Source organism: Acidimicrobiia bacterium, assembly GCA_035948415.1.
GTDB lineage: Bacteria > Actinomycetota > Acidimicrobiia > IMCC26256 > PALSA-555 > PALSA-555.
The window spans coordinates 1-57,094 of sequence record DASZJD010000055.1 but is presented as its reverse complement, the minus strand read 5'-3'; the positions used below and the strand labels follow the sequence as shown (position 1 = coordinate 57,094).

Here is a 57,094-nt window from a genome sequence, read left to right as displayed (position 1 = left end):
TCGCCGCCCGGATCCAGGAGATCGAGTCGTTCCAGGTGGTGATGCAGCTCTTCGTCCTGCCGATGTTCTTCCTCGCCGGGGCGGTGTTCCCGATCCACCGGCTGCCGGCGTGGCTCGGCACGCTCACCCGGTTCGACCCGCTCGCCTACGTCGTCGACGCCATGCGGCGAACGGTCTTCACCCACGCCCACGCCTCGGCCGCGGTGACCCGCACCCTCGAGCCGGGCATCACCTGGGGCGGCTGGCACCTCCCGGTCCTCTTCGAGCTCGGGTTCGTCGCCCTCGTCGCCGTCGCCCTGCTGGTCGGCGCGGTGGCCCAGTTCGCCCGGGTCGAGTGACGGGAGCGGGAACACGACCGCGGCGGAGGTGTTGAGCACAGGGTCAGGGGGTCAGCGATGCCGGTGCCGTTCCCGAGCCCAGCCACGGTCAACCTCAACCCGCCCGACGCCGAGGAGGTGGCGTTCCTGTCCCGCGGGGTCGCCACCGCGATGGCTCCGCCCGGAGGCCTGACCGAGCTCCAGCACGCCTTGCTGGACGCGGTCTTCCACGAGATGACCGGCTACCCGATGCCGGAGCGCCCCGAGCCGATCGACGCGGCCGAGTGGGCGGCGGGGCTGGCCGGCCGCGAGGAGGGCTTCCGCACGCGGATGGTGCAGCTGATGCTGCTGGGGGCGCTGGTGCTGCGTCCGCTGCCCGCCGAGGTGGCGGTGCGGGTCCAGGCCTTCGCCGCCGAGCTCGGCGTCGACGAGGGCATGCTCGGCGTCGCCCAGGAGTTCGCGGCCGGGACGCTCGGCCTCGCGGCCTTGGACTTCGACCGCAACGGCTACACCGCCGACTGGTCCTCCGAACGCCAGGCCGCCCTCCACACCGCGACCCCGCTGGCCGTCGCGTGGGAGCAGTCGGTCCACGACGCCGACCTGGCGGCGCGGTGGTGCGCGCTCGAGCGGCTGCCGGCGCGGACCCTCGGGCGTCGGGTCGCCGACTTCTACCGGGCCCGTGGATTCGTCTACCCCGGCCTGCCGGGCTCGGCGCCCCCGCTGCTGGCGCAGCACGACTGGGTGCACGTGTTGGCCGACTACGGCACCCGGGTCGAATCGGAGCTCGAGGTGTTCGCCTTCATCGCGCGCGCGAACGACGATCCGCGGGCGTTCAGCCTCCTCGCGATGGTGGTGTCGCTGTTCGAGACCGGCTACCTGCGGGCCGGCGCGGGGCTGTTCGAGTCGATGCCGGGGCAGCTCTCGCACCGAGGCGTGGCCGAGCGCGTCGCCGACGCCATGCGTCGCGGCGCCCGCGTGACCGGCAGCGTCGACTTCCTCGCCGTGGACTGGTTCGACCTCGCCGCGCTCGACGTGGAGGATGCCGCGGCCCACTTCGGGGTGGTGCCGAAGAGCCCCGAGGCCGTGGCGGCCGGTTCGGTCGGGCCGTGGCAGCCCGGCGGCATCAGCGAGTTCCAGTGGCGGGCGGGGGAGGAGCTGGCTCGGCGGACCGAGCGCCCCTACGAGTCGTTCGGCGCCGCCGTGGCCTGAGCCCGGTCGGGCGGCCACCGGCACGCGTCACCGCACGCGCGCGAAGACGACGAGGGGCCGGTCGCCGAGCGCGGGGCGGAGGGTCACCCGGTCGGCGGCGTCGAGCGGCGAGCGGAGGTCACAACCCCACCGCGCCGAGCGGTCCGTCGAGGGTGTCGAGGTGGACGCTCACGACGCGATCCTCCCCCCTCCTCGCCCCCCGGTTGCCAGCGATCAGGAACGCGTCACCGCGGCGTCACGACCCGGCGCGGGCCTCGAGCTCCTCGACCGCGGCTCGGAACCGGTCGCCGCGGTCGAACTCGTCGACGAAGACCCCGAAGCTGGCGCAGCCCGGTGAGAGCAGCACGACCCCGCCCGCGGGCGCGAGCGCGGCGGCCCGCGCCACCGCCGCCGCCATCGAATCGAACGGGCCGTGCACGGGCACGGCGTCGCCCAGCCGGCGGCGCAGCCCTGCCGTGCCGGAGCCGGCGAGCAGCACGATGTGGGCGGCGTGCGCCGCGAGCGCCGTCGCCAGCGGGGCGAGGTCGAGGCCCTTGTCGGACCCTCCAGCGACGGCGACGATCGGGCGACCCTCGAACGCGGTCAGCGCGGCGACGGCGGCGTCCGGTGTGGTGGCCGCGCTGTCGTTCACGAAGTCCACGTCGCCGATGGTCGCCACCGGCTCGAGGCGGTGCGGGACGCCGTCGAAGCCGGCCACGGCGCGACGCACCTCGGCCGCGCCGACGCCGACCGCGAGCGCGGCGCCGGCGGCGGCGAGTGCGTTCCGGCGGTTGTGCGCGCCGGGGACCCGCAGCGCGCCCGCCGGACCGAGGTCGAGGGCGGTGCCGTCCCACGACGCCACGAGCCGGTCGTCCTCGAGGAACAGGGTGCGCTGGCCGTCGTGGGCCCGGTCGGCGAAGGTGATCGTGCCGGCGGGGGTCCCGGCGACGAGCGGCGCCACGCTCGGGTCGTCAGCCGGGAAGACCTTCCAGTCGTCGCGTCGCTGGTTGCGGACGATGTTCGCCTTGGCGGTGGCGTAGTCCTCGAACGACGGGTACCGGTCGAGGTGGTCGGGGCGCAGGTTGGTGATCACGGCCACGTGCGGCGAGAGCGCGTGCTCGCCGAGCCCCTCGAGCTGGAACGAGGACAGCTCGAGCGCGGCGGGGACGCCGGGCTCGACGTCGTGGAGGCGAGCCAGGGCCGACCGGCCCATGTTCCCGGCGACCACCGTCGTCGGCCACCGCTGGCGGAGCATGCCGTGCAGGAGCATCGTGGTCGTGGTCTTGCCCTTGGTGCCGGTGACGCCGACGGTCGGGGCCGGGCAGGCCCGCAGGAAGAGCGTCATCTCCATCTCGACCCTCGCGCCGTTGGCCTCGGCGACCCGCAGGTAGGGCGAGTCGCGCCGGACGTCGGGGTTTCGGATCACGACGTCGGCCCACCGGAAGTCGGCCTCGTCGTGACGACCGAGGACGAAGGCGATGGGCTGGTCGCGGAACGCCTCGACCACCGCTCCGAACCGGGCGGGGTCACCCGCGTCGGTGACGCGCACCTCGGCGCCCGACTCGGCCGCGTACCGGATGGCGCCGACCCCGCCGGCGCGGCGGCCGACGCCCATCACCAGTACCCGCTTGCCGCGGAGGCCCCCGCCGGTCATCGGCGACGCGGGCGGACGGGCCCGATCCCGCCCGGCGCCCGCCCGCCGTGCGGTGCCGGGACCATCATGGGGGCCCGGTGGCGAGTGGCGAGCGACGTCGAGCGCGCCCCGCGGGCGCGGGCCTGGCCGAGGCCGGCTTCACGCGCTCGTCGCTCCTGCTGCTGGCCGTCCTGCTCGTGGTCGCGGCCGGCTCGGCGGTCGTGATCCTCACGCGCTGACGGGCTCAGGTGATCCGCTCCCGCATCCAGCCCGAGGTGTTGTGGAAGTCGGCGACCGCGCTCCCGGCCGGGACGAGCTCGTCGCAGGCGGCCCGAGCCTCGTCGTCGAGCGACCGCTCGAGGACGCCGAGCGCGTCCTGCAGCTGGGATCGGGTGCGCGGCCCGACGATCGGCGCGGTGACGTCCGGCTGGTCTTTCGCCCACAGCAGCGCCAGCTGGGCGCTCGTCAGCCCGCGCTCGGCCGCGAGCGCACGGAGGCCGCGCGCGACATCCAGCGCTGCGGGCGTCAGCCGCTCCCGAAGCTGCGGGCGGCGGGCCGCGCGCGCGCCGTCGGGGATCTCGTCGACGTCGTCGTAGCGGCCGGCGAGGATGCCGGCCCCCAGCGGTGACCAGGGGAGCACGCCGAGGCCGTGGGCCCGGCACAGCGGCAGCAGCTCGTTCTCCACCCGCCGGTCGAGCAGGTTGTACGGCGGCTGCTCGGTCGCGTAGGCGGGCCGGTCGTCGCGGGCCGCGATGCACAGCGCCTCCATGACCATCCACGCCGGGTGCGTCGAGCAGCCGAGGTGTCGCACCTTGCCGGCCCGGACGAGCTCGTCGAAGGCGGCGAGCGTCTCGTCCTGGGGCACGACCAGCGAGGGTCGGTGCAGCTGGTACAGGTCCACGCGGTCGGTCCGGAGGCGCCGGAGGGACTCGTCGCACGACGCGACAATGTGGTCCCGCCGGTGCCACGTGCCCGGCGGCGCGGCGCCGCGGGGCATGCCGACCTTCGTGGCGAGCACGATCTCGTCGCGCCGACCGTTGGCCGCCAGCGCGGCGCCGACGATCTCCTCGCTGCGGCCACCGGCGTACACGTCGGCGGTGTCGATCATCGTGATCCCACCGTCGAGGGCGGCGTCGATGATGGCCGTCGACTCCTCGGGGTCGGTGGGGTCACCGAAGTTCATGGCGCCGAGGCACAGGGGGCTGACCATGAGCCCGGTGCAGCCGAGGGCGCGGAGGGTCGGCGCGACCGCGCCGCTCGGCCGCGTCGGGGCGGAGCGATCGGCGGCCACGACCGCAGTCTCGCGTGCGGGCGGGGCGGCCCCGGAGGTGGGCAACGCCCACCTCGACGGGGCACCCCACCGTTCGCCCGACGGCCCCCAGCGGGTGGGGCGGGGCTGGGCATCGCTGAAGGTGCCGGGCGATCGCGGCGTGCAGCGCACGCCACCCGCCGCACCCATTTGTACCGCAGATCGCGGCCGGACGCGCACGCCGGGTGGCCCCGAGACCGGCAACCCGGTCGGAGAGGCGCCTCATCAAAGCCGCGAACGGGTCGAAACCCCCCCGAAAGGTCGGGGCAGTGTGGACCCGCTCCGGCCCAAGCCGGCGTGAAGGCGACCTCGGCTTTCTGGGATGCTGCCGCCCGTGGCCCGGCCCGCACCCCCCGACATGCGGGACTGGGGCACCGTCCCGGCGGCCGAGCTCGAGCGCGTCGTCGTCGTGTCGCCCCATCTCGACGACGCGGTGCTCGGGTGCTCGTACCTGCTCGCGGCGCACCCCGGCGTCGTGGTCGTCACCGCCTTCGCCGGGCGCCCCGACCGCTACCCAGACCCGCCGGGCCACTGGGACGCCCTCGGCGGGTTCGGTCCCGGCGACGAGGTGCACGTCGCGCGGCGGGCCGAGGACGCCGCTGCGCTCGCCGGCTTCGCCGCCCGACCGGTGTGGCTCGACTTCGTCGAGCACTCCTACCTGGACCGCGCCGACTGGATCCGGCCCCACGAGGTCGTCGACGCGCTCGACGAGGCCGTGCGCGCGGTGCGTCCGACGGCGGTGTTCGCGCCGTTTGGGCTTGCGAACCCCGATCACGACTGCACCCACGAGGCCGCCATGCTGGTGCGCGAGCGCATGCAGGCCGACGGGGACGGCGCGGCGTGGTTCTGCTACGAGGACATGGGCTACCAGCACATCCCGGGTCTGCTGGCGTGGCGCATCTCGGCCCTCTTCCGGCGGGCGGTCTGGCCGACGCCGGCGGCCGTGCCCGTCGACGTGGACCACGAGCGCAAGCGCGCCGCGGTCGCGTGCTACCCGACGCAGGTGCGCGCCCTCGAGGCCGAGTGGGGCCTGCTGCGCAAGCTCGACGCACCGGCCCCCGAGCAGTACTGGCGCCTGGCCCCGCCGCCCCCCGGCTGGGAAGCGCTCATCGAGCGATGAGCCGCGCACCGGGCCGTACACTGCCGGGCCCCGTGCGGCGCGACCGGTGCCGCGGAGAGGGATGAGCATGCGAATCGGCCTCGACGTCGCCCAACAGCGCATGCCGTGGGCGGAGGTGGTGGCGCGGGCCCGGTTCGCGGACGACGCCGGCTTCGACGGCGTCTGGGGCTTCGACCACTTCCAGCCCATGTACGGGTCGGGGCCCGGGGAGTGCTTCGAGGGCAACACCACCCTCGCGGCCTTGAGCGGCCTCACCGAGCGGGCGCGGCTGGGACTGCTGGTGACGGGGCTCACGTACCGCCACCCCTCGGTGCTGGCGGCGGAGGCGATCACCATCGACCACGCCTCCGGCGGCCGCTACGAGCTCGCGTACGGCGCGGCGTGGTTCGACGGCGAGCACCGTGCCCTCGGGATCCCGTTCCCGCCCACCGGGGAGCGCGTCGCCGCGTTCGAGGAGGCGGTGCAGGTCGTGCGGGGCCTGCTCACCACCGACCGGTTCTCGTTCGACGGCCGCCACTACCAGGTCCGCGAGGCGACGCTGCGGCCGCGGCCGGTGCAGCAGCCGCGCCCGCCGATCTGGATCGGGGCGTCCGGGGATCGGATGCTCGGCGTCGCGGCGCGGCACGCCGACGTCTGGCACTCGTTCGGGCCCCCGGACCACCTGGCCGAGCGGTCGGAGCGCCTGAGCGAGCTGGCGGCGGCGGCCGGCCGCGACCCGGCCGCGATCCTGCGCGCCGGCTCGCTCTCCCTCGACGGCGGCGTCGACGACGCGCGCCGCACCATCGACCGGTGGCAGGAGGTCGGGTTCGGCTACCTCGTCGCGGGCTGGCCGAGCGAGGGGCAGCCGACCGTCGAGGCGTTCGCGGCCGCAGTCCTCGGCTGACGCCCGCTCAGGCGAGCGGCGACCACCGCGCCGTGCGCAGGAGGCGGCTCTCCCAGTCGTCGCGGACCCGCAGCGCGTCGTGCATCCAGGTCCCCGGCCCGCGGTACTCCGGTGGAATCTCGGTCTCGAGCAGCCGCTGGAGCCGGGCGTGGTCGACGACCCGCTGCCACAGGACCACCTCGGCGCGCCGGCCGGCGCCGAGGGCGGTCTGGAACACCGCCAGCAGGTCCAGGATCGCCCGCCCACCGGCCCGGCTCTCGGCGATGCTCGGGGCGTAGTGGGAGCGGGCGGCCTCGAGGTAGTCCTCCAGCATCCCGTCGTGGGGCCAGGCGGTGTCCTCCATGAAGATCGTGAGCGGGTGCTCGACGCCCTCGGTCGGGACCGCGTCGAGGTCCTCGACGAGCGGCGGCGACCACGGCACCGGGAGCAGCACCTTGGCCGTGACGCCGTGGCGGAGCTGGTCCACGTCCCGGGCCCAGGCCCGGAGGGGCCCGTCCTGGACCGAGCGGGCCAGGCGCTCCCACGCCGCGCCGTCGCGCACCGCCGTCACGGTCACGACCGTGTAGGCGCGCCCCGACCCGTGGGCGAGGTGCATGAAGTAGAGGAGACGGGCGTCGTCCCCCGCCGCCAGCTCCGGCCGCCAGCCGTCACGGAAGGCGGCCTCGAAGTCGTCCTCCCGCGCGCCGCGGACCCGGTGCACCTCGTGGAGCAGCAGCACCGCTACCCGCTCACGGCCCGAACGACGTCATCCACCGCGCCGTCAGCGAGGGCCCGGAGCTCGTCGTCGGTGCGGTCCTGGATCGGGTGGGGCACGAACACCGACGCCGGGTCGGCGCCGAGCGCGCGCGCCTGGGCGACGGCGGCGTCGACGAACTCGCTCGAGGCCACGAACACGGTCGGCACCCCCAAGGCCTCCAGGTTGACGGTGTCGTGCACACTGCACGACGTGCACGAACCTCAGTCGGCGAGCGCCTCGATCACGACGTCGCACTGCTGAGCGATCTCGCGGCGCAGATCGATCGGAGCCACCTTCGTGAACGTCGGCTTCGCGTAGCGCCGCACCCGGGCGCCGCGACCGCGCAGCTGCTCCTCCAGGCGGTCGAGGAACACATCGCCCCGGGCCTTGGAGATGTCGAGGAGGCCGACGGCGGCGCCGCTCAGCGTTCGGGGCCGCGGCGTGCGCTCGCGCACCGGCGCCTGCCGCTCGCCGGTCGGGTCGAGGACTACGCGGGCGTCGTTCACGTGCCGATCTCCCTCGTCACCGGCGCGCTGCCGGTCGGGCCGCTGGCCCAGCCCCCGATGATGGCCGAGAAGAGGCCCGCTCCACCACCGGCGTGGACGAGCAGCAGCCCGCCGTCACGGAACTTCGGCACGGTCATGGTCCGGACCGCCTCGGGCAGGCCCTCGGCGATGCCGCCCGCGCCCCGCACCAGCTCCTCGCCCGGCAGCTGCAGGCGGCTCCCCAGCTCCTCGAGGAGGCGGGCCTTCGACCAGCCCGCCTCGCGGAAGACCCGGCCGTGCTCGGGCGACACCACGACGACGGCGTCGAACGCCAGCGCGATCTTCGGGTGCGTGGTGGCCCGCAGGCAGGCGGCGAAGCTGCTCGCGAGCGACCCGGCGTCGCGAGACAGCTGGTCGACCAGGCCCCGCGGCCCCTCGGCGGCGAAGAGCGTCACCGCCGACGACGAGGCGGGCAGGCCGCGGGTGACGTGGAGGGGCTCCCACGGCGAGTCGTGCTCCCGCTCGGCGAAGCAGAACGTGTACTTCCCGGGCTGGCCGAGGGTGGCCCGGTCGACCTCGCCCGGCCGCCCGCCCCCCACGTTGCGGACGACGAGCTGCAGCGCCCGCCCGATCGTGCCGTTGGCCCGGTTGCCCTGGCCGAGCGCGTTCACGCCCGCGTTCATCCCCACGGCTCGGGCCCGGGGGCCGTTCACGATCACGAGCGGCCCCGAGAACCAGGTCGTGGCGAGCAGGCCGTGGATGTTGAACTCGTCGGTGCAGGCGGCCTCGACCGCGGCGAGGACGACGGGCAGGTAGTCGGGGCGGCAGCCGGCGAGCACGGCGTTGATCGCGACCTTCTCCACCGTGCACTCGACGAGGTCGGGCGGGACGACGGCAACAACCTGACCCGGGTCCCGGGTCGTGCCGGTCAGCATGCGAGCGACGCGCTCGGGGGTCGGGGGGACGACCGGCAGCCCGTCGGTCCAGCCCCGGTCGAACATCGCCTCGGCGTCGTCCTCGCTCGGTCCGAGCTCGACCCGGCGGGCGGTCAGCCGGGCCCCGCCGGCCGCGGCGGCGCGGGCGGCCACGAGGTCCGGATCGTGGGTCCGGGAGCCGCAGCCCGGTCGGTGCGGCGGCAGGTCGGCACCCAGGTCGGCCACGCCGGTGAACGGCGCCCACTCCGCCCGGCTCCAGCCGACCAGGCGCGCCGTCTCGCGGCCGCCCTCCACCCGCACGAGGGTGGGCACGGTGTCGACGTCGAGGGCGAACGAGACGTCGAGGCCGGTGTCGTCGACGGCGTCGAGGCCCTCGGGGAACGACGGGTCGTCCTGGGAGAAGACCGTGAGCGGCGCCGCCCGCGCCCGGAGGTCGGCGAGCACCGGCGCGACGAGCCGGCACGTGGGGCAGTCGCGCTTCACGACCGCGACGAGCCCGTCGGGGACGGTGACGCTCACGCGAGGCGGGCGATCACGTGGTCGATGGCCCGGGTCAGCGTGGCCAGGTCCTCGAGCTCGACCGCCGGGTACATCGCGATCCGCAGCTGGTTGCGCCCGAGCTTGCGGTACGGCTCCGTGTCGAGGATCCCGTTGGCGCGGAGCGCGGCCGCGACGGCGGCTGCGTCGACGTCGACGAAGTCGATGGTGGCGGTGACGTGGCTGCGCTCCGCCGGCTTGGCGACGAACGGGGTGGCGGACGGGCTGGCCTCGGCCCAGCCGTAGAGGAGCTCGGCGGCCTGGTCGCAGCGCGACGCCGCCCACTCGAGGCCGCCTTGGGCGAGCATCCACTCGATCGTGTCGGCGAGCAGGAACAGGGTGGCGAGCGCGGGGGTGTTCAGGGTCTGGTCCTGCCGGGAGTGCTCGAGCGCCAGGGGCAGGCTGAGGGTCGGCGGCTGCCAGCGGCCGGACGCGGCGATCCGCTCGATCCGCTCGATCGCCGCCGGGGAGCACAGCGCCAGCCACAGGCCGCCTTCGGAGGCGAACGCCTTCTGGGGGGCGAAGTAGTAGCAGTCGAACGCCCGCGGGTCGACGCGCAGGCCCCCGGCCGCCGACGTGGCGTCCACCAGCACCAACCCGCCGTCCGGGCGGCTCACGTCCATCATCACGCCGGTGGACGTCTCGTTGTGGGTCAACGCGTAGGCGTCGACGTCGGCGCTGGGGCGGCCCTCGGGATGCGTGCCCGGCGGGGACTCGATCACCTCGGGCGTCTCGAGGAACGGCGTGGCCGCGACGACGGCGGCGAAGCGGGACGAGAACTCGCCGAAGCTCAGGTGCTGGCTGCGCCGCTCGACGAGCCCGAACGCGGCGGCGTCCCAGAAGACCGAGGTGCCGCCGTTGCCGACGAGGACCTCGTACCCGGCCGGGAGCCCGAACAGCTCCGCGAGCCCGGCCCGGGCCCGCCGCACCACGCTCCGCACGCCGTCGCGGCGGTGGCTGGTGCCGAGGTACCCGTGGGCCGCGTCGGCGAGACGCGCCACCGCCTCGTCGCGCACCTTCGACGGACCCGAGCCGAAGCGCCCGTCGCCAGGGATCAGCGCCGCGGGCAGCCGGATCTCGGCGGGGTCGACGGCCATCAATCGAGGCTACCGGCGCGCGGCGCGCGCGGACCCGGAGTTGGCGTCGACGCGAGCGGCGCCGCCACCTTGAGGCGGCTCGCCGGCTCGCCCGTCTCAGCCTCGAACCAGCGGGGCCGCATCGACCGAGCCCAGCGCGCCGAGACCCGGCCCCGCACCATCCCGCGCAGCGCGTCGGGGTCGCGCAGCGCGAGGGCGACGTGGCCGGCGACGGCGACCCAGATGCCGAGCGCCACCCAGTCGTGGACGAACGTCGCGCCGGTCCGCGTGTCGAGCGAGAAGAGCGAGAACCACTTGAGGACGATCCCGGTGCCGAGCATCACGACGATCGCCGACCCCAGGAAGGCCGCGTTCACCTTCTGACCCGGGTTGAACTTGGCGAGCCGGGCGTCGGCGCGTGTCGCCCGACGGAGCCAGCGCCGGTCCTCGTCGTCGAAGCGCCCGAGCTGCCGAAGGTCGCGCCGCAGGTGACGGCCCCACCGACCGGCGAGGGCCACGAGCAGCGGCACCGGCAGCGCGACCCCGGCGGAGACGTGGACGAGCCGGACGAGCTCGCGCTGCCCAACCAGCGTCGAGATCGGCCCGGCGTACAGCGCGGCGCCGCTGAGCATGAGGACGCCGAACAGCGACGCCGTGGCCCAGTGCGCCACGCGCTCGACGGCGTCGAAGCGCTCGAGCTCAGCTGGTGGCGTCATCGTCGCGGTGGTTCGACCGGCCGACCCAGCCGTCCACGGCGTACCCCCGCTGCTCCCAGTAGCCGGGCTCGACCCCGCGCGTGAGCTCGATGGCCTCCAGCCACTTGCACGACTTGTAGCCGTACATCGGCGCCACGTACAGCCGGGCCGGGCCGCCGTGCTCGCTCGACAGGGCCTCCCCCTCGAGCTCGTACGCGACCAGGACGTCGTGACGGCGGGCCTGGGCGAGCGTCAGGCTCTCGCTGTAGGCGCCGTCGAACGAGACGAAGCGCACCGCCCGCGCCTCCGGCTTGACGCCGGCGCGGTCGAGCACCTCGGACAGCCGGACGCCCGCCCACGGAACGTCGGGCACCCGCCAGCCGGTCACGCACTGGAAGTCGCGCCGCAGGCGAGTCTTGGGCATCGAGCGCAGCTCGTCGAAGGTGAGCGTCGTCTCGCGCTCGACGAGGCCGCGCACGTGCAGTCGGTAGGCGGCGCGGCTGCGCGTGGGCAGGTCGGAGGTCACGCTGTAGATGCGGAACCGCCCCACCGGGAGCAGGGCCAGCAGCCCGGTCGGGTCCTTGGTCAGGATCGGGCCGACGTTCCGCTCGAGCCAGCCCTGGATCTGGGTGCCGAAGACGACGCCCGTGGCCGCGAACGCGGCCACGCCGAGGAAGACTCGCCGGCCGATCGCCGTCTCGTGCGCTTCGGGCTCGGTCCCCAGGGCACCCACCTCCGGTTGGCCCGCCGTGCACTCACTATGGCAGCGGCGAGGGCCGGCGCCGTCGGCGCCCGGTCAGGGCAGCCGGGTGGTCGGGGTCGGATGGCGCGGATGCCCGCCCACGGGCCGGGGCCCGCTGGTCGTGGTCGTCGAGCCGCCGGTCCGCCACGAGTCGAGGTCGAAGGCCTGGCGCATCGCGGCCAGGATCGCCCCCGCGATGCGGTCGCCGCCGGCCCGGGTGAAGTGGATCCCGTCCGCGGTCCGGACCTGCACCACCGTCCCGTCGGCGTTGGCCAGGAAGTCGGTGTAGCCGCCCCCCGGGGCGCCGAGCGACGCGACGGTGTCGACGTAGTAGACGCGGCCGCGACGCGCCGCCGCCTGCGCGGCGTAGATCCGGTTGATGATCGTGTAGTCGCCGGTGAAACGCGCCATGTCGCGCACCGGCGGGATCCCGACCATGAAGAGCCGCGGATGGCTGGTGATGCCGGTGATCGTGTCCATGAGCCCGCCGACCCGACGGGCGTACTCGGCCTGCCAGTCGGGGCCCCCGAACTGCTCGCCGCCCCCAGCGCCGGTCAGCGTCTGGTCGTCGTTGGCGCCGAAGGTGAGCACGACCGCGTCCGGCAGGTTCGCCGTGAGCGTCGTGCGCAGGTAGTCGGGCCAGTTGAACACCTCCGGCCGGGCCAGCCCCGTCGAGATGTGGGTGTCGACCGGGCCGAGGATGCCGACGGCGCCGGTCGCGCCGGCGCCGGTGATGAGCGACGACCCGGGCGTCTCCGCCAGCGAGTCGCCCCCGACCCAGAGCCGGGCCTGGTGCTGCGGCGAGAACACCTCGCGAGCAGGCAGCGTCGTCGGGGTCGCGCCGGCGGTGGTGGGGGTGGTGGTCGTCGGGCTCGGCAGGCGGCTGTTCACGGCGTCGTCGCGGCTCCGGCCGAGCAGCTGCTTGAGGTCGACCCGCAGCCGGTCCAGGTACAGGGCGTGGCTGACGTCGTAGAGCGGGTTGGCGAAGAACGTGGCCAGGTCTCGGCGCCACCCCACCGGCTGGCCGAGCGCGGTCTTGCGGATCCCCGGCGCGTTCAGCAGCGCCCCGACGAGCAGCGTGACGAGCCCGACCGCCAGGACCTTCCCGGCGGGCAGGGGCCGCCGCGGCGGGCTGCCCCGGTCCCCGGTGAGGTCGTCCAGCGACGGCGCCGACCTCGACGCCGAGGCACGCTCAGCCGAGCGGGTCGTCGTCGGCGCGTCGGAGCGGGAGGGCGAGGACATCTCAGAACCGGAAGTAGATGAAGGGGGCGACGCCGCGCGGACCCATGGTGTTGGTGAGCAAGAGCGCGACTCCCAACGCCACGCCTTGAGCCGCCGGCGTCAGGCGCGAGAACGCGCTCATCGCCCGGGCCAGGAGGTCACGCGGAATGTACTGCTCGAGCAGGCCCGCGCCGATGGCGAGGAGCACGCCGCCGGTGACGAGCGGGGCGGCCTGACCCCAGTGCGCCGGGTCGAAGATCTGGGTCAGCACGTCAGCTGCGTTCGAGAAGGAATCAGCCCGGAAGAAGACCCACCCGAGGCACACGACGTTGAAGATGAAGAGCCGACGGCCCAGGCGTCCCCGCCAGCGGTCCGGCGCCGGGTGATGGTGGGCGGCGGCGCGGCGGGTTCGCTGCCAGTGCTCGTAGCTGAGGAAGCTGCCGTGGATCCCGCCCCACACGACGAAGGTCCACGAGGCCCCGTGCCAGAGCCCGCCCAGCAGGAACGTGATCATGATGTTGCGGTAGGTCCGCCACCGGCCCTTCCGGTCGCCGCCGAGCGGGATGTAGAGGTAGTCCCGCAGCCACCGCGAGAGCGTCATGTGCCAGCGGCGCCAGAAGTCCTGGAGCGACGTCGCCGTGTAGGGACGGTCGAAGTTCTGGGGGAAGCGGAAGCCGAGCAGGAGCGCCAAGCCGATCGCCATGTCGGTGTAGCCGCTGAAGTCGGCGTAGATCTGGATGGCGTACGCGTAGACGGCGACGAGCACCTCGAGCGAGCCGTGCTGCTTCGGGTTGGCGAACACGATGTCGACGAGGTTCGTCCCGAGGAAGTTCGCGATGACGACCTTCTTGAACAGCCCGATGAAGATGAGGAAGAAGGCGCGGCTCGAGTCCACGCGACGTGGGTCGTGGCGCAGTCGCAGCTGGGGCAGGAACTCAGCGGCCCGCACGATCGGCCCCGAGACGACGTGGGGGAAGAACGACAGGTAGACGGCGAACTCGAGCATCGTGCGGGGCTCGAAGGTCCGGCGGTAGACGTCGACGATGTAGCTCAGGGCCTGGAAGGTGAAGAACGAGATCCCGATCGGCAGGGCGACGGCGACGATGGTGGGCGAGACCCCGAGCCCGAGCCGGGCCAGCGCGTTCGTCGCGTTGCTGACGAAGAAGTCGTAGTACTTGAAGTAGGCGAGCCCGCCCAGGTTCGCCACGACGCCGGCGGCGAGCCACGCCCGCCGTGCCGCCTCGCGCTCGCTGCGGAAGATGCGCAGGGCCACGAACTGGTTGACGAGCGTGGAGCCGGCGAGCAGGAAGCAGAACCGCCAGTCGTAGTAGCCGTAGAAGAAGTACGACGCCGCGAGGATGAACACGCTCCAGCGGTAGGGCCGCTGGATGAGCAGCCAGTTCACCGGCAGCACGACGATGAAGAAGATGGCGAACGTGATGGTCGGGAACAGCATCGGCGGCGACAGTCTCGCATTCGCCGACTTCCTGGTACGGGGCATCTCGGTGCCACTCGTCCGACCCGGGCCCCGGCGCACACGAGGCGGGGGAGAGACGACGGCGCGGCCGCGGCTGCGCTCGAGCGCGGGACGACCCCGTACGCTCCGATGCGATGCGCAGCGACGCGGTGTTCGAGCTCGACGGCGACCGCTTGGTGCCGAGCGAGCTCGCCCGTGGGCCGTGGTCCCCCGATGCCCAACACGGCGGTCCCCCCGCGGCGCTGCTCGCCCGGGCGATCGAGCGTGTCGACCCCGGCCCGGCCCCCTTCGTCGCCCGCCTCACCGTCGAGTTCCTCCGGCCCGTCCCCCTGACGCCGCTCACGGTGCAGACCCGCACCGTGCGCCCCGGCCGGAGGGTTCAGTGGCTCGAGGCGAGCCTCGTCGCCGCCGACGTCGAGGTGGCCCGCGCCAGCGCGGTGCGGCTCCGCGTGGACCCCGGCCTCGCGTTGCCGGTCCCCGATCCGGAGGCGTCCACGGTCCCGCCCCCAGCCTCGGGGTCGCCGTACGTCATCCAGTTCCCGAACACCTCGGTCGGGTTCTGGCAGGCGATGGAGCTCCGCGTGGCGGCCGGGTCCTTCGCGGAGGTCGGGGAGGCGACGATCTGGTTCCGGCTCGTGGTCCCGGTGGTGGCCGACGAGGAGCCGACCCCCCTGCAGCGGGTCGCCGCCGCCGCCGACTTCGGCAACGGCGTGAGCGCGGCGCTCGAGCGCGGCCGCTACCTGTTCATCAACCCCGACCTGACCATCCACCTTCACCGCGGGCCGGTCGGCGAGTGGGTCGCACTCGAGGCCCGCACGCACGCCGAAGCCAACGGGGTCGGCCTCGCCGAGAGCGCCCTCCACGACGAGCGGGGCCGCATCGGCCGCTCGCTGCAGAGCCTGCTGCTCGACCGGCTCTGACCCCGGCCCGCTCGCCCGAGGGCTACCCGGATATCTAATATCCGGGATGATGCGGCTGCCCGAGGGCGTGGAGTGGGGCTTGCACTGCGTGACGCTCGCCGCCGTGCTCCCGCCCGGCGCCGCCCTCCCAGCCGGCCGGCTGGCCGAGTACCACGCCGTGCCCACCCCGTATCTCGCCAAGCACCTGCAGGCGCTGTCGCGCGCGGGGATCCTGGAGGCGCTGCCGGGCCGCCGCGGCGGCTACCGGCTCGCCCGCGCCGCGAGCGCCATCAGCGTGCTCGACGTGGTGGAGGCGATCGCTGGCGACGAGCCGGCGTTCCGGTGCACCGAGATCCGCCAGCGTGGCCCGGCCCGGGTGGCGCGACGCGAGTACCGGGTGCCGTGCTCGATCCACGTCGTCATGGATCGGGCCGACGACGCCTGGCGAGCCGAGCTTCGCGGCACGTCGATCGCCGATCTCGTCGACCTGGTGGTCGCCACGGCTCCCCCCCGAGCGATGGCGAAGGGTCTGACCTGGATCCAGGAGGTGCTGGCATGAAGGTGTTCGTGACCGGGGCGACCGGGACCGTCGGGCCCGCGACGGTGCGGGCGCTCGTCGCGGCCGGGCACGCGGTGCGAGCCGTCGCTCGGGACGAGTCGAGGGCAGCGGCCGTGCGCGGAGCGGGAGCGGAGCCGGTGGCCGTCGACCTCTTCGACGCCGAGGCGGTGCGCGACGCGACGGTCGGCTGCGACGCCATCGCCCACCTCGCCACCAATGTCCCCGCCGTGTCGCGGGCGGCCCGCCGGGGCGCCTGGGCGACGCACAACCGCCTCCGCACCGAGGCCACCCGATGCCTGGTGGCCGCCGCCCGGGCGCACGACGTCGGCGTCTTCGTGAAGGAATCGGTGTCCTTCGTGTACCCCGACCGCGGCGACGCGTGGATCGACGAGTCGGTGCCGCCCCTGCGGGTCGGCCTGCTGGCGCCGACGCTGGAGGGGGAGGAGCTCGTGACCCGCTTCGGCGCCACCGGAGCCCGCGGCGTCGTCCTCCGTTTCGGGCTCTTCTACGGGCCGACGAGCCGCGGAGTCGACGAGGGGCTGCGCCTGGCTCGATGGCGGGCCTCGACGGTGGCCGGCGCGCCGGGCGCCTACCTGTCCTCGATCCACAGCGACGACGTCGCGACCGCGGTCGTCGCCGCGCTCGACGCCCCCGGCGGCGTGTACAACGTCGTGGACGACGATCCGCTCACGCGGCGCGAGTACCTCGACGCGTTCGCCGATGCGTTCGGGTTGAAGCGACTGCGACCGACACCCGCGCTCCTCGTGCGTGTCTTCGCCGGATCGGCCGCGAGCGCGCTGCTGGCGTCGCAGCGGGTGTCAAACGGACGGTTCCGAGGCGCGACCGGTTGGGCGCCCGCACACCGCGACGCCCGGGAGGGATGGGCGTCGGTCGCGGCGGCGCGGCGTCTCACCGGGGCGACGCGATGAGCGCCCGACCGGCCGTGCGGCTGGCCCTCGGCGTCCTGGTGGTCAGCGGATTGTTCGTCGGGGTGTGGGCGGCGGTCGCGCCGCGGTCCTTCTTCCTCGACTTCCCGGGCTTGGGTCACACGTGGACCGCGGCCGACGGTCCGTACAACGAACACCTGGTGCGTGACGTCGGGGAGCTGAACCTCGCCCTCTCGATGCTCACCGCGTGCGCGGTGGCGTGGATGACGCGCCCGCTCGTGGTCGCCGCCTCGGTTGCCTGGCTCGTGTACTCGCTGCCGCACTTCGCCTACCACGCCTTCAACCTGGGCGCGGTGAACGGCACGGGCGACCAGGTCGCCGAGCTCGCGTCGCTCTCGACCCCGATCCTCCTCGCGGGGCTGGTCCTGGCGGCCGTGGCGCGCCGCGACATCGCCGCGGCGCCGACCCGGGCGCGGCGCTGGCCCGGCGGGGCGTCGTAGCTTCGCCCCGTCGGCGCCGGACGCGCCGATGCGACAATGCCGGCATCGGGTGCACCGCCACGCCATTGTTCCGCTTCGAGGCCGTCACGGTGGAGGGGCCGGACGGGCGGCGCCTCGACGCCGCCACCGGGTCGGTCCCCGACGGCGGCGTCACGGTCGTGGCCGGCCCATCGGGAGCCGGCAAGTCGACGCTGCTGCGGTGCTGCAACCGCCTGGAGGTGCCGGCCGCCGGGCGGGTGATGCTGCGCGGCGAGGACGTGGCGACCCTCGACCCGCTCCGGCTCCGCCGTCGGGTCGGCATGGTGTTCCAGCGGCCGACCCCGTTCCCGGGCTCGGTGCTCGAGAACCTGCAGGTGGCGGAGCCGACGCTGACCCCCGACGCGGCGGCGCGGGCGCTCGACGCCGTCGGGCTCGATCCGTCGTTCCGCGCCCGGCCGGCGACGGAGCTGTCCGGCGGCGAGGCGCAACGGGTGTGCCTGGCGCGAACGCTCGTCACCGACCCCGACGTGGTCCTGATGGACGAGGTCACCTCGTCGGTCGACCCGGCGGCCCGGCGCGGGCTCGAGGCCCTCGCCCGGGGGCTCGCCGGCCGGGGGGTGCGGGTGCTGTGGGTCACCCACGACCTCGAGCAGCTGCGGCGGCTGGCGGACCACGTCCTGATCCTCGTCGCGGGCCGGGTCGCCCACGCGGGCCCGGCGGCGCGGCTCGAGGCCGACGCGCCGCCGGAGGTGCGACGGTTCCTCGCCGCCGTCGCCGTCGGCGACGAGGAGGTCGGGGAGCGGTGAGCGACATCGGGTGGGCCGGGCTCGGCCTGTCGGGGACGCTGGTCGCGGTGGCGGTCGGCCTGTCGCTGTGGCGGCAGCTCGGCCTCGAGGCGAGCATCCTCTGGGCGGCGGCCCGCGCCCTCACCCAGCTGCTCGTCATCGGGCTGGTGCTGGAGGCCCTGCTGCAGCCCGGCGTGTCGTCGTCGTGGGCATGGCTATGGGTGGCGGTGATGGTGGTGGCGGCGTCGGGGACGGTCGCCCGGCGGGCCCCGCGCGTGCCCGGGTTGTTCGGGCTGGCGCTGGCTGCCTTCGCGACGTCGGCGGTGCTGACCCTCGGGGTGCTCTTCGGGTTCGGGGTCTTTACCCTGTCGGTGCGGACCATCGTCCCGCTCGCCGGCCTCATGATCGGCAACTCGATGGCGGCCACCGTCCTCGTCGCTCGCCGCCTCGTCGACGAGCTCGGTGACAAGCGTGACGAGGTCGAGGCCCGGCTGGCGCTCGGCCAGCCGGCGGAGGAGGCCGCCCGCCCGTACGTGCGCTCCGCGCTCCGGACGGCGCTCACCCCCCAGATCGAGACCACGAAGATCGTCGGGCTGATCGCCCTTCCCGGCTCGATGACGGGGTTGATCCTGGCCGGGGTGGACCCGTTCAACGCCGTGCGGGTCCAGGCCGCGGTCATGTACTTGATCCTGGGGTCGGTGGCCGCGACCACGACCGTGGTGGCGCTGGGGATGCGACGGCGGCTCTTCACCGCCGATCACCGCCTGACGAGGCTCGTGGCGTCCCGAGGGTGACTCAGCGCCGTCCGGCGTTCGGCCGGCTGCCGTGGTTCGCCTTGCTGCGGCGGGCCCGCAGCCGGCGCTTCTTGGACTTCTTGGGCACGCTGGGAGGGTAGTCGGGGGCGGCCGAGGCTCGGACTACCCTTTCTGCCCGGTCGTCGCGAGCGACGATGAGGGGTTGGGTCCGCGGCCCGGGCTGCGATGACCTGGAGGACAGGCTGGGATGAGGCTGCGCGTCCGTCGGGCGGTGGTGTTCTCGTCGGTCGTGGCGATCGTCGGGGCGTTCGTGGCGGCGTGCGGCCCCCCGCCCCCGCCGCCCCCGTCGAGCTGTGACGGCAGCAGCGTCACGCCGACACCCGCGCACCCGGTCGACTACGTCGCGGTCGTCAAGACCGGGGCGTCGTCCGCCCCGCACGCGACCACCTTCATCGCCACCTCGGAGGCGGACAAGAGCGCGAAGGTGGCCCAGCTCCAGAACACCGGGACCGTGCTCACGGTCGAGCCGAACCGGGTCGTCCACGCGCAGACCGACCCTCCGTTCACGCCGACGGCCCCGAACTACCCGCTCTACACCAACTCGCCGCCCCAGCAGTGGGGCCTCGGGAGCCAGCCGGGCGCGGACTTCTCGAACGCGTGGAGCCAGGGCGAGAGCGGTGGCGGCACGACGATCGCCATCGTCGACACCGGCGTGGACCTCAACCACCAGGGCCTCGTCGGGCGCGTGACCGCCGGCCCGGACTTCGTCGCCGGCGGCACCGTGACGGGCGACCCCTACGGCCACGGCACGCACGTGGCGGGCATCGCCGCCGACAACGACACGCTCGGAGGCCTTGGCGGAGCGCCGAACACGCACCTCGTGGCCGTGCGGGTCCTCGACGCGAACGGATCCGGGACCGACGCCGAGGTCTACAACGGCATCGTGTGGGCGGCGGACAACGGCGCCAGCGTGATCAACCTGAGCCTCGGCGGGCCGGGGTGCGACACCACCATGCAGCAGGCGGTCGTGTACGCCCACGACCACGGTGTCGTCGTGGTCGCGGCCGCCGGCAACGACGGCAGCACCGAGCTCTTCTCGCCGGCCGCCTACGCGAAGGACGTCATCGCCGTGGCCGCGACCGACTCGTCCGGGAACCTGGCCCCGTTCTCGAACTACGGCGGCTTCGTGGCGATCGCGGCGCCCGGTGTCGGCGTCGTGTCGACCTGCGCGTTCTCAGACCGCTGCATCCAGGGCAACAAGCCCTCGGACACCGCCTACGGCCAGCTCAGCGGCACGTCGATGGCGACGCCGTTCGTCAGCGCCGCGGCGGCGCTGCTGAAGGAGCAGTGTGGGTCGTCGTTCTCGCCCGACAGCGTGAAGCACGAGCTGCAGAACCACGCCGGACCGGCCGTGCCCGGATACGCCTTCCACCGTCTCGACGCCTCGTTGGCCGTCGGCGCCGCCTGCGGCTAGCGCCTCACGTCGGCGGCGCCGCGGGGAACTCCCCGTCGGTCCACACCGACTTCTCGATCCGCTCACTGATCCGCCATCCCCCGGGCGTGCGCACGAGCTGGTCGTGGTACTCGCCACCGACGAAGAAGATGCCGCGTGACCCGTCCGGCTTCGCCGTGACCATCGGGTTGTAGAACTCGGCTCGGCTCGTGGCCCGGTCGCCGTCGACGGTGATCTGGTGGTTCGTCACCAGGTGCTGGTACGCCGGGAAGTGCGGGAGCACCCGGGCCAGCCAGGCCTTCACCTCCGGGAAGGGCCCGGCAACGCCGCCCGAGCTCGTGTAGTCGATGTGCGCGTCCGCCGTGAACACCTCGTCGAGCCCGTCGAAGCTCTTCGAATCGAGCGCCCACGCGTAGCGGGTGAGCACCTCCTCGATCGCCAGCCGGTCGACGAGCGCTGCCAGGTCAGCCATGGTCCCCTCCTTCGCGGCGACGCCCAAGAGTCTGCACCGACCCGCCGATAGCCTCGACCGGGTGGAGCACCTCGGCCTGGTCGGGCTGCCCGACTCGGGTCACGACGGCGTGTTCGCCGCGCTGACCGGCCACGACGCCCCCAGCGCCGCCGAACGGGTGCTCGGCGTCGTCACGATCCCCGACGAACGCCTCGACCGGCTCGCCGAGATGTCGAGGTCGAAGCAGGTCGTCCGCGCCTCCTTCCAGGTGGCGATGCTGCCGGCCCTCTCGGTCGAGGCGGGGAAGGGCCTCGGCAGCCGCCTGCTCGGGTCGCTGCGCGACTGCGACGCCATCCTGCTCGTGGTCCGAGCCAGCGGCGGTCACGACCCCGGCGGGGAGGCCGCCGCGCTCGAGGAGGAGCTCATCCTCGCCGACCTCGGCTCCGTCGAGGCTCGGCTGGCGAAGCAGCGCCGCGCCGCGAAGGGCGACCCGTCGCTCGCGGCCGAGGTGGCCGCGCTCGAGCGGGCCGAGACCGCCCTCAGCGACGGGGTGCCCGTGCACCGCTCGGACGTCGACGCTGAGGACCGGGCCCGCCTCGGTCCGGTGTTCCTGCTGACGAACAAGCCGACGCTGGTGGTGGTGAACATCGACGTCGGCCAGCTCGACGACGGCGACCGGCTGGCCTCGCGGTTCGGCGAGGACGCCCTCGCGGTCTGCGTCGAGCTCGAGGGCGACCCCGAGGTGGTCGCCGCCGACGGCCCGGAACGGGCGGAGCTGCTCGCCGACCTCGGCGTCACCGAGAGCGTCGTGCCCCGCCTCGCCCGCCGGGCGCTGCACCTGCTCGGACGGCGGACGTTCCTGACCACGGGGGAGAAGGAGTCGCGGGCGTGGACGTTCCGGGCCGGGTCCACCGCGCCCGAGTGCGCCGGGGTCATCCACTCCGATCTGCAGCGCGGCTTCATCCGCGCCGAGGTGATCGGCTGGGAGCAGCTCCTGGAGATCGGGTCCTGGGCCAAGGCGAAGGAGCTCGGCAAGCTGCGCGTCGAGGGCAAGGACTACGTGGTCCAGGACGGCGACGTGCTCGAGATCCGGTTCAACGTGTGACCGGCCGGCCCTCGCCGGCCCCGGGCGCGGCTGCCGGCACGGGGGCGTGGCGGTGAGCCGCGGGCGGCTCGTGCTCGTCGGGACACCGATCGGGAACCTCGCCGACCTGGCCCCCCGCGCGGTGGAGGCCCTGCGCGACTCGGATGTCATCGCGGCCGAGGACACCCGGCGGACCCGTGCCCTCCTGACCCACGCCGGCGTGGCGGCGGGCCGGCGGCTTGTGGCCGTCCACGCGCACAACGAGCGAGCCCGGGCGGCCGAGCTCGTGGAGACCATCCGGGCCGGGAGGACGGTGGCGGTGGTCACCGACGCCGGCATGCCCGGCATCTCGGACCCCGGCGCGCGCCTGGTCCGGACCTGCCTCGAGGCCGGGCTCGAGGTCGAGGTCGTGCCCGGCCCCACCGCGCTCGTGACCGCGCTCGTCGTCTCCGGGCTCCCCACCGAGCGCTTCGCCTTCGAGGGCTTCCTGCCCCGGCGGGGACCGGCCCGCCGCGCCCGCCTGGCCGAGCTGGCCCGGGAGCCGCGCACGACGGTGCTGTTCGAGTCCCCGCACCGGGTGCCGGACACCCTGGCCGAGCTCGTCGACGCCCTCGGGCCCGCCCGGCCCGTCGCGCTGGCGCGCGAGCTCACGAAGCTCCACGAGGACGTGTTCCGAGGCACCCTCGCCGCGGCCCTCGCGCACGTCCGAGCCCAGCCGCCGCGGGGCGAGTACGTGCTCGTGCTCGGGGCCGCCGAGCCCGTCGCCGCCACCGACGCCGACCTGGCGGTCGAGGCCCAGGCGGCGGTGGCCTCGGGGCTGTCGGCCAAGGACGCCGCAGCGCAGGTCGCGGCGCGGCTCGGCGTGTCGCGCCGCCGGGCCTACGACGCGGTCGTCGCGTCCCGCGCCAATCGGGGCTGAGCGCGCGAAGACGGTCGGTAGCCTGGGTCGATGGCCACGCCGTTCTACGTGACGACGCCGATCTACTACGTCAACGATGCCCCCCACATCGGGCACGCGTACCCGACCGTGGCCGCCGACGCCCTCGCCCGGTGGCGGCGCCTCTGGGGCGACGACGTGGTCTTCCTCACCGGGACCGACGAGCACGGGCTGAAGGTGCAGCGCGCGGCCGAGGAGCAGGGGGTGACGCCACGAGAGTGGGCGGACCGGACCAGCGAGCGGTACCGGGAGGCGTGGCGGCTCCTCGAGATCTCGAACACCGACTTCATTCGGACCACCGAGCCCCGCCACTACCGCGCCGTGCAGCAGTTCCTCGAGGTCATCCACGACAACGGCTTCATCGAGCTCGGGATCTACGAAGGCCTCTACTGCGTGGCCTGCGAGGCCTACTACACCGAGGACGAGCTCGTCGACGGCCTGTGCCCCGTCCACGCCCGGCCGGTCGAGCGGGTCACCGAGGAGAACTACTTCTTCCAGCTCTCGCGCTTCGGGGACCAGCTGCTCGAGCACTACACCGCGCACCCCGAGGCGGTGCAGCCCGAGAGCCGCCGCAACGAGGTGCTCGGCTTCATCAAGGGCGGCCTGCGCGACTTCTCGATGAGCCGCACGTCGCTGTCGTGGGGCATCCCGCTGCCCTGGGACCCGGCGCACGTGACCTACGTGTGGTTCGAGGCGCTGCTCAACTACTGCACCGGCGTCGGCTACGGCGAGGACCGGGCGCGCTTCGACCGGTACTGGCCCACCGTCCACCACCTCGTCGGCAAGGACATCCTGCGGTTCCACGCCGTGTACTGGCCCGCGATGCTGCTGGCCGCGGGCGAGACGCCACCCCAGTGCGTGTTCGCGCACGGATTCCTCCTCGTCGGCGGCGAGAAGATGAGCAAGACGGCGCTGAACCAGATCGCCCCCGCCGAACTCGTCGCCGACTTCGGCGCCGACGGCTTCCGCTACCACTTCCTCGCCGACCAGCGCTTCGGGCCCGACGGCGACTTCAGCTACGAGGCCATGGTCGCCCGCTACAACGCCGACCTGGCGAACAACTTCGGGAACCTGGCCAACCGGGTGCTGAACATGACCGCCAGCTACTGCGACGGCGTGGCGCCAGCGGCCCGGGCCGACGGCCCGCTCGTGGACGCGACGCGGCGCGCCTTCGACGGGATGCAGGCCGGGATGGACCGCCTGGACTACGCCGCCGGGCTGGCGTCGGTGTGGGACCTGATCCGCGCCGCGAACTCCTACATCGAGGCCGAGGAGCCGTGGCGGCTCCACCGGTCGGGGGACACGGCCGCGACCGCGGCGGTGCTCGGCGACTGCCTCGAGGCGTTGCGGGTCGTCGCGCTGCTCGCCTCGCCGGCGATCCCGCGCGCTAGCGCCGAGCTGTGGCGTCGGCTCGGCCTGCCGGGCCGGCCCGAGGACGAGCGCCTGCCGGAGGCGGCGGCCTGGGGCCGGGGCCCCGCCGGGACGACCCTCGACAAGGGCGAGCCGCTGTTCCCGCGCCTCGAGCCCTGACCGGGGTGCCCGCCGCCGGCGCGTGGTGGGTCGATTCGCACGCCCACCTCACCACGCTGTCGGGCGGCCCGGACCCGGCCCTCGACCGGGCCCGGGCGGCGGGCGTCGGCGGCGTCGTCTGCGTCGGCACCGACGCCGCCTCGTCGGTGGCTGCGGTCGAGGTCGCCGCCCGTCACCCCGACGTGGTCGCGACCGTCGGCTTGCACCCCCACGACGCCTCCCGCCTCGACCGCGAATGGGACGAGCTCGCCGCGCTCGCCGGCGCCGAGGGGGTGGTCGCGGTGGGGGAGACCGGCCTCGACTTCCACTACCGGCACAGCCCCGCCGACGACCAGGAAGCCGCCTTCCGGCGGCACATCGGCCTCGCGAAGGCGCTCGGGCTCGCGCTCGTTGTGCACAGCCGCGCCGCGTGGGACGACACCTTCCGCGTGCTCGCCGACGAGGGCCCACCGGCGCGGACCGTCCTCCACTGCTTCACCGGCGGGCCGGACGAGGCCCGCCGCGCCCTCGACCTCGGCCTCTGGCTTTCGTTCAGCGGCATCGTCACCTTCGGCAACGCCGGCGAGGTGCGCGCCGCCGCGGCCCGGACGCCGATCGACCGGATCCTGGTCGAGACCGACGCGCCGTTCCTCGCCCCCGTGCCCCACCGGGGCGAGGAGAACGAGCCCGCGTACGTCCCGGTGGTGGGCCGGGGGCTGGCGGCCGCGGTCGGCCACGACGTCGAGACCGTCGCCGCCGCCACGAGGGCGGGGGCGCAGGCGGTCTTCGGCCCCTCGCTGGCGCCCTGAGGGCCGGGATCCGCCCGATTCGTCCCGGTCGGCGGTCGTTGCGAGAGGATGTCGGCTTCGGTACGGTCGCCGGCACGCCTCGAGGATTCCCGGGGTGGGCCGCGGCCGCTCGGCTCGATGGAGGCCTCCCAAATTCGCGACTCCGATCGCAGCACCCGCTGGGGGCGCCGACACCGCGGCGGGCAGCGCCCGTCCAGCGCGCACGTCGCCGAGGTCGTCCGCCCCTCCCCCGCTCGCGCCGAGGCGCCGGAGGCCGACGCCTGGCTGCCGGTCCCCGACGTCGAGGAGCTCCCCGCGGTCGAGGACCTGCTGGTCGGGCCCGCCGACGAGGAGCAGGGCCCGGACGAGATCCCGGTCGGGCCGTCCCCGGCTCGGGCGGAGCCGCACGACGAGACGGCCTGGCTGCCGCTGCCCGACCTCGACGACCTGCCGGCGATCGAGGAGCTCCTCGTCGGCGACGAGGCCGCGGCGCCGCCGGCCCGGGCCCTGACGCCGGTCGCGCCGTCCCCGGCCCGGGCCGAGCCGCACGACGAGACCGCCTGGCTTCCGCTCCCGGAGGTCGAGGACCTCCCCGAGATCACCGAGCTCGTCGACGCCGACCGGGCCACGACGTCAGCGCCGCCGGCGAGACCGCGGGCGGCCCGGCGCCTCCTGGCGCCCGTCTCGCCCCGCCGGGCCCTCGCCGCCGTGCTCGTCGCCGTCACCGTGGCGGCGGCCGCCTACGCGATCCCGAAGGTCTTCAACAACGGCGACCAGGTCAGCCTGCGCGTCGACGGACGGGTGATCTCGGCGCGGAGCGGGCAGGACACCGTCGGCGGCTTCCTGCGGGAGCAGAAGGTCAGCGTCGGCCCCGACGACCGCATCGACCCGAAGGGCACGACGCCGCTCGCGGACGGCATGACCGTCCGGGTGCTGCGGGCCTTCCCCGTCACGGTCGACCTCGACGGCGACGTGCGGGTCCGATACACGGCGTACTCGCTCGCGAGCGACTTCGTCGCCAGCCTGAAGCTGCCGCCCGCGGTCGCGGTCCGGAACGCGCCGGCCCGGCTGCAGGCCGGGGCGACGATCCAGCTGCGCACCCGCCGAGTCGGGACCCTGAACGTCGACGGCCAAGCCGTGAACTACAACCTGCCCGTCCTCACCGTGCGCGAGCTGCTCGACTACTACAAGGTGATCCTCGGCCCGCAGGACTACACGACCCCGGCCGTCGCCACCGTGATCCCGGTCGACAGCCCGTTCGTGAACGTCATCCGCCAGACCCAGGACACCACGTTCCAGATCGTGAACTACAACCTGCCGCAGCAGATCCTGCCCGACCCGAACCTCGACGTCGGGCAGAGCCGCGACGTCGCCGCCGTCACCGGGCAGCTGCGGATCACGTACGAGGTCACGATGGCCAACGGCAACGCGGTGGGCCAGATCCCGGTCTCGCAGGTGCCGGTCGTGATGGCCCAGCCTCCCATCCACTACTTCGGCACCCGGGCCGACCCCCGGTGGGAGGCGATCGCGCGCTGCGAGACCGGCGCGAACTGGTCGATGCAGGGGCCCGAGTTCTCGGGTGGCCTCGGCATCTACAACGGGACCTGGAACGCCTTCGGCGGCGCGCAGTACGGCGGCGACGCCGGGCAGGCCACCCGGGAGCAGCAGATCATCGTGGCGGAGCGGATCCGAGCCCGCTACGGATTCGGCGCCTGGGGCTGCGGCCGCAAGCTTGGCTTCGGGTAAGCCTGCGCCCGCAGCGGGTACGGTCGGCCCCGTGCGGGGATCCAATCCGACCGCTGTCCGCGCCGTTCTGGCCGACCACGCCCTGCGGCCGAGCCGCGCGCTCGGTCAGCACTTCCTCGCCGATCCGAACACGGCGCGACGCATCGTGCGGCTGGCCGAGCTCGAGCCCGGCGCGCGCGTGCTCGAGATCGGACCCGGGCTCGGTTCGCTCACCGTCGCGCTCGCCGACGCGGGCGCGCGCGTGCTGGCCCTCGAGCTCGACCAGCACCTCGTCCCGGTCGTCGAGGAGTCCGTCGCCGGACGCGGCGACGTGACCGTGCGCGTCGGCGACGCGCGAACGTTCGGCCTCGACCTCTTGGACGAGGGACCGTGGTCCTGCGTGTCGAACCTGCCGTACAACGTGGCCACTCCGATCGTCGTGCGCTTGCTCGAGGAGGCGCCGATGGTCACCCGTCTGCTGGTCATGACGCAGCGTGAGGTCGGCGAGCGGCTCGTCGCCGGGCCCGGTCGCCCCGCCTTCGGCGCGGTCTCGGTGAAGGTCGCCTACTACGCCGCGGCCCGGATCGTCGGCTCCGTCCCGCCGACCGTGTTCGTGCCCCCGCCGCGGGTGGAGTCGGTGCTCGTCCGCCTCGACCGGCTCCGGACGCCACCGGTCACGGTGCCCTCGCCGGACCGGATGTTCACGCTGGTGCGGGCGGGGTTCGCGCACCGACGCAAGATGCTGCGGGGGGCCTTGCGCCCGCTGCTCGGCGAGCGCACCGAGGCGGCCCTCGCCGCCGCGGGGATCGCGCCGGCGGCGCGTGCCGAATCGCTCGGCCTCGACGCATGGGCACGACTCACTCGGGAGGTGGAGTCGGCTCGGTGAACGAGCTCACGCAGCGCGGTCGGCTCCGGCGCGTGCGCGCGACCGCGCACGCCAAGCTCACCCTCAGCCTCGCCGTCCACGATCGGCGCCCCGACGGCTATCACAACCTCGAGGCGCTGGCGGTGTCGATCGGTGACCCGCACGACCAGGTCGAGGTGGAGGCGGTCCCGCACCCTGGGGGCGTCAGCCTCGAGGTGGACGGCGCCGTCGAGCACGTCCCCACCGGGCCGAACAACCTCGCCGCCCGCGCCGCCGAGGACCTGCTCATCCACGCCGGGCGCTCCGGGCACGGGGTGCGCATGCGGCTCCTGAAGGGCATCCCCGCCGGAACCGGGCTCGGCGGCGGCTCCGCCGACGCCGCCGCCGCGCTCGCGGCGGTCCGCCGCATGCTCGAGGTCGACGTCGACGACGCCGAGCTGGTCGCGCTGGCGGCCCGGATCGGCTCCGACGTGCCGTTCTGCCTGCGCGGCGGCGCGGCGTGGATGCGGGGACGAGGCGAGGAGCTCGAGCCGGTGACCCTGACCGGGGTGCTGCCGGTGGTGGTCGCGCTGCCGCCGCTCCACGTCGCCACCCCCGACGTCTACGCGGCGTGGGACGAGCTCGGCGGACCCGTCGCGGCCCGGCGGGTGCCGGCACCGGCGGCCGTGTCGGACCTGGTCGACGACCTCGGCAACGACCTCGAGGTCGCGGCCGAGACGGTCGAGCCGCGCCTGGCCGCCTTCCGCGCCGACCTGGAGGAAGCGGCGGGCCGGCCCGCGATCCTTGCCGGCAGCGGGTCCGCCTACGCGGTGCTGCCGGTCGCCGGCACGGCCGCCGACGCGACGAGCCTGGCCCGTCGGGTGGGCCGGCGGATGCGGGTCCCCGTCGCCGGCACCGTGGCCGTCGCCCACGGCGTCCGCCTCTCGGCCTGACGCGACAGGGCCGCCCCGGAGGGCGGCCGAGTCGCCTACTACCGACCCTGCTGGCGACGCTGCCAGCGGGTCTTCTTCAGCAGCTTCTTGTGCTTCTTCTTGCGCATGCGCTTCCGGCGCTTCTTGATCAGCGACCCCATGACAGCGGAGCACGCTACCCGGGGCCCGGCCCGGAAACACGTCACCCACCGCGGCCGGGCGGGAACCCGGCGCTAACGTCAGATCCCGACGTTCGGGGGTGGTGTAACGGCAGCACGGGGTCCTTTGGAGTCCCAAGTCGAGGTTCGAAACCTCGCCCCCGAGCCCCGCCGTCACACGCTTGAATCACAGCCATGGAGGGGGTGACCGAGCTGGGCTACCGACCGCTGGCCGCCGTGGTCCTCGCCGCCGGCGAGGGGACCCGCATGCGGTCGGCCACGCCGAAGGTGCTCCACCCGCTGTGCGGCCGGCCGATGATCCTCCACGTCCTCGACCGGCTGGTGGAGCTGCCGCTGGCCCGGGTCGTGGTCGTGGTCGGGCACGGCGCCGAGCGGGTGACGAAGACGGTCCAGGAGCAGCTGGCGACCGAGACCCCGGTCGAGTTCGTCGAGCAGCGCCGCCAGCGTGGCACGGGCGACGCCGCCAGCGTCGGGCTGGCGGGCTCGGGCTTCGACCTGGACGGCGAGGACGACGTGCTCGTGCTCACGGGGGACACGCCGCTCCTGCGCGCCGAGACGCTGGCGACGCTCGCGACCGAACACCGGCTCACCGACGCCGCCGCGACCGTCCTCACCGCCGAGCTCGACGACCCGTTCGGGTACGGGCGCATCGTGCGCGGCGCCCGCGGGGGCGTCGACCGCATCGTCGAGCAGGGTGACGCCAACGAGGCCGAGCTGGCGATCACCGAGGTGAACTCGTCGATCTACTGCTTCCGGCGCGGGCTCCTGGCGCCCGCGCTGCGCCGCCTCGATCCCGAGAACGTCCAGGGCGAGTACTACCTGACCGACGTGGTGGAGGTGCTCCGCGCCGCCGGGCACCTCGTGGTCGGCGCCCGGGCCGACGACGCCACCGAGATCCTCGGCGTGAACGACCGCGCCCAGCTGGCGGTGGCGGAGAAGGTGCTGCGCCAGCGGATCAACCGGGCCTGGATGAGCGAGGGCGTGTCGATGACGGACCCGGAGCACACCTACGTCGACGCCGCGGTGGAGCTCGAGCCCGAGGTCCGGCTGCTGCCCGGCACGTCGCTCGAGGGGCGCACCGTGGTCGGTGCTCGCTCGGTCGTCGGCCCGAACTGCCGGCTCGTCGACACCATCGTCGGCGAGGGCGTCACGATCGAGCACACCGTCGCCCGTGAGGCCGAGATCGGGGACGGCGTGACGATCGGCCCCTGGGTGTCCTTGCGGCCGGGCACCCGCATCGCCGCCGACGCGCACGTCGGCACGTTCGTCGAGATGAAGAACGCCGACATCGGCGAAGGCGCCAAGGTGCCGCACCTCGCCTACATCGGCGACGCCGAGATCGGTCCGGGCGCCAACATCGGTGCGGGCACGATCACCGCCAACTACGACGGTCGCCAGAAGCACCGGACGAAGATCGGACGCGACGCGCGGATCGGCTCGAACACCGTGCTCGTCGCGCCCGTCGAGGTGGGGGACGGCGCCTACACCGGTGCCGGCGCCATCGTGTCGCACGACGTGCCACCGGGTGCGCTGGCCAAGGGCGTCCCGGCGCGGGTGGAGGAAGGGTGGGTCGAGGCCCGCCGCGGCGACGACGAGGACGAGGAGCCGGGGGCGTGAGCCCGCTCGAGATCGCCCAGAAGAAGCGGCTCATGGTGTTCGCGGGGCGCGGGAACGACGACCTGTCGGTCGAGATCTCGGAGTGCCTCCACGTCCCCCTCGGAGCCGTCGTGCTCTCGAGCTTCGCCAACGGCGAGCTCTACTGCCGGTTCGGCGAGAGCATCCGGGGGACCGACTGCTTCATCATCCAGAGCCATTGCGACCCGATCAACGACCGCATCATCGAGCAGCTGATCATGGTCGACGCCGCCAAGCGGGCCTCGGCGAAGCGGATCACCGCGGTCTGCCCGTTCTACGCCTACGCCCGGCAGGACCGGAAGGCCGAGGGCCGTGAGCCGATCTCGGCCCGGCTCCTCGCCGACCTGCTGACCGTGGCCGGCTGCGACCGGGTCGTCACCGTCGACCTGCACACGGGCCAGATCCAGGGGTTCTTCGACATGCCGGTCGACCACCTCACCGCGGTCCCCCTCCTCGCCGAGCACCTCGCCGGCTTCATCCCGCGCGACGTCACCGTCGTGTCCCCGGACGCCGGCGGCGGCAAGCTGGCCCACCGCTTCGTGAACCAGTTCGTCGAACGGGGGATCGAGGCCGAGATCGCCTTCATCGACAAGCGCCGACCGAAGGGCACGCACAACGTGGCCGTGGCGTTCGAGGTGATCGGGGAGGTCGCCGGGCGCTCGTGCGTGCTCGTCGACGACATGATCGACACCGCCGGGACGATCACCTCGGCGGCCGATCTCCTCCACGCCCGCGGCGCCCGCGAGGTGATCGTCGCCAGCACCCACGGCGTCCTGTCGGGACCGGCCGTCGACCGGCTCAAGAACGCGCCGATCCGCGAGGTGGTGATCACGAACACGGTGCCGGTGCCGGCGGAGAAGCGCTGGGACGCGCTCACCGTGCTGTCGGTGGCGCCGATCATCGCCGAGGCCATCGACGCCGTGTTCGAGGACTCGAGCGTCAGCGAGATCTTCCGCGGCGACAACGTCTGAATCGGCGCGCCGAGCCGGAGCCCGGGCCGGGGGCCGTCGGGCCGCGCCCTCGGGTCAGGCTCCGGTCGTCCCGGAGCGGCGCCGGGGCTTCGGGTCGTCGAGCAGCGCCTGCGCTCGCCGCTCGATGCCGCCGTAGCCGCGAGCGCGGGCGAGCTCGACCGCCTCGCGCAGCGCCGCACCGGCCTGGGCCTCGTCGTCGCCGCCCCGCCGGGCCAGGCGCGTCGCGCTCCACTCCGCGAGGACGTCGGCGACGAGGAAGGGCGCCTCGATCTGTCGGGAGGTCGCGAGCGCCCGAGCGAAGTGGGCGTCGGCGTCGTCGAGGCGGCCTTGGACCGAGGCGAGCAGGCCGAGCGCCTCGGTCACCGGCCCGAAGACGGTGGTGCCGGTCCAGGCCACGAGGTCGGCGTACGGCGCCAGCTCGTCCTCGAGCACGGCCGCCGGCGCCGGCGGGCCGAGCCGCCCGACGACACCGGCCCAGAGGAACATGGTGGACAGCCACACCGAGTCCCGCGGCACCGGGAACCCGTCGGCCGCGGCCACGTCGATCAGCGCCGCGGCCTCGGCCCGCCGGCCGGTCTCGAAGAGCGCTCGGGCCATGGCCGCCTCCACGCCGCCGTGGGTTCGCCCGTCGGGCGGCAGGCGGCGGGCGGCGTCGAGGAGGTCCTGGAAGCGACCGCGGTGCGCGAGGACGGCGGCGGCCATGGTCATGGCGATCGTCAGCGCGTCGGGCTGACCCGCCTCGGTGCCGACCGTGAGGGCCACCTGCGCGGCCCGCTCGGCGGCGTCGAGGTCGCCGGCGAGCAGCTGGCGGTAGCTCTCCTGCCAGCTCACCATCCAGCGGAACACGGGGTCACCGATCTCGGCCGCCAGCCGCGCCTTCTCCGCCAGGCAGGCGTCGAAGGCGGCGAGGTCTGCCCGCTCGATGGCGGTGTCGGCGGCGCGGCTGATCGCCCAGAAGGCGCCCCCCGGGTCGCCGAGCGCTTCCGCGATGGCCCGGGCTTCGGCGGCCAGGTCGGCGCGCTCCTGCACGGTGTCGGGGTGTCGGATCGCGCCGCACCGAGCGGTGAGCACCTCGACGAGGGTGCCAGGATCACCGACCCGGCGGGCGACGGCCAACGCCTCGTCGGTGTAGGCGCGCCGCCGGGCCGGGTCGCCGAACTCGAACTCGCGGGCCAGGCCGGCGAGGAGGCGAGCCCGCTCCCGGCTGTCGTCGTCCCCCACCGCGGCGAGCGCCGCGTCGAGGACGGCGACCCGGGCCTCGTCGACGTCGGAGAGCGCCAGCGCGAACCCGCGGGTGTTCGCGAGCGCGGCCGCGACCAGGGTCCCTCGGTCGCCGACGGCGCGTGCGCGCTCGGCGGCGTCGAGCAGGGTCTGGCGGAAGCCCGCGTCGCCGGTGCGGCGCTGCGCCGTGCCGACCTCCGCGAGGAGCGCCGCCCGCAGCTTCGGGTCGGGATCACGCTGCTCGTCGAGCAGGCGGCCCGCCTGCTCGAACCACCGCAGCGCGGCGTCGGGAGCGAGGGCAGCCAGCGCCTGCTGGCCGGCCGAGCGCGCGTAGCGCACCGCCCGCTCGAGGTCTCGCGGCACCGCCGCGGCCCAATGGCGAGCCAGCTCGCTCGCCGGCGCCTCGTCACCGGCCTCGAGGGTCTCGGCGACGCGTCGGTGGTGCCGGCCCCGCTGCGCCGTCCGCAGGCTGTGGTAGAGGGTGTGACCGATCAGGGCGTGGGAGAAGGTGAACTCGTCGTACCCGGCCGGCACGACGAGCGCCGCCCGCTCGGCGATCTCGAGCCGGTCGAGCAGGTCATCGATGCTGGCGTCGAGCGCGCCGGCGAGGGTCTCGAGCCCGAACCGCTCGCCGATCACCGCCGCGGTGCGCAGCATGCCCTCGACGTCGGGGCCGAGGCGAGCGACGCGCTGCGCCACGACCTCCCGCACGCTGTCGGGGAGCCCGGCCGCGGTCGTGAGGTCACCGGTCTGCCAGCGTCCCCGCTCGTCCGGGTTCAGGGCGCCGGTCTCGACCAGGTGGCGCAGCACCTCGACCGCGAAGAAGGGATTGCCCCGCGTCTCCTGGCGGAGGCTCTCGGCGAAGGCGGCGTCGGTGGCGTCGAGGTCGTGCCCGGCGATGCCGGCGACCAGCGCGACCGTGTCGCCCCGGTCGAGCCCGGTGAGGGTCAGGCGGTGCACCGCCGGCTCTCGTCGCAGGTTGGCGAGCGCGTTGCCGAGTGGCGCCCCTTCGATCACCTCGGTGTCCCGGTAGGTGCCGATGATGAGGAGGCGGCCCCGACCGTGCGACACCACGTGCTGGACGAGCTGGAGCGTCGGCCGGTCGGCCCAGTGCAGGTCGTCGAGGACGAGGACCACGAGGGCCTCCGCGGTCAGCGCGACGAGCAGCGACGTCACCCCGTTGAAGAGGACGTAGCGCTGCGTCTCCGGGTCGCCGGCGGCCGGCGGGGACACCGACCGGCGCTCGGCGACGGCGGGCACGAGCCGGCCCAGCTCGGCGAGCCCGCCGGGCGCCAGCCCGTCGAGCATGCCGGCGCCGCCGGCGACCACGAGATGGTCGAGCGCCTCGACCCACGGCTCGTACGGCCCCCCGGCCTCCTCGGCGCACCGCCCGTACAGGACGAGGGCCGACTGCTGCTCGGCCTCGAGGGCGAGCTGGGCGACGAGGGCGGTCTTCCCGACGCCGGCCTCCCCGCCGAGGAGGACGACCTGGGGCTCCCCGGCGTCGGCGCGCGCGAGCAGCTCCGCGAGCCGGGCCCGCTCCGCGTCTCGGCCCACGAAGGGCCCGCGGGCGACGGCGGCGAGCCGGTCCGGCGTCGTGAGCGTCGCCGCGTCGAGGCCGACGGCGGCTTCCGTCCTCGTCCCTGCGCTCCGGCGGTCGAGGAGCAGGTAGACGCGCTCGGGCCGCTGCCGGTCCCGCAGCGTGCGCGCCCCGTACTCGACGAGCTCGGCCGGATCGGGCAGCTCGTCGACGATCAGGTCCGCGGTCGCGCGGCTCGTGAGGATCTGACCGGGGAGCGCCAGGGCCCGCAGGCGGACCGCCCGGTTCACCGCGTGCCCGTAGTACTCGCCGTCGCGCTCCACGGCCTCGCCGGTGTGCAGGGCGAGCCGCAGGACGGCGACACCCGCGTGCGCGTCGAGCGCGGCCGCGGCTGCGTCGGTAGCCCGCTTGAACACGCCGAAGGCGGTGTCGTCGCGAGGCGACACGACCGTCCCGTCGTGCGCCTCGACCGCGCTCCGCACCACCGCCTCGTAGTCGACCTCGCTCCCCCTCGGCGCGTCGTCGCCGTCGCCGGTCGGTCCGGCGTCGGCGAGCAGGAACGTCACGACTCCGGCCGGCAGGGGGCTCGTGATCCGCAGCGGCGGGAAGTCGCGCCGCAGCCCGGGCGCGACGAGCTGGAAGACGCGCTCGCGGCGGGTGAGGTCCCGCAGCCCGTGCTCGCCGAGGTCGACGAGCGCGCAGGCCTTCGGCAGCGTCCCCGCGGCCAGCTCCGCGGTCGCCAGCGACACCACGACCTGCTCGCCGTGGGCGGCCGCCATCAGCCGCGCGGCGCGGTTCAGCGCCGGCCCGTAGTAATCGCGGTCCCGGTACTCGGCGTCCCCGGTGTGGATCCCCATGCGCACCCGCAGCGGCCCGGTCGCGCCCCAGGGCTCGGCGAGCAGGCACCGCTGCGCCCGCAGCGCCCCGTCGAGCGCGTCGCGGGCGGTTCGGAACGCCGCGTGCACGCCGTCGCCCGTCGTCTTCACCAGGTGGCCGCCGGCGGCCAGGACCGACTGGCGGAGGATCTCGTCGTGGCGCGCCAGCGCGTCGCGCATGGCGTCGGGGTGCTGCTCCCAGAGGCGGGTCGAGCCCTCGAGGTCGGTGAAGAGGAACGTGATCGTCCCGAGCGGCACCGCGGTCGAGTTCGTCGTGCTGTGGCTCATGGGCCCGCCCCAACGGATGGGTGACCCGAGGCTACCGCGGGCGCGCCACGCGCTTCTCGAGCACCGCCATGCACTCGCCGGCTCAGGCGGCCGCGGACGTCGCGCGCGGGCCGGCGCTCGCGTTGCGCGCGCGTCAACGTGGCGCCCCGGCAGCCGGCGAACACGCCGGAGTACGATTCGCGGAGCGAGTCGGGGGGGGCCGGTCGTGGCGGCGTCGGAGCGGGTGCGCGTGGCGATCCTCGGCGGCGGGGTGGCCGGGCTGGCCACCGCGTTCGAGCTCACGAGCACGCCCGAGCTGCGGGCTCGCCACGCGGTGACCGTCTACCAGCACGGGTGGCGGCTCGGCGGCAAGTGCGCGAGCGGCCGGAACCTGGCGCAGGGGTCGCGCATCGAGGAGCACGGGCTCCACATGTGGTTCGGCCAGTACGAGAACGCCTTCGCCCTCATGCGCGCCTGCTACGCCGAGCTCGGCCGGCCTCCGGGCGCCCGCCTGGCCACGGTCGAGGAGGCCTTCCAGCCCCGGGGCGAGGGCGTCCTCTGGGACGACTACGGGGGCACGTGGGTTCCGTACCGGCTGCTGTTCCCGCCCAACGACCGCGTCCCGGGCGACGGCACCCCGATCCCCGACTTCTGGGAGATGGCCATGCGGGCGGTGACGCTCGGCTGGGACCAGTGGCTCGAGCGCCGCCGCGAGGCCGTCGAGGAGCGACACACCGCGCTCCCGGACTGGGCCCGCCGCGTCGCCGACGAGGTCGGCGTCGCGGTCGAGCACGCGACCCATGCCGCCGAGGAGGTGATGCTGTTGATCGCGCGGGAGCTGTGCCGGGTGCGGATCGCGCACCCGCACCTGCCCCGGGAGGCCGCGCACCGGCACGCGCTCCTGCTGCTCCTCGACGGGTTCCGCTCTTGGGTGTGGCGCCACGCCGTCGCCCCCCACCTCGACGACGACCGCCTGCGGCAGTGGTTCACCCAGCTCGACCTGGCGACGACGCTGATGATCGGGATCGTCGAGGACGACGTCCACGAGCGCGGCTTCGACCCGCTGAACGGCATCGAGCTTCGGGCCTGGCTGCGCGACCACGGGGCCCAAGAGGTGACGCTGGCGAGCCCGTTCGTGCGCGCCTGCTACTGCGGCGGCTTCGCCTTCCTCGACGGCGAAACCGCCACGCCGAACCTCGCCGCCGGCGTCGGGGCCTTGTGGACCGTCCGGCAGCTGCTCGGCTACAAGGGCGCGCTGTCCTGGCGGATGATGGCCGGCATGGGCGACGCGGTCGTCGCGCCGCTCTACGAGGTGCTGCGCCGGCGCGGCGTGCGCTTCGAGCTCTTCCACCGCGTCACCGGCCTCAGCCCCTCCGCCAACGGGGCCCGCATCGGCACCGTGAGCCTCGTCCGGCAGGCCCGGCCGGTCGGCGCGCGGTACGACCCGCTCGTGGACGTCGACGGTCTCCCGTGCTGGCCCACCGAGCCCCGCTGGGACCAGCTCGAGGACGGCGCCGCGCTCGCCGCCGCCGGTGTCGACTTCGAGACCGACGACGGTCCGGCGCCCGAGCCGCGGCGCCTGGAGGACGGCGTCGACTACGACCGCGTCGTGCTCGCCATCTCGGTCGCGGCGCTGCCGCCGCTGTGCGCGGACCTGCTCGCCGACACCCGCCGGCCGCGCTTCGCGGCGATGGTCCGCCACGCCGCCACGGTCATGACCCAGTCCTTCCAGGTGTGGATGCGCGTCCCCCTCTCCGCACTCGGATGGTCGCTCGGCCCGTACATCTCCTCCACCTACGTCGAGCCCCTCGACACCTACTGCGACATGAGCCACCTCCTCCCCGTCGAGGACTGGCCCCGGGGCGCCGAGGCCGCCAGCATCGGCTACTTCTGCGGCGTCCTCGCCGACCGGCCCGGTGACACGCCGGCGGTCACCACGGCTCGGGCCCGCGACGCTGCGATCGAGTTCCTCCGGGACGCGAGCGGCGTGCTGTGGCCGGACGCGCACCGGGGCTCGGGCTTCGACTGGAGCCTGCTCGTCGCGCCCGACGGCGCGCGCGGCGAGGACCGCTTCGAGGCCCAGTTCTGGCGCGCGAACTTCGCGCCGAGCGAGCGCTACGTGCTGAGCCCGGCCGGCAGCCTCCAGTACCGCCTCGCCCCCGGGGACAGCGAGTGGGAGAACCTGGTCTTCGCGGGCGATTGGACCCACACCGGCCTCGACCTCGGCTGCGTCGAAGCGACCGTCATGTCGGGCATGCAGGCCTCCCGTGCCCTCTGCGGCGCGCCCGCCACCGTCGCCGGCGAGGGCCACGCCTGGCTGTCCGGCGAGCGCGTGATCGCCCCGGCGTGACGATCACCGCGGCGCAACTGGACCAGCTCAGCATCGAGGGCGACCGGCCCGCCGACGCGGTCATCGAGCAGCACGCCGCCCAGCACCCCGACGTCACGCCGTGGCACCTCGTCGCCGCCATCGGCCGGCACCCCGGTGCCGGCACGGCGCCACAGCCGTCGGTCATCGACGCCTACCTCGCCGAGGAGCCACCCCTGCCCTCGTGGCGCGACCCGGCCCAGCTGGCGCGTGCGGCCGCTTTCTTCGAGCTGCAGGGGATCGAGATCGGCTCGACCCTCTTCTGCGCCTCGCTCCCGGAGGCCTACGCGGGCGCGCGGGGGGCGCGGGTCCTGACGCTCACCGCCCAGCTCGTCACCGATCCCGTGCGCCGCGTCTACGAGACGGCGCAGATGATCATCGACGCGATGAGCCCGGAGGGCCTCGACGTCGGGACGGACGGGTACCGGGCCATCCGCCGGGTCCGGCTCATGCACGCCGCGGTCCGGTACCTGATCCTCCACGGCCCGGGCGTCGAGCGAACCCGCGACGCCGCCCTGGCCTACGGCAAGGGTCCGCGGCCGCCCCGCCGCTGGTACGTGCCGGGCGGCACCCCCTTGAACCAGGAGGACCTCCTGGGCACGCTCTTGAGCTTCACCACCGCGGTGTTCGACGCGCTCGAGCTCCAAGGCGTCGGGTGCGACCGGGCCGACGCCGAGGCGTACCTGCACCGGTGGTGCGTCGTCGGCGAGCTGCTCGGGATCCGGTCCGATCTGCTCCCCCTCGGCCTCGACGAGGCCCGCGCCCTCGAGGCCCTGATCCGCGGACGACAGCAGCGCCCGAGCCTCGACGCCCCGTACCTCGCTGCGGCCCTCGTCGGCGCCCTCCAGCGCAGCATCCGGCTGCCCGGGATGCGCAGCCTCCCGGTCTCGCTGATCCGCTACTACTGCGGAGACACCGTCGCCGGCATCAACGGGATCCGCCGCGGCGGCTGGACCGCGCTCCTCCTCGGCCCCCTGCGGCGCGCCTTCCACCTGTTCAACCGCGTCGAGCAGCACCACCGACTGGTCGCGGACCTGACCCGCCACCTCACCGCCTCGTTCCTGCACGGCTTCGAGGCCCAGGACCGGGGCGGCCGCCCCCCGTTCCAGATCCCCGACCGTCTCCACGAGCAGGTCCGCCACGCCGAGCGGCGCTGGCGCCTTTGACCCGCCGCCCGCCGCCGGGCGCGCTTGGCCCGACGGCGACGAGCCGAGCACAATGGACGGTTCCCAAGTCGAAAGGCGAGTCCGGCCATGGCCGAGGAAGCCACCCTCACCGCCGAGCCCCGAGCCGAGCGCGGCTCCCGGCCCGCCGGTCGGCTCCGGCGCGCCGGGCTCGTCCCCGCCGTCGTCTACGGCCTCGGCAGCGACACCGTGGCGGTGACGGTCCCCTCCCGCGAGCTCACCCACATCCTCGCCCACGGGGCCAACACCCTGATCCGGCTGCGACTCGACGGCGACGACCAGCTGACCCTGGCCCGGCAGGTGCAGCGTCATCCGACCCGAGGCGACCTCGTGCACGTCGACTTCATCCGGGTCCGCACCGACGTGGCCGTGACCGCCGAGGTGCCGGTCCACCTCGTCGGCGAGCCGGAGGGCGTGCGGAACGGCGGCCTGCTCGAGCAGCTCGTCTTCGGCCTCCCGATCGAGGCCCGCCCGCAGGACATCCCCGCCTCCATCGAGACCGACGTGTCCGCCCTCGAGATCGGCGACCAGGTGCGGCTCAGCGACCTCGCGGTGCCCGCCGGGGCGCGCCCCACCATCGAGCCCGACACGCTCATCGCGCAGGTCGTCGCGCCGCGTGTCACCGCCGCCGAGGAGGCGGAGGCCGAGGCCGAGGCGGCCGAGGCCGAGGCCGCCGAGGGCGAGGCCGGCGAGGCCGGCGAGGCCGCCGGCGAGGGCCCCGCGGCCAGCGACGAGGGCGGCGGGGAGTAGCCGGTGCTGCGGCGGCGGGGGACACCGCCGGCGCGCACCGGGACGCCCGCCGACCTCCTCGTGGTCGGCCTGGGGAACCCGGGCGCCGAATACGCGCGCACCCGCCACAACGTGGGCGCCGAGGTGGTCGAGATCCTCGCCCGCCGTCACGGCGGGCGCCTCCGGGCCGGCAAGGAGCGGGCCCGCGCCGACGAGGTGCGCATCGGCGACGCCCGGGTGGCGCTGGCGGTCCCCGAGCAGTGGATGAACGACTCGGGGGACGCCGTGCGCCGGCTCGTCCGCCGCTACGGCGTCGAGCCGGAGGCCCTCGTCGTCGTGCACGACGAGCTCGACCTGCCCGCGGCGGCTCTCCGGGTGAAGGTCGGCGGCGGGCTCGCCGGCCACAACGGGCTGCGCTCGATCAAGGAGCACCTCCACAGCGACGGCTTCGTGCGCGTGCGGATCGGCGTCAGCAAGCCGTCGTCGAAGGAGCGGGGTGCCGACCACGTCCTCTCGCGATTCTCGAAGCGGGAGCGGGCCGAGGTCGACGTCACCCTCGAGCAGGCCGCCGACGCCGTCGAGGTCATCGCCACCGACGGCGTCGCCGCGGCGATGAACCGGTTCAACGGCACGAGCGGGCAGGCCGACCCGGCGCCCTGAGCCGGGCGCGCGAGGGTCCCGGACGGGCGCCGCCGGCTCCGACACCATGGCGCCGTGCCGAGCGAGCTGGAGCTGATCGGCCGCGTGGCCCTGGCCTTCGGGCTCAGCTTCGCGATCGGCTTCGAGCGCGAGCTGCGCCGCGGGCCGGCCGGGGACCGCACCTACGCCCTCATCGGCACCGCCGCCGCGGCGATCTCGACCATCGCGGTCAGCAAGAGCGCCGGCAACGCCATCGCCGGCGTGGTGACCGGGGTCGGCTTCATCGGCGCCGCGCTCGTGTTCCGCCAGGCCGCCGGCACCCTGCGCGGGATCACGAGCGCGGCCGCGGTGCTCGCGACCACCTCGATCGGCGTCGTCGCCGGCGCCGGTTACCCGCTCCTCGCCCTCGCCACCGCCGGCATCGTCCTCTTTCTCCTCGAGCTGCGGTTCCTGCCCGGGCTGAGCATGCTCGACGCCCGCCGGTACCGCGGCTCGCTGGCCGGAGACGACGACCCGCCGCGCCCCGGCCGCCGCGACCGCCGCCGCGCCGCCGGGGCGTGACCGGCCCTCAGACCCCGGCGACCTCGATGCGACCGTCGCGGACGGCCTCGGCGAGGGCGGCGTGGTCGCGGGCGGTCTGGTCGGCGTACGCGACCGCGAACCGGCGGACGGCCCGGTCGAAGTTCCGCGCCCGACCCAGGTAGCCGGCGATCGCCGCCGCCGGCCCGCCGCGGGCGTGGGCGCGGGCCAGCGTCCAGCCGCAGAGCGTCAGGTAGTCGCGTAGGGCGCGGGCGCGCATCCGAGCGAAGTTGACGGACCCCTTCTCGTCGCGCAGCTGTCGGACGTAGTAGTCGTCGCCGCCGGCGTGGGCCCACCCGAGGAGGATGTCGCTGTCGGCCTGCATGATCCGCTGCCCGGCCACGACCCGCCGGCCCTCGCCCCCGGAGACGGGGCCGGCGCCGCCGACGGCGAGCACGGACGGCGAGGCCTCCTTGACCTGGAGGAAGAGCGGCTCGCCGACGTCGCTCTCGAGCAACGCCACGAAGCAGCGGGTGCCGACGCTGCCTACCCCGACGGCCTTGAGCGCGAAGTCCCGGAGCTCGAAGCGCTCGAGGAGCAGACGCCGGTCGTCGCTGAGGCTGTGCCGGTAGGTGTCGAAGAGGCGGCGCAGCGTCTCGGCGTGCTCGCCGACACCGTCGTGGGACACGACCGGCGGGTGGTCGACGATGCGCCAGTCGCCATCGCCGGACAGCTCGGCGAGCGCCGGCAGCGCCGTCGCCGACGTGCGGCCGCGCGCCTTGCGGAACAGCGCCCTGAGGTCGGTGCGGGCGTGGCCGGCCCGCAGTCGAGCCGTCGCGGTCACGTCCACCCGCGCGTACCAGGTGTCGAGCGCCGTCATCGAGGCGAAGTGCTGGATCGCCCGCCGGTAGGCGCGGACCCCGGTCTCGGCCGCGGCCCGACACGTCGGCTCGGTCATCCCCGCGTCGCGGCCGGCCACGACGGCGCTGGCCGCGAGCCGCTTGACGTCCCACTCCCACGGGCCCGGGAGGGTCTCGTCGAAGTCCGTGACGTCGAACAGCAGGTCGCGCTCGGGGGAGGCGAAGACGCCGAAGTTGCCGACGTGGGCGTCCCCGCACGCCTGCACCGTGATCCCGGTGGTCGGCGTCTCGGCGAGGTCGTGCGCCATCACCACCGCCGCGCCGCGCAAGAACCCGAAGGGCGACGCCAGCATCCGAGCCCACCGGACCGGGACGAGCTGCGGGAGCCGGGTCCGGTTCTGCGCCGAGAGCAGGGTCAGCGGGTCGGGCCGCCCCGCCGGCACCCGCCACTCGCCGTGCGCCGAGCGAGGCAGGGTCGCTCGTCGGGCCCGTCCGGACGCCCGTTGGGCGGACACGCGTGCCGCGGGCGCGGCCGAGGCGCGGCGGACGGAGCGGTGGGCACGGATCGGGTCACCGTAGCGGGCGCCGGACCGGTCGCCCCGGGCCGTCGCGCCGCCGGCTCGAGCGCGGTCGGGGCGGCGCGCCGGTCGGTAGGCTCGCCGCGACCCCGGGACGCGCCCGCGTTCCCGGCGTCGACGCGCGCCCGTGCCCGACCCGATCGCCCCCCTCGCTGCACTGCCGCCGCTGCTCCGTGACGACGACAGCGTGCGCGCCACCGTCGCGCGCGCCGCCACGGTGGCGGTCCCGGCCGCGGGCCGAGCCCTCTTCGTGGCCGCGCTGGCGGACGCCTCGACCCGACGCCCCATCCTCGTCGCCGTCCCGACCGGCGCTGAAGGCGAGCGGCTCGCCCACGACCTGACCTGCTTCGTGGGCGGGGAGGCGGTCGAGTGGTTCCCGGCCTGGGAGACCCTCCCGTTCGAGCGGGTCTCGCCCTCCCTCGAGACCATGGGCCGGCGACTGCGGGTCCTGTGGCGGCTCCGCGTCGGCGTGTCGGCGACGCCTCGGATCGTCGTCGCCCCGGTCCGCGCCCTCGTCCAGCGGCTCGGGCCCCACGTGGAGGACGTCGAGCCGATCGAGGTGCGGGCCGGGCAGGTCCTCGACCGTGACGAGCTGCTGGCGTCGCTCGTCGCCCGCGGCTATCGGCGCGAGTACCAGGTCGAGGCCCGGGGCGAGGTGGCGGTGCGGGGCTCGATCGTCGACGTCTACCCCGCGACCGAGGACCACCCGGTGCGGATCGACCTCTGGGGCGACGAGGTCGACCGGCTGTCGGCGTTCGCGGTCGCCGACCAGCGCTCGACCCACGAGCTCGACGCGTTGCAGGTGTTCCCCGCGCGCGAGCTCCTGCCCACGCCCGAGGTGCAAGCGCGCGCCGAGACGCTCGTCCGCGCCGCCCCGTGGGGCGCCGAGCAGTGGGAGCGCCTCGCCGCCGCCCAGACCTTCGACGGGATGGAGTCGTGGCTGCCGTGGCTGACGCCCGACGAGCGGCTCCTGCCCGACCTGCTCGACGACGACGCCCTCGTGCTGCTCTGCGAGCCGACGCGGCTGCGCGACCGGGCTCGCGAGCTGCTCGACGAGGAGGCCGCGCTGGCCGCCACCCTCGCCCAGACCTGGGGCGCAGTCGGCGAGTTCCCGCGCCTGTCGCTGCCCTTCGAGCGCGTGCTCGCCCACACCGATGCCGGCGCCACCGCGGTGCTCGCCACCCCCGACCGGCCCGAGACCGCGCACCTCGCCGGCACCGCGTTCGCGCCGCTGGCGGGCGAGCGGGCGGGGCTCGCACGTCGGGTACGGGACCTCGCCGACGACGGCTACCGGGTGGTGCTGGCGGCCGAGGGGCGCGGGTCCCGCGACCGCCTGACCCAGATCCTGGCCGAGGACGGGGTCGAAGCGGGCCGCGACGTCGTGGCGCCGGGCGCGGTCGGCGTCACCGTGGCGCCGCTCGACCGCGGGGTCGTGCTCCCCGACGCGCGCCTGGCGCTGATCGCCGAGGCCGACCTCACCGGGCGGCGTCGGGTGCACCGGGCCCCACGGGGCGCCCGTCGCTCCGCCGACCTCTACGACGCGCTCGAACCCGGCGACTTCGTCGTGCATCAGGTCCACGGCGTGGCTCGATACGGCGGCATGGTGCAGCGGGCGATCGGCGGCGTCGCCCGCGACTACCTCCTCCTGGCCTACCGGGGCGCCGACCGGCTGTACGTGCCGTCGGACCAAGTCGGCGTGGTGCGCCGCTACACGGGCGGAGAGTCGCCGACCCTGAACCGGATGGGCGGCGCCGACTTCGAGCGCCAGAAGTCGCGGGTGCGGGCCGCCACGCGCGAGGTCGCCCAAGAGCTCGTCGTCCTGTACCGGCGGCGGCTGGCCAGCCCCGGCTTCGCGTTCGGCCCCGACACGCCGTGGCAGCGCGAGGTGGAGGAGTCGTTCCCGTTCGAGGAGACCCCCGACCAGCTGCGGGCGATCGAGGACGTCAAGCGAGACATGGAGGCGCCCCGGCCGATGGACCGACTCGTGTGCGGCGACGTCGGGTTCGGCAAGACGGAGGTGGCGGTGCGGGCCGCGTTCAAGGCCGTACAGGACGGGAAGCAGGTGGCGGTGCTGGTGCCCACGACCCTGCTTGCCAACCAGCACGGCCAGACGTTCCGGGAGCGGTACGCCAACTACCCGGTGCGGGTCGAGGTCCTCTCGCGCTTCCTGTCGGCTCGGGAGCAGCGCGCGGTCGTCGCCGGCCTCGCCGCCGGTGACGTCGACGTCGTGATCGGCACCCACCGGCTGCTCTCGCAGGACGTCTCGTTCCGCGCCCTCGGGCTGCTCGTCATCGACGAGGAGCAGCGGTTCGGGGTGCAGGACAAGGAGCAGATCAAGGCGCTGCGCACCGGCGTCGACGTGCTCACGCTCTCGGCGACGCCGATCCCCCGCACCCTCGAGCTGTCGCTCACGGGCATCCGCGACATGTCGATGGTGAACACGCCGCCCGAGGACCGCCAGCCCATCCTCACCTACGTCGGCGAGTACGACGAGCGCGCGGTCGCCGAGGCGCTGCGCCGCGAGCTGCTCCGCGAGGGCCAGGTGTTCTTCGTGCACAACCAGGTGAAGGACATCGACTTCGTCGCCGCGCACCTCCGCGACCTCGTCCCGGAGGCGCGGATCGGGATCGCGCACGGCCAGATGGACGAAGGACGGCTCGAACGGGTCGTGCTCGACTTCTGGGAGCGCGAGTACGACGTGCTCGTGTGCACGACGATCGTCGAGAGCGGCCTCGACATCCCGACCGTCAACACCCTTGTCGTCGACCGGGCCGACCGGCTCGGGCTCGCGCAGCTGTACCAGCTCCGGGGTCGCGTCGGCCGGCGGGGGCAGCGCGCCTACGCCTACCTGCTCCACCCCCGCGACCGGGCCCTGACCGAGGAGGCGTACGAGCGGCTGAAGACGATCGGCGAGTTCACCGACCTGGGCTCCGGGTTCACCATCGCCATGCGGGACCTCGAGCTGCGCGGAGCCGGCAACCTCCTCGGCGCCGACCAGTCCGGGCACATCGCCGCGGTGGGCTTCGACCTGTACTGCCAGCTCGTCACCGAGGCGGTGAGCGAGCTGAAGGGCGAGCCGGTCCCGGAGCCGGTCGAGGTCACGATCGACCTGCCCGTCGACGCCTACCTGCCCCGTGAGTACGTGGCGCGGGACGACGTGCGGATGGAGGCCTACCGGCGACTCGCGGCCGTGCGCGACCCGACCGACGTCGACGACGTCCGCGCCGAGTGGGACGACCGGTACGGGCCACCGCCGTCACCGGCGGCCGCGCTCCTCGACGCGGCGCGACTGCGGGCCGAGTGCGTGCGGCTCGGCATCCGCAGCCTCGCCGTCACCGGCGGGGCCGCTCGCCTGCGCGGGTTGACGCTGCGCGACTCGCAGAAGATCCGTCTCGCCCGGCTCGTGCCCGGCGCCAAGGCCAGCGCCGAGGAGGTGCTCGTGCCGCTCCGTGTGCCGCCGGCCGATGTCGCGGGCGCGCTCACCGCGTTGCTCGAGGAGCTGGTGCCGCGCGCGACGGACGTCCCGGTAGGCTCCGCGGCGCCGTGAAGCGCCTCCCCGCCCTCGTCACCGCGCTCGCCCTCGTCGCGCTCGTCGGTGGCTTCGTCGCGTACGTCACGGTCGGCACCGGCGCGCCGGCGTTCTCCGTCGACGGACACTCCGTGTCGCAGTCCGACGTCGACGACGAGCTCCGGGCGCTCGCCGACAACGCCGCCTTCGCGCGGCTCATCCGCCAGACGGGGAGCGCGCCGCTCGCGCCCATCGCCGGCTCCATCACCTCCGGCTACGCGGCCGGGTGGCTGTCGCTGCGCGTCGCGCAGGTCTTCGTCGACGAGACGGTGGCGCGACGCCGGCTGGCCGTGACCGCCGCCGACCGGCAGGAGGGAGAGGGCCTCGCGGTCCAGCTGCTCGGCAGCGAGCAGGTGGTGCGGACCCTGCCGTCGTCGCTGCGCAGCGCCATCCGGGCCCGGTTCGCCCGCATCGCCGTCCTCCAGCGGTCCCTCCTCGCCAGCCCCTCGGCGGCGCTGCGGGACGCCGCGCTGCGGCGCTGCCCGTCGCACCGCTTCGTCGCCCACATCCTCGTGGCCACCCTCGCCGAGGCCCAGGCGATCCAGGCCCAGCTCGCCGCCGGCGCCGACTTCGCCACCCTGGCCCGCCAGCGCTCGACCGACCGGGCCTCGGCGGCGCAGGGCGGCGACCTCGGCTGCCTCGACAGCCAGAGCTTCGTCGCCCCCTTCCAGCAGGCGGCCCAGACCCAGCCCGTCGGCTCGGTCTCGAGCCCGGTCCAGACCCAGTACGGCTTCCACCTCATCCTCGTGCGCGACCGGCCGTCCACCGCCGACCTGGCCAGCGTGGCCCTCGACCAGGTCCTCGGCCGGGCCCGGGGCGCCCACGTCACCCTCGATCCCCGCTACGGGAGCTGGGACCGCCGCCAGGGTCGAGTCGTGCCGCCGGCCGCGGCGACCGCGGGGACGGCCACCCCGTCGCCGACCGGCTGATGCCCGGTCGCATCGTCGTCGTGGGTCTCGGCCCGGGCGGCGCCGACCTCCTGCTCCCCGCCGCCCGCGCCGCGCTCGAGCGCGCCCCGGTCCGGTACGCGCGCACGGCCCGCCACCCCGCGGTCGCCGACCTCGCGGCCCAGGGGCTGGCGCTCCGCCCGCTCGACGGCCGGTACGACGAGGCCGCGAGCCTCGACGACGCCTACCACGCCATCGTCGACGAGCTGGTGGCCGCCGCCGAGCACGCGGAGGTCGCGTACGCGGTGCCCGGCAGCGCCGGCGTGGCCGAACACACCGTGGCGCTCCTCCGCGACGCCGAGCGCGAGGGCGCGGTGACGCTCACGGTCGTGCCCGGCCTGTCGTTCGCCGACCTGGCCTGGTCGCGCCTCGGGGTCGACCCCATGACCGAGCTGGCGCGCGTCGTCGACGGGCGCCACCTCGACGGCGCCGCCCTCGACCTCGGCGGCTGGCTGCTCGTGGCGCAGGTCGACGACCGCCTCGTGCTCGGCGACGTGGCCCTCGCCCTGCTCGAACGCATGGAGCCGGGCGCCCCCGTCGCCGTGCTCGCCCACCTCGGGCTCCCCGACGAGCAGGTCGAGTCGATCCCCCTCGCCGACCTGCAGCGGCGCCAGCCCGACCACCTCACGAGCGTCGCGGCGCGGCTGCCCGATCCGGCCCCCGGCCTCGAGCTGGCGCGGCTGCTCGAGCTCGCCCGCCGCCTCCGCCGCCCGGGCGGCTGCCCGTGGGACGCCGAGCAGACCCACCGCTCGCTCACCCGCTACCTGCTCGAGGAGGCCTACGAGGTGGTCGACGCCGTCGAGACGCTCCCGACCGACGCGCGCGCCGACGACGCCGCGTACGAGCGGCTGCTCGACGAGCTCGGCGACCTCGTCTACCAGGTCATCTTCCACGTCATCCTGGCCGAGGAGGCGGGCGCCTTCGGCCTCGGCGCGGTCGAGCGCGCCATCCACGACAAGCTCGTGCGCCGGCACCCGCACGTCTTCGGCGACGTGGACGCAGCCACGAGCGCCGCGGTCATGCGGAACTGGGAGCAGATCAAGAAGGAGGAGCGGCGGGCCGACTCGATCGTGGCCGGGATCACGCCCGGTCTGCCCTCGCTGCTCTACGCGCACAAGCTCCTGCGCAAGGCGGCGGCCGTCGGGCTCGAGCCCGGCGACGCGCCGGACTCCCTGGCTCGGATCGAGGCCGCGTGCGCCCAGATCCGGGCCGGTGGCGACGTCGTCGCCCTCGGCGAGCTCCTCGCCGGTGCCGTGGCGCTGGCGCGGGCGCTCGGCGTGGACGCCGAGTCGGCGCTGCGCGGGTGGTCGGCGCGCTTTCGGGAGCGCTTCGAGGCCCTCGAGCGGTCCGCCGCCCGCGACGGGCTTGACCTCCACTCGCTCGACGCGCCGGCGCTCGCCGCCCGCTGGGCCAACCTCTGACGGCCTCAGGGATCGGCGACGGCGCCGTCGGGCGCGCGTCAGAGCCGGACGGGGAGCGCGTCGACGCCGCGCAGGATCATGCGTCCGTTCCACGGCGGCTCGTCCGTGGCCAGGCTGAGACCGGGGCACCGGCGGACCAGCGTGCCGATGGCGACGCGGGCCTCGGTGCGGGCGAGGACGGCGCCGAGGCAGTGGTGGATCCCGCCGCCGAAGGAGATGTGGTGGGGCGCCTCGCGCCGCTGGAGGTCGAGCTGCTCGGCGGTGGGCCCGAAGTGCTCCGGGTCGCGGTTGGCGGCGCCGAGGCACGTCATCACGAACGTGTGCGCCTCGATGTGCTGACCCCCGAGCTCGAGGTCCTGGAGGGCGATGCGACGCGAAAACTGCACCGGGCTGTCGTAGCGCAGCAGCTCCTCGACCGCGTTCCCGATCAGCGTCGGGTCTGCCCGCAGTCGCGCCAGCTGGTCGGGGTGACGCAGCAGCGCCAGCGTGCCGTTGCCGATCAGGTTCACCGTCGTCTCGTGGCCGGCGACGTAGAGGAGCGCGACCTGATCCTGCAGCTCGGCGGGCGAGAGACGGTCCCCTTCCTCCTCGGCCGCGATGAGCGCGCTCAGGAGGTCGTCGGCCGGCTCGCGGCGCTTCCACTCGATCGCGGCCTGGATGTGCTCGCTGAGGTGGTCGCCGGCGTCGATGATCACCGCCAGCTCTTCGGGGACGACGATGGGCTCAAGCGACTTCACGACCGTGTGCGACCACGCCCGCAGCTCGTCCCGGTCGTGCTCGGGCATGCCGAGCATCTCGGAGATCACCGCGAAGGGGAGCGGGAAGGCGAGATCGGCGATCACGTCCATCGCGCCGTCCGGCTCGACCCGGTCGAGCATCCCGTCGACGAGGGCCTGGACGCGGGGCACGAGCGCCTCCACCCGACGAGGGGTGAACGCCTGCTGCGCCAGCCGCCGGATCCGGGTGTGGTCGGGTGGGTCGAGGTTCAGGATCGACCGGCTCCCGCGCTCGCTCCGCTCGTAGCCGGCGGCCTCCAGGACCGCGCTGCGCGGCATGGCGGTGGCGTTCCGCTCCGCGACCGAGAGGGTGGGATCCCGCAGCAGCCGGGAGCAGTCCTCGTAGCGGGTGATGGTCCAGGGCCCCATCGGGCTGTGGTGGACCGGCGCCGTCCGCCGCAGCGCCCGGTACTGCGCGTAGGGGTCCTCGAAGTAGCCGGGGGCGAAGGGGTTGATGCCGATCTCGGCGACCGAGCCCGCGCCGGCGTCCGTCTGCCCGCTCACCACCTCGGTCATGCCGGCGAGTGTACGGAGGCCCCGGGCCGACGGCGGCGTGGCGACGGCCCCAGCGGCGACCCGGTCCGGACGGGGGGCGGCCGCGAGGACTACATTCGTGCTCCCGCCACACCAACCACACAGGCCACAGGGTCTCCGAGGGGCCGGCCATGAGCGAGATCGTCGAGGTCGTCGGTCGCGAGATCCTCGACTCCCGGGGCAACCCGACCGTCGAGGCCGAGGTCGAGCTGGCGTCGGGGGCCCGGGGTCGGGCCGAGGTCCCGAGCGGGGCGAGCACCGGCGCCCACGAGGCGGTCGAGCGCCGGGACGGCGGCGACCGCTACGGCGGGAAGGGGGTGCTCGGCGCGGTGGGGCACGTGAACGGCGAGATCGCCGACACCCTCACCGGCCTCGAGGCCGCCGACCAGCGGCTCGTCGACGACGAGCTGGCCGTCCTGGACGGCACGCCGAACAAGGCTCGCCTCGGCGCCAACGCGGTGCTGGCGGCGTCGCTGGCGGTGGCACGCGCCGCCGCGGAGGAGGCGGGGCTCCCGCTCTACCGCTACGTCGGGGGCGTCGACGCCCACGTGCTGCCGATGCCCCTCCTGAACGTGCTGAACGGCGGCGCGCACGCCGAGACGAACGTCGACCTCCAGGAGTTCATGCTGGCCCCGGTCGGCGCGGCCAGCTTCGGTGAGGCGCTGCGGTGGGGCGTCGAGACCTACCACGCGCTCCGACGCCTGCTCCACGAGCGGGGCCTCGCCACCGCGCTCGGCGACGAGGGCGGATTCGCGCCGGACCTCGCCTCGAACGAGCAGGCCCTGGCGCTGCTGCTCGAGGCGATCGACGCCGCCGGCTACCGCGCCGGCACCGAGGTCGCCCTCGCGCTCGACGTGGCCGCGACGGAGCTCTACGCCGAGGGTCGCTACCAGCTCGCCGGCGAGGGTCGGACCTTCGGCGCCTCGGAGTGGGTCGACTACCTGGCCGGGCTGTGCGACCGCTACCCGATCGTCTCGATCGAGGACGGCATGGCCGAGGACGACTGGGACGGCTGGCGCGCCCTCACGGACCGGCTCGGCCGCCTCCAGCTCGTCGGCGATGACGTGTTCGTCACCAGCCCCGATCGGCTCCGCTACGGCATCGAGCGTGGGGTCGCCAACTCGATCCTCGTGAAGGTGAACCAGATCGGCACCCTCACCGAGACCCTCGACACGATGCTCGTCGGTGCCCGGCGCGGGTACACGGCGGTGATGTCGCACCGCAGCGGGGAGACCGAGGACACCACGATCGCCGACCTGGCGGTGGCGACGAACTGCGGGATGATCAAGACCGGCGCGCCGGCGCGCACCGACCGAGTCGCGAAGTACAACCAGCTGCTGCGCATCGAGGAGGAGCTCGGGCCGATCGCGGCGTACCTCGGCGGCGCCGCGCTGGCCGGGGACGGTCGGGGGCATGAGCAACGTGGCTGAGCCGCGCCGCGGGCGCCGCTCGGCCGCGCCCCCACCCCGTCGACGGGCCCGGCCCTCGGGCCGGGGGCCAGCGCGACCGTCGGGGACCGGTCGCCCCTCGCCCCGGGTGCGCCGCCGCCGCGCCCTGCTCGCCGCGACGGTCGGCGGCCTCATGCTCATCGGCCTGCTCTTCGCCTTCGGGTACCCGACCCGCACCTTCCTGCAGCAGCGCTCACAGATCCACGCCACCGAGCGGCACCTCGCCAACCTGCAGCGCGCGACCGCCCGTCTCGACCGCCAGTCCCGACAGCTGCAGAGCGACGCCGCGGTCGAGCGGATCGCGCGCGAGCAGTACGGGCTCGTGCGGCCAGGCGAGACGCCCTACGTGCTCGTGCCCGCCCCGCCGTCGACCACGCCGACGACGACGGCTCGGCCCGGGCGCGGCGCGACGACCCCTCCGTAGACTGCGGCGATGACGGCCGCCGATCTGGAGGCGGTGCGGGCCGGCCTCGGGCGCGAGCCGACCGCCGACTTCGAGGTGGTCGTGCGCGACGCCGTCGGCACGCCCCTCGTGCTGCGCAACGGGCCGTTCACCCGCGCCGGCGAGCCGATGCCGACCCGGTACTGGCTCCTCGACCCGACGCTCAGCCGCCGCGTGGCCCGGCTCGAGGCCGCGGGCGGGGTCCGAGCGGCCGAGGCCGCCGTCGACGCCACCGACCTCGCCCGCGCCCACGCCGCGTACGCGGCCGATCGCGACGCTGCGATCCCGCCCGACTGGGACGGGCCGCGGCCCCACGGCGGGGTGGGCGGCGCGCGCGCCGGCGTCAAGTGCCTCCACGCCCATTACGCCTGGCACCTCGCCGGCGGCGACGACCCCGTCGGAGCGTGGGTGGCGGAGCGGCTGGGGTGACGCGAGTCGCCGCCGTCGACATCGGGACCAACTCGATCCGGCTGCTCGTCGCCGACGCCGAGCGTCACGGTGCTGACACGACCCTCGTCCCCCGCGACCGCCGGATGCGGATCACGGGCCTCGGCGCGGGGGTCGACGCCTCCCGTCGGCTGGCACCGGAGGCCGTGGCGCGCACCCTCGAGGTGCTCGACGAGTACGGGCACGCGATCCGCGAGCAGGGCGCGACGAGGGTTCGCGCCAGCGCCACGAGCGCAGCGCGCGACGCCGAGAACCGCGGCGACTTCTTCGCCGCCGCCCGAGCCGCCCTCGGCGTGAAGCCCGAGCTGCTGAGCGGCGACGAGGAGGCTCGGCTCTCGTTCATCGGCGCCACCGGGGGCCTCACCGACGAGCCCCCGCCGTACCTCGTGGTCGACCTCGGCGGCGGATCGACCGAGTTCACGATGGGCGCCCGGGAGCCCGAGGCGGCGATCTCGATCGACGTCGGCTGCGTCCGAATCACCGAGCAGTGGCTGCGCTCCGACCCGCCCGCGCCCGAGGAGCTCTCCCAGGCGGTGTCGGTGGTGCGCGACCACCTCGCCGACGTCGAGCGCGCCCTCCCGGCCCTCCACGAGGCCCGGACCGTGGTCGGGCTCGCCGGCACGATCACGACCATCGCCGCCGTCGAGCAGGGCGTCCCGTACTCCCGGGAGCGGATCCACCACTTCCGGCTGACCCGCGACGCGGCCGAGGACGTGTTCCGGACCCTCGCCCTCGAGCCGGCGGCGGAGCGGCGCCACAACCCCGGCCTGGAGCCGGGCCGGGTCGACACCATCGTCGGCGGGGCGGTGGTGCTGGTCACGGTCCTGCGGGCCTTCGGGGTCGACGAGCTGCTCGTCTCCGAGGACGACATCCTCGACGGCCTGGTCCGCAGCCTGGCCTGACGGCTCGGAAATCCACCACTTTCGGGGGCGGCGGTCCGACAATGCCCCGGTGGGGGACGGAACCACGCGACCCGAATCGCCGGACCGGTTCACGGCCGCGCTGAAGTCGATGACCGGCGACGACCTGCGTCGCGTCGCCACGTCGATCGGCGCCGAGCAGATCTGCGACGAGGTGGACTGGTGGCGCGCCACCATCGCGATCGACAAGCTGCTGCGTCGCACCGGCTGCTCCCGCCGCGCCGCCCGTGCCGCCGCCGACGCCGCGCACGCGGTGCAGGAGGCGGCGGACCGGGCCGGCATCCTGCTGCCGGACGCGGACGTCACCCGAGTCGCGCGCGCGGCGGCGGAGATCGCGCGCGGGCTGGCCGCGGGCCCACCGGCTCGACCGGTCGTCGGCATGCTGCTCGAGCACTGGGACGGGCTGGCCACCCCCGTCTGACGTGCCCGCCCGACCGCCGGCGGCGGAAGCGGGCCCCCGTAGGATGCCGGGCCGTGGTGATGACCGACCGGCTGCTGCTCGGCCCGGGCCCCTCGAACCCCTACCCCGAGGCGACCGCGGCGCTGACGCGCCCGATGCTCGGCCATCTCGACCCCGAGTTCCTCGCCCTCCTCGACGAGACGATGGCGCGGCTACGCGCCGTGTTCCGCACCGAGCACGCGCTCACGTTCCCGGTGAGCGGGACGGGCTCGGCGGGCATGGAGGCGTGCTTCGTCAACCTGGTGGAGCCGGGCGACACCGTGATCATCGGCGTGAACGGCGTGTTCGGCGAGCGGATGTGCGAGGTCGCCCGCCGCTGCGGCGCCGACCTCGTGCGGGTCGACGCCGCGTGGGGGCGTGCCCTCGATCCCGAGCAGCTCCTCGACGCCCAGCGCCGGCACCCGCGGGCGCGGCTGCTGGCCGTCGTGCACGCCGAGACCTCCACCGGCGTCGAGAACGAGGTCGCGCCGCTGGCGGCGCTGGCGGACACCGACACGCTGTTCGTCGTCGACGCGGTCACGAGCCTGGGCGGCATCCCGCTCGAGGTCGACGCCTGGGGGATCGACGCCTGCTACTCCGCCACCCAGAAGTGCCTCGGCGTGGCCCCGGGCCTGGCGCCGCTCACGCTGTCCGAGCGTGCCCGGGCGCAGGTCCGACGCCGCGCCACCCCGCCGCAGTCCTGGTACCTCGACCTCGGGCTCATCGAGCGCTACGTCGCCGGGTCCCAGCGCACGTACCACCACACCGCGCCGGTCGCGATGATCCTGTCGCTGCACGCCGCCCTCGGTGCCGTCCTCGAGGAGGGCCTCGACGCCACGTGGGCCCGCCATCGCCGCGTCGGCGCCCGCCTCCAGCACGAGCTGCCCCGGATCGGCTTCCCGCTCCTCGCCGAGGAGCGCCGTCGGCTCCCGCAGCTCACGTCGGCCTGGCTCCCGAACGGCGCCGACGACGTCACCTTGCGCAAGGAGCTGCTCGAGACCTACGGCATCGAGGTCGGCGCCGGCCTCGGCGAGTTCGCGGGGCGGGCGTGGCGGATCGGCCTCATGGGCCACTCGGCGCGCGACCGGAACGTGACCACGATCCTGGGAGCACTCCGCGACCTGGTCTAGGTAGTGGGCGCCGGCGGCTCGACCGGTCGCAGGATCGTGTCCCGGTAGTAGCGCAGCTCGGCGATCGATTCGTGGACGTCATCGAGGGCGCGATGCGTCTCTCGCTTGGAGGGTCGGCGCTTGAACGCGTCCGGGTACCAGCGCCGGCTCAGCTCCTTCAGCGACGACACGTCGATGCTGCGGTAGTGGAGGTAGGCGTCGAGCTCCGGCAGCTGGCGGTCCAGGAAGCGCCGGTCGACCCCGATCGAGTTGCCGCACAGGGGCGCGGTGCCCGGCTCCGGGATGTGACGGCGCACGTAAGCGAGGGCCTGCTCGCCGGCCTCGGGCAGCGAGACCTCGGACGCCTCGATCGCGGCCAGCAGCCCCGACCGGGTGTGCATGGCGCGGACGGTGTCGTTCATCTCCGCAAGCGCGGCCGGCGGCTGGTGCACGACGACGTCGAGGCCCTCGTCGAGCGCCTCCAGGCCGGCGTCGGTCACGAGCACCGCCACCTCGACGATGACGTGACGGGTGACGTCGAGACCGGTCATCTCGAGGTCGAGCCACACCAGGCGGCCGTCGGCGGGCGGGGGCACGCCCGTCAGCCTGGCACGGGCGCGCGGGCGCGTCGGTAACCTTCGCCGATGCGCCGCAGCGAGGTGCTGACGGGGGCGCGGGTCACGCTCCGGCCGCTGAAGGGAGGCGACTGGGAGGCGTGGCGCGAGGTCCGGATCCGCAGCCGAGAGTGGCTCGAGGCCTGGGAGCCGCTCGGCGAGCCCGGCGCGCCGGACCCGATCACGGACCCCGAGGCCTTCAAGGCCCGGTGTGGCGCCTGGGATCGCCAGCGGCACTTCGACGCCGCCTACGGGTTCGGGATCTTCCTCCGGAAGGGCAGCGCCTTCGCGGGCGAGGTGAGCCTGGGGAGCGTCCAGCGCGGGCCGTTCCAGTCCGCCAACGTCGGGTACTGGATCGACCTCGAGCACGCCGGTCGCGGCTACATGCCCGAGGCCGTGGCCGTGGTGCTGCGGTTCGCCTTCGAGGACCTCGGCCTCCACCGGGTGGAGGCGGCCATCGTGCCCCGCAACGTCAAGAGCCGCCGGGTCGCCGAGAAGCTCGGCCTGCGCGACGAGGGCACGTCGCAGCGCTTCCTGCAGATCCGGGGGGCGTGGGAGGACCACGTCCGCTACGCCATCACCGCCGAGGAGTGGTCGGCGCGGCGGGACGAGCTCGAGGCCGAGTTCTTCGCCCGGCGCTGACGCGTCAGCGCCGGCGGGCCGCCAGCCGCTCCGCCACCCAGCCGCGGCGCGCCGACTCGGCCTGGCGCTCGAGCTCGGTGGCGACGGCGGCGTCGAAGTCGAGCTCGCCCGACGCCTCCCGCAACGAGGCCTTCACGGCGCGGAGCAGGTCGTGGGGCGCCTCGGCCACCCGGGCGGCGAGCGCGACGGCGGCGTCGACGAGCTCGGCGTCGGGCAGGCAGGCCCACGCCAGCCCGAGCTCCAAGGCGCGGCGCCCGTCCACGGCCTCGCCGAACAGCGCCATCGCCGCCGCGGCCTGCGGGCCGACGGCCCGGTCGAGCATCCACGTGTGCCCCCCGCCCGGGTGGAGGCCGATGCGGGTGAAGCGGGAGTCGAACCGGGCCGACGTCCCGGCCAGGCGCACGTCACAGCACAGCGCCAGGTTGAACCCGGCCCCGACCGCCGGGCCGTTCACGGCCGCCACGGTCGGGAGGGCGCAGGCGCGGACCCGGAGGAAGCCGTCGTAGATCGAGCGGACCGACGCCGGCTCCGCGTCTCCCTGACCGAGCGAGCGCAGGCTGGAGGTGTCGGCCCCGGAACAGAACGCGGGCGGCGCCCCGGTCACGACGAGGGCCCCGACCGTCGCGTCGGCTTCGGCGTCGTCGACCGCGGCCACGATGTCGTCGACCATCGAGGCGCTGAGCGCGTTGCGGCGGCCGGCGTCGTCGAGGGTCAGGACGGCGACGCCGTCGCGCCGTTCGACGTGCAGCGCCACCTCAGGTGCTCTCGCGCACCACCGCCGGCGAGTGCCGGAAGAAGCTCTCGACGTCCCGCTGGTAGTGGTACTCGGGCCGACCGACGGTGGTCTGGAGGCGCAAGCCTCGGGCGAACGCGTCGACCGCCCCGGCGGTCGTGTACTCGTAGCAGAAGCCGGCCTGGCGGTAGCGGGAGGAGTCGACGCCGCGCCCGTAGCGCAGGAGGCTCAGCACCTCGGGCGGGATGTCGACGAGGCGAGCCAGGCGCAGTGGCTCGGCGGCGAGGCTGGTCAGGAACGGCGGCATCGCCACCCGCCGCTTGCCGACCACGGCGCAGACCTCGCTCCACGGCATCGTCCCGTCGCCGGCCACGTTGAAGATGCCGGCGACGTCGTGGAGGGTGGCGTACGTGATGGCGCCGGTGACGTCGTCCTCGTGGACGAACTGCACCCGCGGGTCGAAACCGAGGATCTCGGGCACAAGGGGGAGCCGCAGCATGCGGGCGATCGGCGACTCGAGGTGCTCGCCGAGCACGTTGGCGAAGCGCAGCTTCGTCACCGTCACGTGCGGGTTGTCCTCCGCGAAGTCGCCGACCACCGCGGACACCTCGAGCAGGGATCGCTCGACGCGGGTGTGCGGTCCGCGTGAGCGAGGGGTGTTCTCCCGGAAGAAGTAGGGATCGGTGTAGTTCGAGCCGTAGCTGAGCGTCGATCCCTTCACCACCACCTTGCGGACCGTGCTGCCGGCGGCGCCGGCGGCGGCCAGGAGGTTCATCGTCCCGATGACGTTCACCTCGTGGAGGGCCCGGCCGCTCACCTGCGTCGAGTCGACCACGAGGTGGGTGTGGAGGACCGTGTCGACTCGCGTCGCCTTCACGATGCGCTCGAGGATCGAGAACGACCCGTCGGCCCGCACGAACTCCGTGCGCTCCAGCGGGAGGACGGGCTCGCGGGTGTCCACGCCGACGACGAGCTCGACGCCGGGCTCGCCCTCGAGGACCTGCGCCACCCTGCTGCCGAAGTAGGTCCCGAGACCGGTGACCAGGAT

General features: G+C 74.8%; 54 protein-coding genes and 1 tRNA gene (1 of these 55 cut by a window edge). 37 read left to right on the top strand and 18 right to left on the bottom strand.

The window, feature by feature from the left end; translation table 11 throughout:
• Positions 1-338 carry the final stretch of an ABC transporter permease gene (locus tag VG869_07985; protein ID HEV3451130.1) on the top strand. The gene continues 544 nt to the left of window position 1, outside the view, so 338 of the gene's 882 nt are visible here — the last part of the coding sequence; its start codon lies beyond the left edge, outside the window; the stop codon is at positions 336-338.
• A gap of 57 nt (positions 339-395) precedes the next feature.
• Positions 396-1,526, top strand: coding sequence for a hypothetical protein (locus VG869_07980; protein HEV3451129.1), 1,131 nt, complete (start codon positions 396-398; stop codon positions 1,524-1,526).
• Between the two features lie 235 nt (positions 1,527-1,761).
• Here VG869_07980 and murD read toward each other — a convergent pair whose 3' ends face one another.
• Positions 1,762-3,159, bottom strand: a complete 1,398-nt coding sequence (murD, locus tag VG869_07975) for a UDP-N-acetylmuramoyl-L-alanine--D-glutamate ligase (GenBank protein ID HEV3451128.1) — start codon at positions 3,157-3,159, stop codon at positions 1,762-1,764.
• A gap of 77 nt (positions 3,160-3,236) precedes the next feature.
• On the opposite strand from murD, the gene VG869_07970 reads away from it, so the two are divergent.
• Positions 3,237-3,377 (top strand): hypothetical protein, encoded by a 141-nt coding sequence (locus VG869_07970; GenBank protein HEV3451127.1) that lies wholly within the window; start codon positions 3,237-3,239, stop codon positions 3,375-3,377.
• A gap of 5 nt (positions 3,378-3,382) precedes the next feature.
• Here the strand turns inward: VG869_07970 and VG869_07965 are convergent, their stop codons facing one another.
• The gene (locus tag VG869_07965; GenBank protein ID HEV3451126.1) at positions 3,383-4,429 is read right to left on the bottom strand and encodes an aldo/keto reductase; all 1,047 of its coding nucleotides are present in this window, start codon (positions 4,427-4,429) and stop codon (positions 3,383-3,385) included.
• A 340-nt stretch (positions 4,430-4,769) separates the two neighbouring features.
• Here VG869_07965 and VG869_07960 point away from each other — a divergent pair, with 340 nt between their 5' ends.
• A complete protein-coding gene (locus VG869_07960) occupies positions 4,770-5,567 on the top strand; it encodes a PIG-L family deacetylase (protein ID HEV3451125.1) in 798 nt (265 codons plus the stop codon).
• Between the two features lie 61 nt (positions 5,568-5,628).
• Positions 5,629-6,450: an LLM class flavin-dependent oxidoreductase gene (locus tag VG869_07955; protein ID HEV3451124.1), complete on the top strand. Its 822-nt coding sequence runs from the start codon at positions 5,629-5,631 to the stop codon at positions 6,448-6,450.
• 7 nt (positions 6,451-6,457) lie between these two features.
• On the opposite strand, the gene VG869_07950 is transcribed toward VG869_07955, so the two are convergent.
• The 8 genes from VG869_07950 to VG869_07915 all read right to left on the bottom strand — a co-directional run bounded on the left by VG869_07950 (position 6,458) and on the right by VG869_07915 (position 14,333).
• Positions 6,458-7,168 (bottom strand): hypothetical protein, encoded by a 711-nt coding sequence (locus tag VG869_07950; GenBank protein HEV3451123.1) that lies wholly within the window; start codon positions 7,166-7,168, stop codon positions 6,458-6,460.
• A gap of 2 nt (positions 7,169-7,170) precedes the next feature.
• Entirely contained in the window at positions 7,171-7,692 is a 522-nt protein-coding gene (locus VG869_07945) for a UGSC family (seleno)protein (GenBank protein HEV3451122.1), read from the bottom strand.
• A complete protein-coding gene (locus tag VG869_07940) occupies positions 7,689-9,125 on the bottom strand; it encodes a thioredoxin family protein (protein ID HEV3451121.1) in 1,437 nt (478 codons plus the stop codon). Before VG869_07940 ends, VG869_07945 begins: the two co-directional genes overlap by 4 nt.
• Complete coding sequence (gene serC / locus VG869_07935; protein ID HEV3451120.1) at positions 9,122-10,240, bottom strand: phosphoserine transaminase; 1,119 nt, start codon at positions 10,238-10,240, stop codon at positions 9,122-9,124. Before serC ends, VG869_07940 begins: the two co-directional genes overlap by 4 nt.
• Positions 10,240-10,935, bottom strand: coding sequence for a cytochrome b/b6 domain-containing protein (locus VG869_07930; protein ID HEV3451119.1), 696 nt, complete (start codon positions 10,933-10,935; stop codon positions 10,240-10,242). The genes serC and VG869_07930 overlap by 1 nt, the downstream gene beginning before the upstream one ends.
• The gene (locus VG869_07925) at positions 10,919-11,647 is read right to left on the bottom strand and encodes a molybdopterin-dependent oxidoreductase (protein ID HEV3451118.1); all 729 of its coding nucleotides are present in this window, start codon (positions 11,645-11,647) and stop codon (positions 10,919-10,921) included. Before VG869_07925 ends, VG869_07930 begins: the two co-directional genes overlap by 17 nt.
• 63 nt (positions 11,648-11,710) lie before the next feature.
• A complete protein-coding gene (locus VG869_07920; protein HEV3451117.1) occupies positions 11,711-12,898 on the bottom strand; it encodes a DUF459 domain-containing protein in 1,188 nt (395 codons plus the stop codon).
• Position 12,899: 1 nt separating this feature from the next.
• Complete coding sequence (locus VG869_07915) at positions 12,900-14,333, bottom strand: MBOAT family protein (GenBank protein HEV3451116.1); 1,434 nt, start codon at positions 14,331-14,333, stop codon at positions 12,900-12,902.
• Positions 14,334-14,488: 155 nt separating this feature from the next.
• Here VG869_07915 and VG869_07910 point away from each other — a divergent pair, with 155 nt between their 5' ends.
• The 7 genes from VG869_07910 (at position 14,489) to VG869_07880 (ending at position 20,192) form a co-directional block, all read left to right on the top strand.
• On the top strand, positions 14,489-15,274 hold the full coding sequence (locus VG869_07910; GenBank protein HEV3451115.1) for a thioesterase family protein: 786 nt from the start codon (positions 14,489-14,491) through the stop codon (positions 15,272-15,274).
• Positions 15,275-15,323: 49 nt separating this feature from the next.
• Positions 15,324-15,812 (top strand): Rrf2 family transcriptional regulator, encoded by a 489-nt coding sequence (locus tag VG869_07905; protein HEV3451114.1) that lies wholly within the window; start codon positions 15,324-15,326, stop codon positions 15,810-15,812.
• Positions 15,809-16,741, top strand: a complete 933-nt coding sequence (locus tag VG869_07900) for an NAD(P)-dependent oxidoreductase (GenBank protein ID HEV3451113.1) — start codon at positions 15,809-15,811, stop codon at positions 16,739-16,741. Before VG869_07905 ends, VG869_07900 begins: the two co-directional genes overlap by 4 nt.
• The gene (locus VG869_07895; GenBank protein ID HEV3451112.1) at positions 16,738-17,199 is read left to right on the top strand and encodes a hypothetical protein; all 462 of its coding nucleotides are present in this window, start codon (positions 16,738-16,740) and stop codon (positions 17,197-17,199) included. The genes VG869_07900 and VG869_07895 overlap by 4 nt, the downstream gene beginning before the upstream one ends.
• Positions 17,200-17,288: 89 nt before the next feature.
• The gene (locus VG869_07890) at positions 17,289-17,984 is read left to right on the top strand and encodes an ATP-binding cassette domain-containing protein (protein ID HEV3451111.1); all 696 of its coding nucleotides are present in this window, start codon (positions 17,289-17,291) and stop codon (positions 17,982-17,984) included.
• The gene (gene fetB, locus VG869_07885; GenBank protein HEV3451110.1) at positions 17,981-18,757 is read left to right on the top strand and encodes an iron export ABC transporter permease subunit FetB; all 777 of its coding nucleotides are present in this window, start codon (positions 17,981-17,983) and stop codon (positions 18,755-18,757) included. Before VG869_07890 ends, fetB begins: the two co-directional genes overlap by 4 nt.
• 208 nt (positions 18,758-18,965) lie before the next feature.
• A complete protein-coding gene (locus VG869_07880; protein ID HEV3451109.1) occupies positions 18,966-20,192 on the top strand; it encodes a S8 family serine peptidase in 1,227 nt (408 codons plus the stop codon).
• 4 nt (positions 20,193-20,196) lie between these two features.
• Here the strand turns inward: VG869_07880 and VG869_07875 are convergent, their stop codons facing one another.
• Positions 20,197-20,643, bottom strand: a complete 447-nt coding sequence (locus VG869_07875) for a nuclear transport factor 2 family protein (GenBank protein HEV3451108.1) — start codon at positions 20,641-20,643, stop codon at positions 20,197-20,199.
• A gap of 61 nt (positions 20,644-20,704) precedes the next feature.
• On the opposite strand from VG869_07875, the gene VG869_07870 reads away from it, so the two are divergent.
• From VG869_07870 to VG869_07840, 7 genes are all read left to right on the top strand, one after another.
• Positions 20,705-21,727 carry a DUF933 domain-containing protein gene (locus VG869_07870; GenBank protein HEV3451107.1) on the top strand — a complete coding sequence of 341 codons (1,023 nt, stop codon included), beginning with the start codon at positions 20,705-20,707 and terminating at the stop codon, positions 21,725-21,727.
• Positions 21,728-21,779: 52 nt separating this feature from the next.
• On the top strand, positions 21,780-22,625 hold the full coding sequence (gene rsmI, locus VG869_07865; protein HEV3451106.1) for a 16S rRNA (cytidine(1402)-2'-O)-methyltransferase: 846 nt from the start codon (positions 21,780-21,782) through the stop codon (positions 22,623-22,625).
• 30 nt (positions 22,626-22,655) lie between these two features.
• Complete coding sequence (gene metG, locus VG869_07860; protein HEV3451105.1) at positions 22,656-24,173, top strand: methionine--tRNA ligase; 1,518 nt, start codon at positions 22,656-22,658, stop codon at positions 24,171-24,173.
• A gap of 5 nt (positions 24,174-24,178) precedes the next feature.
• Entirely contained in the window at positions 24,179-24,961 is a 783-nt protein-coding gene (locus VG869_07855; GenBank protein HEV3451104.1) for a TatD family hydrolase, read from the top strand.
• A 117-nt stretch (positions 24,962-25,078) separates the two neighbouring features.
• On the top strand, positions 25,079-26,686 hold the full coding sequence (locus VG869_07850; GenBank protein ID HEV3451103.1) for a transglycosylase family protein: 1,608 nt from the start codon (positions 25,079-25,081) through the stop codon (positions 26,684-26,686).
• Between the two features lie 31 nt (positions 26,687-26,717).
• On the top strand, positions 26,718-27,551 hold the full coding sequence (rsmA, locus tag VG869_07845) for a 16S rRNA (adenine(1518)-N(6)/adenine(1519)-N(6))-dimethyltransferase RsmA (GenBank protein HEV3451102.1): 834 nt from the start codon (positions 26,718-26,720) through the stop codon (positions 27,549-27,551).
• Positions 27,548-28,462: a 4-(cytidine 5'-diphospho)-2-C-methyl-D-erythritol kinase gene (locus VG869_07840; GenBank protein ID HEV3451101.1), complete on the top strand. Its 915-nt coding sequence runs from the start codon at positions 27,548-27,550 to the stop codon at positions 28,460-28,462. Before rsmA ends, VG869_07840 begins: the two co-directional genes overlap by 4 nt.
• Positions 28,463-28,500: 38 nt before the next feature.
• Here VG869_07840 and VG869_07835 read toward each other — a convergent pair whose 3' ends face one another.
• Complete coding sequence (locus VG869_07835; GenBank protein ID HEV3451100.1) at positions 28,501-28,602, bottom strand: AURKAIP1/COX24 domain-containing protein; 102 nt, start codon at positions 28,600-28,602, stop codon at positions 28,501-28,503.
• Between the two features lie 92 nt (positions 28,603-28,694).
• Here VG869_07835 and VG869_07830 point away from each other — a divergent pair.
• The 3 genes from VG869_07830 to VG869_07820 all read left to right on the top strand — a co-directional run bounded on the left by VG869_07830 (position 28,695) and on the right by VG869_07820 (position 31,226).
• Positions 28,695-28,765: transfer RNA gene (locus VG869_07830), tRNA-Gln, on the top strand.
• Between the two features lie 29 nt (positions 28,766-28,794).
• Positions 28,795-30,237 carry a bifunctional UDP-N-acetylglucosamine diphosphorylase/glucosamine-1-phosphate N-acetyltransferase GlmU gene (glmU, locus tag VG869_07825; protein HEV3451099.1) on the top strand — a complete coding sequence of 481 codons (1,443 nt, stop codon included), beginning with the start codon at positions 28,795-28,797 and terminating at the stop codon, positions 30,235-30,237.
• On the top strand, positions 30,234-31,226 hold the full coding sequence (locus tag VG869_07820) for a ribose-phosphate diphosphokinase (protein ID HEV3451098.1): 993 nt from the start codon (positions 30,234-30,236) through the stop codon (positions 31,224-31,226). Before glmU ends, VG869_07820 begins: the two co-directional genes overlap by 4 nt.
• Positions 31,227-31,280: 54 nt before the next feature.
• Here VG869_07820 and VG869_07815 read toward each other — a convergent pair whose 3' ends face one another.
• Complete coding sequence (locus VG869_07815; protein HEV3451097.1) at positions 31,281-35,150, bottom strand: AAA family ATPase; 3,870 nt, start codon at positions 35,148-35,150, stop codon at positions 31,281-31,283.
• Positions 35,151-35,355: 205 nt separating this feature from the next.
• Here VG869_07815 and VG869_07810 point away from each other — a divergent pair, with 205 nt between their 5' ends.
• The 5 genes from VG869_07810 (at position 35,356) to VG869_07790 (ending at position 40,610) form a co-directional block, all read left to right on the top strand.
• Positions 35,356-37,479, top strand: a complete 2,124-nt coding sequence (locus VG869_07810) for an NAD(P)-binding protein (protein HEV3451096.1) — start codon at positions 35,356-35,358, stop codon at positions 37,477-37,479.
• Positions 37,476-38,663: an oxygenase MpaB family protein gene (locus VG869_07805; protein HEV3451095.1), complete on the top strand. Its 1,188-nt coding sequence runs from the start codon at positions 37,476-37,478 to the stop codon at positions 38,661-38,663. Before VG869_07810 ends, VG869_07805 begins: the two co-directional genes overlap by 4 nt.
• A gap of 87 nt (positions 38,664-38,750) precedes the next feature.
• Positions 38,751-39,431: a 50S ribosomal protein L25 gene (locus tag VG869_07800; protein ID HEV3451094.1), complete on the top strand. Its 681-nt coding sequence runs from the start codon at positions 38,751-38,753 to the stop codon at positions 39,429-39,431.
• Positions 39,432-39,434: 3 nt separating this feature from the next.
• Entirely contained in the window at positions 39,435-40,070 is a 636-nt protein-coding gene (pth, locus tag VG869_07795; GenBank protein ID HEV3451093.1) for an aminoacyl-tRNA hydrolase, read from the top strand.
• 54 nt (positions 40,071-40,124) lie between these two features.
• A complete protein-coding gene (locus VG869_07790) occupies positions 40,125-40,610 on the top strand; it encodes an MgtC/SapB family protein (protein HEV3451092.1) in 486 nt (161 codons plus the stop codon).
• 7 nt (positions 40,611-40,617) lie between these two features.
• Here VG869_07790 and VG869_07785 read toward each other — a convergent pair whose 3' ends face one another.
• Positions 40,618-41,871 carry a DUF2252 domain-containing protein gene (locus VG869_07785; protein HEV3451091.1) on the bottom strand — a complete coding sequence of 418 codons (1,254 nt, stop codon included), beginning with the start codon at positions 41,869-41,871 and terminating at the stop codon, positions 40,618-40,620.
• A gap of 262 nt (positions 41,872-42,133) precedes the next feature.
• On the opposite strand from VG869_07785, the gene mfd reads away from it, so the two are divergent.
• Genes mfd through VG869_07770 form a run of 3 tightly spaced genes read left to right on the top strand, consistent with a single transcriptional unit; the run spans position 42,134 to position 47,942 of the window.
• Positions 42,134-45,553 carry a transcription-repair coupling factor gene (gene mfd, locus VG869_07780; protein HEV3451090.1) on the top strand — a complete coding sequence of 1,140 codons (3,420 nt, stop codon included), beginning with the start codon at positions 42,134-42,136 and terminating at the stop codon, positions 45,551-45,553.
• Positions 45,550-46,503, top strand: coding sequence for a peptidylprolyl isomerase (locus VG869_07775; protein ID HEV3451089.1), 954 nt, complete (start codon positions 45,550-45,552; stop codon positions 46,501-46,503). The genes mfd and VG869_07775 overlap by 4 nt, the downstream gene beginning before the upstream one ends.
• Positions 46,503-47,942: a MazG family protein gene (locus tag VG869_07770; GenBank protein HEV3451088.1), complete on the top strand. Its 1,440-nt coding sequence runs from the start codon at positions 46,503-46,505 to the stop codon at positions 47,940-47,942. Before VG869_07775 ends, VG869_07770 begins: the two co-directional genes overlap by 1 nt.
• A gap of 38 nt (positions 47,943-47,980) precedes the next feature.
• Here VG869_07770 and VG869_07765 read toward each other — a convergent pair whose 3' ends face one another.
• Positions 47,981-49,234: a cytochrome P450 gene (locus VG869_07765; protein HEV3451087.1), complete on the bottom strand. Its 1,254-nt coding sequence runs from the start codon at positions 49,232-49,234 to the stop codon at positions 47,981-47,983.
• A gap of 149 nt (positions 49,235-49,383) precedes the next feature.
• Between VG869_07765 and eno the strand changes: the two genes are divergently transcribed.
• The 6 genes from eno to VG869_07735 all read left to right on the top strand — a co-directional run bounded on the left by eno (position 49,384) and on the right by VG869_07735 (position 54,078).
• Positions 49,384-50,682: a phosphopyruvate hydratase gene (gene eno, locus VG869_07760; GenBank protein ID HEV3451086.1), complete on the top strand. Its 1,299-nt coding sequence runs from the start codon at positions 49,384-49,386 to the stop codon at positions 50,680-50,682.
• 106 nt (positions 50,683-50,788) lie between these two features.
• Positions 50,789-51,124: a septum formation initiator family protein gene (locus VG869_07755; protein ID HEV3451085.1), complete on the top strand. Its 336-nt coding sequence runs from the start codon at positions 50,789-50,791 to the stop codon at positions 51,122-51,124.
• A 9-nt stretch (positions 51,125-51,133) separates the two neighbouring features.
• Positions 51,134-51,571, top strand: a complete 438-nt coding sequence (locus VG869_07750; GenBank protein HEV3451084.1) for a DUF501 domain-containing protein — start codon at positions 51,134-51,136, stop codon at positions 51,569-51,571.
• Positions 51,568-52,491, top strand: a complete 924-nt coding sequence (locus tag VG869_07745; protein ID HEV3451083.1) for a Ppx/GppA phosphatase family protein — start codon at positions 51,568-51,570, stop codon at positions 52,489-52,491. Before VG869_07750 ends, VG869_07745 begins: the two co-directional genes overlap by 4 nt.
• A 49-nt stretch (positions 52,492-52,540) precedes the next feature.
• Entirely contained in the window at positions 52,541-52,930 is a 390-nt protein-coding gene (locus tag VG869_07740; protein HEV3451082.1) for a hypothetical protein, read from the top strand.
• A gap of 59 nt (positions 52,931-52,989) precedes the next feature.
• Positions 52,990-54,078, top strand: coding sequence for an alanine--glyoxylate aminotransferase family protein (locus VG869_07735; protein ID HEV3451081.1), 1,089 nt, complete (start codon positions 52,990-52,992; stop codon positions 54,076-54,078).
• On the opposite strand, the gene orn is transcribed toward VG869_07735, so the two are convergent.
• Complete coding sequence (gene orn, locus VG869_07730; GenBank protein HEV3451080.1) at positions 54,075-54,653, bottom strand: oligoribonuclease; 579 nt, start codon at positions 54,651-54,653, stop codon at positions 54,075-54,077. The two genes, VG869_07735 and orn, sit on opposite strands and share 4 nt — an antisense overlap.
• 48 nt (positions 54,654-54,701) lie before the next feature.
• Between orn and VG869_07725 the strand changes: the two genes are divergently transcribed.
• Positions 54,702-55,313 (top strand): GNAT family protein, encoded by a 612-nt coding sequence (locus tag VG869_07725; GenBank protein HEV3451079.1) that lies wholly within the window; start codon positions 54,702-54,704, stop codon positions 55,311-55,313.
• A 4-nt stretch (positions 55,314-55,317) separates the two neighbouring features.
• Here VG869_07725 and VG869_07720 read toward each other — a convergent pair whose 3' ends face one another.
• The gene (locus VG869_07720) at positions 55,318-56,067 is read right to left on the bottom strand and encodes an enoyl-CoA hydratase (protein ID HEV3451078.1); all 750 of its coding nucleotides are present in this window, start codon (positions 56,065-56,067) and stop codon (positions 55,318-55,320) included.
• A 1-nt stretch (position 56,068) separates the two neighbouring features.
• Positions 56,069-57,094: NAD-dependent epimerase/dehydratase family protein (locus VG869_07715; GenBank protein ID HEV3451077.1), on the bottom strand; the 1,026-nt coding region annotated here is incomplete at its 5' end.

Bases quoted from the DNA above. Each gene is read 5' to 3' on its own strand.
- VG869_07735 (HEV3451081.1), top strand. From the start codon at position 52,990: ATGACCGACCGGCTGCTGCTCGGCCCGGGCCCCTCGAACCCCTACCCC.
- VG869_07895 (HEV3451112.1), top strand. From the start codon at position 16,738: ATGAGCGCCCGACCGGCCGTGCGGCTGGCCCTCGGCGTCCTGGTGGTC.
- metG (HEV3451105.1), top strand. From the start codon at position 22,656: ATGGCCACGCCGTTCTACGTGACGACGCCGATCTACTACGTCAACGAT.
- VG869_07850 (HEV3451103.1), top strand. From the start codon at position 25,079: ATGGAGGCCTCCCAAATTCGCGACTCCGATCGCAGCACCCGCTGGGGG.
- VG869_07905 (HEV3451114.1), top strand. From the start codon at position 15,324: ATGCGGCTGCCCGAGGGCGTGGAGTGGGGCTTGCACTGCGTGACGCTC.
- VG869_07725 (HEV3451079.1), top strand. From the start codon at position 54,702: ATGCGCCGCAGCGAGGTGCTGACGGGGGCGCGGGTCACGCTCCGGCCG.
- glmU (HEV3451099.1), top strand. From the start codon at position 28,795: ATGGAGGGGGTGACCGAGCTGGGCTACCGACCGCTGGCCGCCGTGGTC.
- VG869_07960 (HEV3451125.1), top strand. From the start codon at position 4,770: ATGCTGCCGCCCGTGGCCCGGCCCGCACCCCCCGACATGCGGGACTGG.
- VG869_07980 (HEV3451129.1), top strand. From the start codon at position 396: ATGCCGGTGCCGTTCCCGAGCCCAGCCACGGTCAACCTCAACCCGCCC.
- VG869_07880 (HEV3451109.1), top strand. From the start codon at position 18,966: ATGAGGCTGCGCGTCCGTCGGGCGGTGGTGTTCTCGTCGGTCGTGGCG.
- VG869_07875 (HEV3451108.1), bottom strand. From the start codon at position 20,643: ATGGCTGACCTGGCAGCGCTCGTCGACCGGCTGGCGATCGAGGAGGTG.
- VG869_07915 (HEV3451116.1), bottom strand. From the start codon at position 14,333: ATGCTGTTCCCGACCATCACGTTCGCCATCTTCTTCATCGTCGTGCTG.
- VG869_07835 (HEV3451100.1), bottom strand. From the start codon at position 28,602: ATGGGGTCGCTGATCAAGAAGCGCCGGAAGCGCATGCGCAAGAAGAAG.
- serC (HEV3451120.1), bottom strand. From the start codon at position 10,240: ATGGCCGTCGACCCCGCCGAGATCCGGCTGCCCGCGGCGCTGATCCCT.
- VG869_07815 (HEV3451097.1), bottom strand. From the start codon at position 35,150: ATGAGCCACAGCACGACGAACTCGACCGCGGTGCCGCTCGGGACGATC.
- VG869_07800 (HEV3451094.1), top strand. From the start codon at position 38,751: ATGGCCGAGGAAGCCACCCTCACCGCCGAGCCCCGAGCCGAGCGCGGC.
- eno (HEV3451086.1), top strand. From the start codon at position 49,384: ATGAGCGAGATCGTCGAGGTCGTCGGTCGCGAGATCCTCGACTCCCGG.
- VG869_07900 (HEV3451113.1), top strand. From the start codon at position 15,809: ATGAAGGTGTTCGTGACCGGGGCGACCGGGACCGTCGGGCCCGCGACG.
- VG869_07770 (HEV3451088.1), top strand. From the start codon at position 46,503: ATGCCCGGTCGCATCGTCGTCGTGGGTCTCGGCCCGGGCGGCGCCGAC.
- VG869_07930 (HEV3451119.1), bottom strand. From the start codon at position 10,935: ATGACGCCACCAGCTGAGCTCGAGCGCTTCGACGCCGTCGAGCGCGTG.
- murD (HEV3451128.1), bottom strand. From the start codon at position 3,159: ATGACCGGCGGGGGCCTCCGCGGCAAGCGGGTACTGGTGATGGGCGTC.
- VG869_07765 (HEV3451087.1), bottom strand. From the start codon at position 49,234: ATGACCGAGGTGGTGAGCGGGCAGACGGACGCCGGCGCGGGCTCGGTC.
- VG869_07910 (HEV3451115.1), top strand. From the start codon at position 14,489: ATGCGCAGCGACGCGGTGTTCGAGCTCGACGGCGACCGCTTGGTGCCG.
- VG869_07750 (HEV3451084.1), top strand. From the start codon at position 51,134: ATGACGGCCGCCGATCTGGAGGCGGTGCGGGCCGGCCTCGGGCGCGAG.
- VG869_07920 (HEV3451117.1), bottom strand. From the start codon at position 12,898: ATGTCCTCGCCCTCCCGCTCCGACGCGCCGACGACGACCCGCTCGGCT.
- VG869_07955 (HEV3451124.1), top strand. From the start codon at position 5,629: ATGAGCATGCGAATCGGCCTCGACGTCGCCCAACAGCGCATGCCGTGG.